Source organism: Bradyrhizobium liaoningense, from assembly GCF_018130955.1.
In the GTDB taxonomy this organism is placed as follows: Bacteria; Pseudomonadota; Alphaproteobacteria; order Rhizobiales; family Xanthobacteraceae; genus Bradyrhizobium; species Bradyrhizobium liaoningense_C.
In genome coordinates this window covers 223613-281283 of the sequence record NZ_JAFCJM010000002.1, presented here as the reverse complement: position 1 = coordinate 281283, position 57671 = coordinate 223613, and the positions used below count along the sequence as shown (strand labels likewise).

Sequence of the window (57671 nt, the reverse complement as noted above, 5' to 3'; positions counted from 1 at the left end):
ACATCAAGGGCCCGAACGGCCTTGCGCTGGCGCGCCACTATGCGCTCGACGTCAAGGCGGCGACGCAAGTGCTGGCGCGGCGTTCGATCCGGACGCTGGCGAAGGGCGAGAGCCTGACGCTGACGTCGGACATGTTCTCCGACCTCGTGCCGGGCACCGGCAGCGTCTCCGTCTCCGCGTCGCTCTCGACTGCGCTCGATGCCGCAACCATCTTGAAGGCGCTCGACCGCTACCCCTATGGATGCTCGGAACAGATCACGAGCCGCGCTATGCCGCTGCTCTATGTCAACGAGCTCGCGGCCGGCGCGCATCTGGCGATGGATACCGAGGTCGACCAGCGCATCCGCGACGCGATCGAGCGGCTCCTTGCGCGACAAGGTTCCAACGGCTCGTTCGGCCTGTGGTCGGCGGGCGGCGAGGACGCCTGGCTCGACGCCTACGTGACCGACTTCCTCACCCGGGCCCGTGAAAAGGGCTTTGTGGTGCCGGACGTGCTGTTCAAGAACGCGCTCGACCGCATCAGAAACTCGGTGGTGAACGCCAACGAGCCGGAGAAGGACGGCGGGCGCGATCTCGCCTACGGCCTCTACGTGCTCGCGCGCAACGGCGCAGCCCCGATCGGCGACCTCCGCTATCTCGCGGACACCAAGCTCGGCAACCTCGCAACCCCGATTGCGAAATCGCAACTGGCGGCGGCGCTGGCACTGGTCGGCGACCGTAACCGCGCCGAGCGGGTCTATGGTGCCGCGCTCGACAGCCTCGCGCCAAAGCCGGCGCTGGAGTTCGGCCGCACCGACTACGGCTCGCAGCTTCGCGACGCCGCGGCGCTGGTGTCGCTTGCGAGCGAAGGCAATGCGCCGAAGGCGACGCTGACCCAGGCCGTGACCCGTGTCGAGACCGCGCGGGGCCTTACGCCGTACACCTCGACGCAGGAGAATGCCTGGCTGGTGCTGGCAGCGCGCGCACTTGCCAAGGAAAACCTGTCGATCGAGGTCGATGGCCAGCCGGTCAAGACCGCGCTCTATCGCAGCTACAAGTCGGCAACGCTGGAGGGCAAGCCGCTGAAAATCACCAACACTGGCGACGCGCCGGTGCAGGCGGTGGTCTCGGTGTCGGGCTCGCCGGTGACGCCGGAGCCCGCCGCCTCTGCAGGCTTCAAGATCGAGCGCAGCTATTTTACGCTCGACGGCAAGCCCGCCGACATCAGCAAGGTGAAGCAGAACCAGCGTTTTGCGGTGGTGCTGAAGATCACCGAGGCCAAGCCGGAATACGGGCATATCATGGTGTCCGATTATCTGCCGGCCGGTCTGGAGATCGACAACCCGAAGCTGGTGTCATCAGGCGATAGCGGCACGCTCGACTGGATCGAGAATGGCGAGGAGCCGGAGGATACCGAGTTCCGCGACGACCGATTCACCGCGGCGATCGATCGCGCCTCGGATTCGGACGCCGTGTTCACCGTCGCCTATGTCGTGCGCGCCGTCTCGCCTGGCAAATATGTGCTGCCGCAGGCCTATGTCGAGGACATGTACAATCCCTCGCGCTACGGCCGCACGGGGACGGGCACGGTCGAGGTGCGGCCGGCGAAGTGAGTGATGGTGAACAGGCGTAGACGCACATGACCGAGACCGCACCACACACTCAGTCGTCATGCCCGGGCTTGTCCCGGGCATCCACGAGCTTTGGTGCGTCGGTCAAGAACGTGGATGGCCGGGACAAGCCCGGCCATGACGGGCGGAGAGGGGCGCGCGCGTTGCGGTTTCTCTCGCTCGCCGCCTTCGCCTTCATCCTCGCCATCTGCACCTTCGTCGGCTGGGTAATCTCCCTCGGCCCGCTGCCGCTCGACGAGGCGCGCCAGGTCTCGACCACGATCGTCGACCGCAACGGAAAGCTGCTGCGCGCCTACGCGATGAACGACGGCCGCTGGCGGTTGCCGGTCGAGGCCAGGACCGCCGTCGATCCGACCTATCTAAAACTGCTGTTCGCCTATGAGGACCAGCGCTTCCAGTCGCATCGTGGCGTCGACCCGCTGGCGATGGGGCGCGCCGCGCTCCAGTTCGGCACGCGCGGCCACATCGTCTCGGGCGGGTCCACGATCACGATGCAGCTTGCGCGGCTGATGGAGCCGCGGCGGCAGCGCTCGCTGTCGGCAAAGCTGCGGCAGATGGTGCGCGCGATCGAGCTCGAACGGACGCTTTCCAAGGACCAGATCCTCGATCTCTATCTTGCGCTGGCACCCTATGGCGGCAACCTCGAAGGCATTCGTGCCGCGTCCATCGCCTATCTCGGCAAGGAGCCGAAACGGCTGTCGCTCGCCGAAGCGGCGCTCTTGGTGGCGCTGCCCCAGTCGCCGGAGACGCGGCGGCTCGATCGTTTTCCGGATGCCGCTCGAAAAGCGCGCGACCGCGTGCTCGATCGCATGGTCGCGGAGCACCAGATCAGCGCCGACGATGCGAAGCAGGCCAAGGCCGTGCCGGTGCCAAAGCTGCGCAAGCCGATGCCGATCCTGGCGCCGCATGCGTCCGACACGGCGCTCAATGCGATCAAGGACACGCCCATCATCAAGCTGACGCTCGACGCCAACTTGCAGAAGGTGCTGGAGCCGCTTGCACATGATCGCGCCCTTGCGCTCGGACCGAACATTTCCGTGGGCATCATCGTCGTCGACAATGAAAGCGGTGACGTGCTGGCGCGGGTCGGATCGGCCGATTATTTCGACGAGACGCGGGCAGGGCAGGTCGATATGACCCGCGCGCTGCGCTCGCCGGGCTCGACGCTAAAACCCTTCATCTACGGGCTCGCCTTCGAGGACGGCTTTGTCCATCCCGAAAGCCTGATCGACGATCGCCCTGTCCGCTTCGGCTCCTATGCGCCGGAAAATTTTGACATGACCTTCCAGGGCACGGTGCCCGTGCGCAAGGCGCTGCAATTGTCGCTCAACGTGCCGGCGATCGTGCTGCTCGACCGTGTCGGCTCGAGCCGGCTGGCGTCACGGCTGCGGCAGGCCGGCGGCAACCTGGTGCTGCCCAAGGACGAGGCGCCGGGCCTTGCCATGGGCCTCGGCGGCGTCGGCGTCACGCTGCAGGATCTCGCCCAGCTCTATGCAGGCTTTGCGCGGCTCGGAACCACCAAGCCGCTGCGCGAGGTCATCACCGGCAAGGACGACCGGGAGCCGATGCGGCTACTCGACCAGGTCGCGGCCTGGCAGGTCGGCAACGTGCTGCTCGGCACGCCGCCGCCGGAGAATGCCGCCCACAACCGCATCGCCTTCAAGACCGGCACCTCCTACGGCTATCGCGACGCCTGGTCGGTCGGCTTCGACGGCCGCATGACCATCGGGGTCTGGGTCGGGCGGCCCGACGGGGCCCCGGTTCCCGGCCTGATCGGCCGGACGGCGGCCGCGCCGATCCTGTTCGACGCCTTCGCCCGCTCCGGCAAGCTGCCGGCGGCGCTGCCAAAACCGCCCAAGGGCACGCTGGTCGCGACCAATACGAAGCTGCCATTGCCGTTAAGGCGGTTCCGCCCCGTTGGGGAACTCGTCCGGGCCAGCGGCGAGCAGGCGCCGCACATCCAGTTCCCGCTCAACGGTTCCCGGATCGACGTCGACCGTTCCAGCGGAACCGAGGCCGCCGCCATGCCGGTCAAGGTCGCCGGCGGCGTTTTGCCGATGACCATTCTGGTCAACGGCACCGCGCTTGGCGAAATCGGCAGCCGGCGCCAGAGGTTGATCGATCCGCCCGGGCCGGGCTTTGCGCGCCTCACCGTGATCGACGCCACGGGCGCCGCGGACACAGTCGTCATTCGAATTCAATGACCCGTCCCTAAGCGGTTGTCGGGTCGGCGGTTTCAGCGTATGCGGAACCAATGGTCGAGACCCATGCCCGCCCCCGTTTTGGAGAGCCGCGCGAGCCGAAAAACCCCGTCAATCCGGGCAGTCGGCTCGTCGGCCTGATCGACGCCGTCACCGCCAGCAATGGCCGCGCGGTGGGCTTCCTGCTGATCTGCGCGCTGCTGATCTTCCTGCCCGGCTTCTTCACGATTCCGCCTGTTGACCGCGACGAGGCGCGCTTCGCCCAGGCCACCAAGCAGATGGTCGAGAGCCGCGACTATGTCGACATTCGCTTCCAGGAGGACGTCCGCTACAAGAAGCCGGTCGGCATCTACTGGCTGCAATCGGCCGCCGTCGACGCGGCGAGTGCGCTCGGCCTGCCGCGGGCCCAACTCCGCATCTGGGTCTATCGCCTGCCGTCGCTGTTCGGAGCGATCGGCGCCGTGCTGATGACCTATTGGGCGGCGCTCGGCTTCGTCACGCGCCGTGCCGCGATCCTCGCTGCGCTGATGATGTGCGCCTCGGTCCTGCTCGGCGTCGAGGCGCGGCTCGCCAAAACCGACGCGATGCTGCTCCTCACCGTGGTCTCGGCGATGGGCGCGATGGCGCGGGTCTATCTCGCCTGGCAGCGCGGCGAGGACGAGGCGCATCCGCCCTGGACGTATCCTGCGATCTTCTGGACCGCGATCGCCGCCGGCATCTTGCTCAAGGGCCCGCTGATCCTGATGTTCGCAGGGCTCACCATCATCGCGCTGGCGATCCAGGACCGCGATGCCTCCTGGCTGTGGCGGCTGCGGCCGCTCTGGGGCCTGATGTGGACGCTGGTGCTGGTGCTGCCATGGTTCATCGCGATCTTCTGGCGGGCGGGCGAGGCGTTCTTCCAGGATTCCGTCGGCGGCGACATGCTGAGCAAGCTGGGCGCGCAGGAATCCCATGGCGCGCCGCCCGGCCTCTATTTGCTGCTATTCTGGATCACGTTCTGGCCCGGCGCCCCGCTTGCGGCGATGGCGGCGCCGGCGGTCTGGCGCGCGCGGCGCGAGCCCGGCGCGCAATATCTTCTGGCCTGGCTGATCCCGTCCTGGATCGTGTTCGAGGCGGTGCTGACCAAGCTGCCGCATTACGTGCTGCCGCTGTACCCTGCGATCGCGATCCTCACGGCCGGCGCGGTGGAGCGGCGGGTGCTGTCGCGTTCCTGGCTGATGCGTGGCGCCGCCTGGTGGTTCGCGATTCCGGCACTCGCCTCGATCGGCGCCGTGGTCGGCGCCGTCATGCTGACGCGGCAGCCGGCGTTCGCGGCATGGCCGTTCATCGCGGCGGCGCTGATCTTCGGCCTGTTCGCCTGGTGGCTCTACGACAACAACCGCGCCGAGCGCTCGCTGCTCAACGCGCTGGTCGCGGCCCTGATGCTCGCCTTCGCCATCTATGGCGTGGTGCTGCCGTCGCTGACGCCACTGTTTCCGAGCCAGGAGATCGCACGCGCACTGCGCAACGTGACCTGCGTCGGGCCGAAGGCCGCATCCGCCGGCTATCACGAGCCCAGCCTCGTCTTTATGACGGGGACGTCGACGCTATTGACCGACGGTTCCGGTGCGGCCGACTTCCTCAGGCAGGGAAGCTGCCGCTATGCGCTGATCGAGCAGCGCTCGGAGCGCAGCTTCGTGCAGCGCGCCGAGGCGATCGGTCTGCACTACAAGGTCGGTGCGCGGATCGAGGGCTATAATTTCTCGCAAGGGCGCGCGATCTCGATCGCGATCTACCGCTCCGAGGGCACCGAGTAAATGTCTGCGCCGGCCGAGATCCCGCATCGCCAAAATTACCCGATGCAACTGCTCGCGGTCTCCGGGCGTTCGCTGGCGCAGCTCGTGCGCGCGCCGTCGCATTCGCGTCGCGCCGAGGCTGCGCGCAAAATGGCGCGGCACTGGCTCTACCTCGCCGCGGCCGGCGCGACCCTGATCATTGTGCTGATGCTTCTGCTCGACAAGACCGAGATCGAGCTGATGCCGGCGCGGGGCACGCCCGGCCTGTGGCCGATCCGCATCCTCACCGACTTCGGCAAGGACGCCTATGTGCTGTGGGCGCTGGCCGCAGCACTGGTGGTCGTGGCGCTGGTCGCAGCCAGCAAACACGGCACCTCGCGTGCGCTGTGGCTCGGGCTCGGCACGCGACTGCAGTTTCTTTTCCTCTCCGTCGGCGTCTCGGTCCTGATTGGAGAGGTGCTAAAGTTCACCATCGGCCGTGGCCGGCCCTTTGTCGGCGGCACGGCCAATCCGTACAACTTCATCCCGTTCCAGGGCACGGAAGCGCATTTCAGCCTGCCGTCGGGACATGCGCTCACGGCGTTCTCGCTGGCCTTCGCGGTCGGCGCGCTATGGCCGCGCCTGCGGGTCTTCATGTTCACCTACGCCATCGTCATCGCGCTGACGCGGCTGGTGCTGCTCGCCCATCACCCGAGCGACGTCGTGGGCGGCGCGCTGGTCGGCATCGTCGGCGCCATGGCGGTCCGTTACTGGTTCGCCGCACGGCGTCTCGGCTTCGCCATCCGCGGCGACGGCACGATTTTGGCCCTTCCGGGGCCGGCTTTCGGCCGCTTCAAAAGGGTTGCCCACGGGTCATCCGCCCCATAAAAGCGGCTGCCTGCCGTCCGGACCGGTTCCTCCCGCGGGCCCATTCCAACCACGAGCACACCATTGTCGTCCTCCCCAGCGGTCTCCATCGTCGTCCCCGTGCGCAACGAGGCCGACAACATCGCGCCCCTGATCGAGGAGATCACGGCTGCACTCGACGGGCGCTGGGCCTACGAGATCATCTACGTCAACGACGGCTCGACGGACGCGACGGGCGAACGGCTCGGCGCGCTGATGCAACAGCGCGGCAATCTGCGCCAGCTCCGCCATATCAGGTCAGGCGGCCAGTCGGCGGCGGTGCGCAGCGGCGTGCGGGCGGCGCGGGGGTCCATCGTGGCGACGCTGGATGGCGACGGCCAGAACAATCCGGCCTTTCTGCCCGACCTGATCGCGGCGGTCGAGAAGGGCGAGCGCGTCGGTCTCGCCGCAGGCCAGCGCGTCGGCCGCAAGGACACCGGTTTCAAGAAGCTGCAGTCGCGCATCGCCAACGGCGTGCGCAACGCGATTTTGAAGGACGGCACCCGCGACACCGGGTGCGGGTTGAAGGCGTTCCGGCGCGATGTATTCCTGATGCTGCCCTATTTCGATGGGCTGCATCGCTTCCTGCCGGCGCTGGTGCGCCGCGAGGGCTTTGACATTGCTTATGTCGACGTGATCGACCGGCCGCGCCGCTCCGGCGTGTCCAACTACGGCTTCTTCGACCGGCTCTGGATCGGGATCATGGATCTCGCCGGCGTGTGGTGGCTGATCCGCCGCAAGAAACCGACCCCAGAAGTGACCGAGGTGAACGCATGATCATTCAATACGGTCAGGCGCTGAGCAATTATCTCTACGATGTCTTCGTCGCAAAATTCGACTTTTGGCTGGCGTTCGGCCTGATCGCGCAACTGTTCTTCACCGCGCGCTTCCTGGTGCAGTGGATCGCGAGCGAACGCGCCGGCAACAGCGTTGTGCCGATGGCGTTCTGGTTCTGCTCGATGGGCGGCGGGCTGATGACGCTGGTCTACGGCGTCGTCAAGCGCGAGCCGGTCATCATCCTCGGCCAGGCGCTGGCGACCATCATCTACATCCGCAACATCATGCTGATCGTGAAGAACCGCGGTCGTGCCTCGCAGACGCTGGACCGCTGATCCGGGGGCCCGCCCTCAGCGCGGCAGTGCCGAGGCCGCTCCGGATGCGGGCAGGGCGGCCGGCTCCGCCTCGTTGCGGCGATAGGGCTGGCCGGCGGCATCCAGCACCGGATAGGCCACCGAGCAGATATGCGAGTGGATGCGGCGTAGGTCGCGCAGCACGTCGAGATGCAGCGACGTGGTTTCGATGGTTTCCGGGCGGCCCTCGCGCAGGCGGTCGAGATGGCGCTCGATCGCGGCGAGCTCGGTGTTGCGCAGCGACGCCTTTTCGACCAGCAGCTTGCGCGCCTCGTTGGCGTCGCCGGACATGAACACGCCGAAGGCGATGCGCAGCGATTCCATCGTCTTCTTGTGGAAGGCCGCGAGTTCCTCGGCGCCCTCGGGCGAGAACTGGAAGCGGCGCTTGATCTTCTTGGTCGCGAGCTCGCTTAGGTTCTTGTCGATGATATCGCCGATATGCTCGAGATTGATGGCGAAGGAGACAATTTCCATCGCGCGGCGTCCTTCGCTCTCGTCGAGAGAGCCGCGCGTCAGCTTGGTGACGTAGAGCTTGATCGCCTCGTCCAGGCTGTCGACGATGTTGTCGGTCTTGGAGACCTGATCGACCAGCGCGCGGTCGTCGGTCATCATTGCCGCCATCACCTTGCGCAGCATGACCTCGACGAGGTCGCCCATGCGCAGCACCTCGCGCGCAGCATCGGCGAGCGCAAGGGACGGCGTCTCCAGCGCGCTTTCGTCGAGGTAGCGGGGCCGGGAGGCATCAGCTTCCCGCACGCGTTCAGGCAGGAGCCAGGTCAGGAACCGCGCCATGACGTCGAGCAGGCCGATGAACAGCGCGGCGGTGGCGACGTTGAACGCGATGTGGAACGCCGCGGTCATCTTGGCCGCATCCGGCTGCCAGGCCTGGAGCAGGTCGGCGATCGGATGCAGGAACGGCAGCACCAGCGCGATGCCGATGACGCGGTTGATGAGATTGCCGACCGGCAGGCGGTAGCTCGTGGGGTCCTCGCGCCGCGCGCCCTCGAAGACGGGGTTGATGGCGCTGCCGAGATTGGCGCCGAGCACCAGCGCCAGCGCGGCCTGCGGCGAGATGAACTGGGAGAAGGCCAGCGACATGATCAAAAGCACGCTGGCGACGCTCGAATGCACGGCCCAGGTGATCACGGCCGCGATGAGGATGCAGAGGATGGGATCGCCTGTGATCGCCGACATGAAGATGCGCACGCCCGGCGCGTTCTCGGCCGGCGCCAGCGTGTCGAGCAGGATGTGCAGCGACAGCAGCATCAGGCCGAGCCCGATCGCGACGCGGCCGATGTCCTTGATGCGCGAGCGCGGGCCTGAGCGGAATGCCACGAGCCCGAGCACGAACAGGACCGGCGCGACGGCAGCAATGTTGAACGACAGCACCTGCACGATCAGCGTGGTGCCGACATTGGCCCCCAGCATGATGGCGAGCGCCGCAACCAGGCTGACGAGCCCTTCGGCCGCGAACGAGCTGGTGATCAGGGCGGTCGCCGTGCTGCTCTGGAGCAGGGCGGTGAGGCCGAGCCCGGCGGCGAAGGCGCTGAAGCGGTTGCTGAGCGCGCGCCCCAGCAGCCGGCGCAGGTCCGGACCGAAGGCGCGCAAAATGCCGCTGTGGACCATGTGCAGGCCCCACAGCAGCAGCGCAACGCCACCCATCAGGTCGAGTAGTACCAAGCTTCCCATGCTCCGCCTCCGGAATGGAGTCGAAGGATCAGGCTACCCCCAAATGACTGGGGATCAATCACTTTGTTCGCACACGCTCGCGTTAACCTTTGCGATCGCACGCGCATTGGGCGCGATGCCCAGCGCGAAGGCTCAAATTGCCGCGTTGAAGGCAGCCAAGCCGCGATCGAGGTCGGCCTTGAGGTCCTCGACATTCTCGAGCCCGATATGGAATCGCAGCGTCGGGCCGCCCGGCGACCACTTCGTCGCGGTGCGGTAGGCGTCGCAGTCGAAGGGGATGACCAGGCTCTCGAAGCCGCCCCAGGAAAAGCCCATGCCGAACAGCTTGAGGGTATCGAGCATGGCATCGACGGCCTTCTGCGGTGCGGGCTTCAGCACGACGCTGAACAGACCCGACGCGCCGGTGAAGTCCCGCTTCCAGATCGCGTGCCCCGGGTCGGTCTCGAGCGCCGGATGCAGCACGCGCGCGACCTCGGGTCTGGCACCGAGCCAGCGCGCCATCTCCAGTCCCGAACGATAGTGCTGCGCCAGCCGCACCGCGAGCGTGCGCATGCCGCGCAGCGCGAGGAAGACGTCGTCAGGTCCGGCGCAAACGCCGAGCAGGCGGATGGTCTCGGCGAGCAGCGGCCAGGCCTTTGCGTTGGCCGAGATCGTGCCGAACATGATGTCGGAGTGGCCGCCGATATATTTGGTGGCGGCCTGCATCGAGATGTCGACGCCTTGTTCGAGCGAGCGGTGATAGAGCGGGGTCGCCCAGGTGTTGTCGTCGATGACCAGCGCGCCGCGGGCATGGGCGACCTCGGCGATGGCGCGGATGTCGGGCATCTCGAAGGATTGCGAGCCCGGCGCCTCCACCAGCACGGCGCGGGTGTTCGGCTTGAACAGTTTTTCGATGCCGGCGCCAACAAGCGGATCGAAATAGGTCGTCTCGACGCCGAAGCGGGAGAGCAGGCCGTTGGCGAAATTGCGCGAGGGCCGGTAGACATTGTCGCAGACTAGGAGGTGGTCGCCGGCCTTGAGCACCGCGAGGAGGGTGGTCGAGATCGCCGAAAGTCCCGAGGGCACAAGGCCGACGCCGGCGCATTGCGGGCCTTCCAGCGCCATCAGCATGTCCTGGAGCGCGCGGGTGGTCGGCGTGCCATGGCGGCCGTACTGGAACTCGCCGCGATGGGCGTGCAGGTCCTCGGCGGTCGGATAGAGCACCGTCGACCCGTGGAAGACGGGCGGATTGACAAAACCCTTCTGCGCCTTGGTGTCGCGGCCGGACGTGACGAGGCGGGTTTCGGGGTGCTGGGGAACGGGCGTCGAGCCCTGCGGAGAATCCATGCGCGTGCTTTCAAGAGCTGGTTTTCGGGAGGCATCGAGCCTCCGGCGGGCCGGCGGAAGGGCCGCAACCGTTAATAACAGAACACAGAAGAGTCCCGTCAACCCCTTGACCCGGCTCGCCAGTCGTTCTGTGATGCGGGGGTGCTATTCTGTCGCCGCATGTTGAGGGGCCTGCCGCGATCTTCGATCCATCGCCTAGACCGAACCAAGCGTAAGAGCCTGAAGGGCAAGACGCTTGGCGGCGAGGATTTCAGGATTTGGCCCTCCAGCATGGTCGCCGCGTTCGGCAAGGATGTCCTGCAGGGCCGTGTCCTGCACGAGTCTTGCAAGGGACGCTGCCGGCAGAGACGCCTGCGAGACGAAGACCCTGAAGCGACCTTTGAAAGGCCCAGCCATGAAACGCGTAACCCTGGTTCTCACCCTTGCCTTTGCCGCCGGCCTGTCGACACAGGCCGCCTATGCCCAGACGCTCAAGACCATCAAGGACCGGGGCTCGCTGTCCTGCGGCGTCAGCCAGGGCCTGCCGGGTTTCTCGTCACCGGACGACAAGGGCAACTGGACCGGGCTCGACGTCGACGTCTGCCGCGCGATCGCGGCTGCGATCTTCAACGATCCGAGCAAGGTCAAGTACGTGCCGACGTCGGCCAAGGACCGTTTCACCGCGCTTCAGTCCGGCGAGATCGACGTCCTCTCGCGTAACACCACTTGGACCATCTCGCGCGACACCTCGCTCGGCGCCAACTTCACCGGCGTCACCTATTACGACGGGCAGGGCTTCATGGTGAAGAAGTCGCTGAAGGTGAATTCGGCTCTCGAACTCAATAGCGCGTCGGTCTGCGTCCAGACCGGAACCACCACCGAGCAGAACCTCGCCGACTACTTCAGGGCCAACAACATGAAGTACGAGGTGATCGCGTTCGGCACCAACGACGAAACGGTCAAGGCCTACGAATCCGGGCGCTGCGACGTGTTCACCACGGACCAATCCGGCCTCTATGCAAATCGTCTGAAGCTTGCCAATCCCGGCGATCACGTTGTGCTGCCGGAGATCATCTCGAAAGAGCCGCTCGGCCCGATGGTGCGCCATGGCGATGACCAGTGGTTCGACATCGTGAAATGGACGCTGTTTGCCATGGTCACTGCTGAGGAACTGGGGCTCAACGCCAAGAACATCGACGAGAAGGCGAAGTCGGACAATCCGGAGCTGAAACGCGTTCTCGGCACCGACGGCAATTTCGGCGAGCAACTTGGTCTGACCAAGGATTGGGTCGTGCGGATCGTCAAGCACGTGGGCAATTACGGCGACGTCTTCGACCGCAACGTCGGGTCCGGCTCGCCGCTCGGCATTGCCCGCGGTCTCAACGGCCTCTGGAACAAGGGCGGACTTCAGTACGCGCCGCCGATCCGCTGATCGCCCGCAAGCACGGCTGCGGCGATGAGCACCGAAGCCCGCAAACCGCCGACCCAGATCGCGCTGAGGATCAGGCGCGTGCTGGGCGGGAAGGCTGGCTGGAACGGCGTCGCCGTCCAGTTCGCCTTCGCCGCGATCCTGGGCTGGATTGCCTATGAGATCGTCTCCAATGCCCGCGCCAACCTCGAGAACCAGCACATCGCCGCGGGCTTCGGCTTCCTCAGGAACAATGCGGGTTTTGACGTCAATCAGACCCTGATCCCCTATACCGGCTCGGACACGTTCCTGCGCGTGTTCGTGGTCGGGCTCCTGAACACGATCATTGTTTCCGTCATCGGCATCGTGTTCTCCACCGTGCTCGGCTTCATCGTCGCGCTGTGCCGGCTCTCGCCCAACTGGCTGCTGTCGCGCGTCGGCGAGATCTATGTGGAGCTCATCCGCAACCTGCCGCTGCTGTTCCAGATCCTGTTCTGGTACCTGGCGGTGCTGGCGGCCTTGCCCAATCCGCGCCAGAGCATTTCGCTGCTCGGCCTCGCCTTCATCAGCAATCGCGGACTGGTCGTTCCCTCGCCAATCGGCGAGCCCGGTCTGACGCCTTTCCTGGTCATGCTGGGGCTCGGCATTATCGGGTCGCTTGCTCTGCGCAGCTATTCGCGGCGGGCGCTGTTCCAGCGCGGCCAGGTGATCCGGATCTGGCCTTACGTGCTGAGCCTCCTGGTCGGGCTGCCGCTCGCCGCGATGCTGGCGTTCGGTGTGCCCTTCATCTTCGAATTGCCGCAGCTCAAGGGCTTCAATTTTGCCGGCGGCTCGCGCATCATCCCGGAATTCGTGGCACTGACCCTGGCGCTGTCGACCTATACGGCCGCCTTCATCGCCGAGATCGTGCGCGCCGGCATCTTGTCCGTGCACAAGGGGCAGATGGAGGCGGGGGCGTCGCTCGGCCTGAGCCGCGGCACCACGCTCCGTCTGATCGTCGTGCCGCAGGCGATGCGTGTCATCGTGCCGCCGCTGACCAACCAGTACCTCAACCTCACCAAGAATTCCTCGCTTGCGGTCGCGATCGGCTATCCTGATCTGGTTTCGGTGTTTGCCGGCACGTCGCTGAGCCAGACCGGGCAGGCGATCGAGATCATCGCCATGACGATGGGCGTCTACCTCCTGATCTCGCTCGTCACGAGCGCCATCATGAGCGTCTACGGTTGGCGCATCAGCAGGAGCCTTGGAGCATGAAGAGGCTTGGCGCATGACCGATATCACCGCGTCATCCTTCGTCCGTCAGGACCTCGTCGGCGAACGACCCGCGCCGGTGAAGACCACCGGCTTTGTGGGCCTACTGCGCACCCGCCTGTTCAATTCGCCGACCAACATTCTGCTGACCATCGTCGGCGCCCTGCTGCTCTGGTTCACCATCGTTCCATCAGTCAGGTTCCTGCTGGTCGACGCGGTCTGGACCGGCAACGACCGCACGGCGTGCATCGGGGAGAACGCGGCCGGCGCCTGCTGGCCCTACATCCAGGCAAAATTCCCGCAACTGATGTACGGCTTCTATCCGGAAGCCGAGCGCTGGCGGGTCAATCTCACCTTCTTCCTGGCGGCCGCACTGCTGCTGCCGCTGCTCATTCCGCGGCTTCCGGCGAAGGGATTGAATGCCGGCCTGTTCTTCTTTGCCTTTCCGGTGGTCGCGTTCTTCCTGTTGCGCGGCGGCGGCATCACCGGCTTCGGCCTGAGCTGGACCGCCGGCCTCCTGCAGCTGTTCGATGACAGCATCCTCAATGCCGGCGGGGCGCTGCTCAATCTCAGCAAGAGCTCGGCGATCGGACCGCTGCTGTGGATTATCGGCCAACTCATCGTGCTGATCGGCACGGCGATCCAATGGCTGATCTTTCCGCTGACCGGGCTGCGCGACCAGCTCCAGGGGACGGGCCAGTCGGTCTGGGCCGATTTCGCCATCACCACCGTTGTCGTCTCCCTGATCGCCTTTTTCCTCGGCGGCGGGATACGCAGCGGGTGGCGTGCGCTCGCATCGAGCATCGCGACGTTCGCGGCCATCGCCATCGTCATCAAGCTCATGGGGCTCGATCACGGCGGCTTCCCGATCGTCGAGACCAGCCTGTGGGGCGGGCTCCTGGTGACGCTGGTGGTTTCCGTGACCGGCATCGTCACCTCGCTTCCGATCGGCATCGCGCTGGCGCTGGGGCGGCGCTCCACCATTCCGTTGATCCGGATCTTCTCGATCGCCTTCATCGAGTTCTGGCGCGGCGTGCCGCTGATCACCGTGCTGTTCTTCGCCACCTACATGCTGCCTCTGTTCCTGCCCGGCAATTTTTCGGTCGACGGCCTCGTGCGCGCGCTGATCGGCATCGCGCTGTTCACCGGCGCCTACCAGGCCGAGAACGTGCGCGGCGGCTTGGCTGCGATCCCGCGCGGGCAGGGTGAAGCCGCCGCGGCGCTCGGGCTGTCCTGGTGGAAGACGACCTCGCTGATCGTGCTGCCGCAGGCGCTGCGCCACGTCATTCCGAACCTCGTCAACAGCTTCATCTCGCTGTTCAAGGACACCTCGCTGGTCTCGATCGTGGCGCTGTTCGACCTCCTGGGCTCGCTGCGTGCGTCGTTTGCGGATCCCAAATGGTCGACGCCGACGACCCTGTTCACCGGCTTTGCCTTTGCCGGGATCATCTACTTCATCTTCTGCTTTGGAATGTCGCGCTACTCGCTCTTTGTCGAGAGACGTCTCAACGCCCATCGCCGCAACTGAGGTCAGCCATGTCCGCGAACCCGATCGTCAAGATTTCCGGCCTCAACAAATGGTACGGCGATTTTCATGTGCTGCGGGACATCGATCTCGACGTCGAGAAGGGCGAGCGCATCGTGATCTGCGGCCCGTCGGGCTCGGGCAAGTCGACGCTGATCCGCTGCATCAATGCGCTGGAGGAATTCCAGGAGGGCGAGATCGTCGTCGACGGCATCGAGCTCGGGCCGAACCTGAAGCATATCGATGCCGTGCGCCGCGAGGTCGGCATGGTGTTCCAGAGTTTCAACCTGTTCCCGCACCTGACGGTGCTGGACAATTGCACGCTGGCGCCGATCTGGGTGCGCAACATCCCGAAGAAGGACGCCGAAGCGACCGCGATGAAGTTCCTGGAGCGGGTCAAGATCCCGCACCAGGCCAACAAGTTTCCGGGCCAGATGTCCGGCGGCCAGCAGCAGCGCGTCGCGATCGCCCGCGCGCTGACCATGAACCCCAAGGTGATGCTGTTCGACGAGCCGACCTCGGCGCTCGACCCGGAAATGGTCAAGGAAGTGCTGGACACGATGGTGGACCTCGCCCGGGAAGGCATGACCATGCTGGTCGTGACCCACGAAATGGGCTTTGCCCGCGAGGTGGCGAACCGCGTCGTGTTCATGGACGCCGGCCAGATCATCGAGGCCAACACGCCGCACGAATTCTTCGCGAGCCCCCAGCACACCCGCACAAAGCTGTTCCTGAGCCAGATCCTTCGCTGACCGCGGCATCGGCCAAAAGCGTCAAATTGTCGATATCTTCGTAAGCGGCCGGACATCATGCCGGCGGGCGCTTGCGGCCGGTTCATCGGTCCGAAAGCAATTGCCGCGCATGTGGCTGCCCAAGAGGGGTGCGCCAATGCTCGGATTCCTGTTCGGTCTCAACGCCCGCATGGGGCGATTGCAGTTCTTTCTGGCCACGATCGTCTTGGCGATCGTGATGACCGCGATCTGCTTCTTCATCGCGATGTTCGCGCTGAGGCACGCCATGCCGACGATGATGCGGCCGGAAGAGCTGCTGCAGAGCCCCATCACCATCGTCGCCATCGTGCTGTTCGCGGTGGCGAGCTTCACCCTTCAATCGATGCGCATCCGCGACATCGGATGGGATCCGGTCTGCGTGGTCCCGCTCTGGATCGCCTTCATGTTCATCGACCGGCTGCTGGCCGCGAAATTTCCCGCCTTGGCGATCGGTCAGGAGCATCAGGGCACGGTGATCGGCGGGCTCGTCAATCTCGTGCTGATGCTGATCCTGTATTTCTGGCCGAGCGGCTACGCCGACGACGCCGGCAGCGCTCTCGACACATCGTCCGACCGCTGGGGCGAGGCGGGCAGGGCGTCGACCGCAACCGACCGCTTCTCGCGGATCTCGTCGGGCGGACGCCGCTAATTCCGAAGGAGCTAGACGAACGGCAGCTCGATCTTCGAGCGCGTCTCCAGCCAGTCAGGCACCGGCAGGCTCTTCGAGCGCATGAACTCCGGATTGAACAGTTTTGACTGATAGCGGCCGCCGGAGTCGCAGAGGATCGTGACGATGGTCTTGCCGGGGCCGAGCTGCTTGGCGAGCCGGATGGCACCGGCGATGTTGATGCCGGTCGAGCCGCCCAGGCACAGGCCCTCGTGCTGCAGCAATTCGTAGATGATCGTGACGGCTTCCTCATCGGAGATCAGGAACGCGTCATCCACCTTCGCGGTCTCGACGACCGGGGTCTTGCGTCCGAGGCCGATGCCTTCGGTGATCGAATCGCCCGGCGTCGATTTCACCTCCCCATTCTTGAAAAGGTTGTACATCCCGAAGCCGTGCGGATCGGCACAGGCGGTGACGATGTCCTTGTTCTTTTCCTTCAGGTACCGGCTGATGCCGGCCAGCGTGCCGCCGGTGCCGACCGAGCAGATAAATCCGTCCACCTTGCCATTGGTCTGCTGCCAGATTTCCGGTCCGGTCGAATCGTAGTGCGCCTTGGGATTGTCGAGATTGTTCCACTGATCGGCGAACAGCACGCCGTTCGGCTCGGTCTTGCGGAGCTGGTCGGCAAGACGGCGGCCGACATGCTGGTAGTTGTTCGGATTGGCATAGGGCAGCGCCGGCGACTCCAGAAGCTCGGCGCCGCATAGCCGCAGCATATCCTTCTTCTCCTGGCTCTGCGTCTCCGGGATCACGATCAGCGTGCGATAGCCGCGGGCGCTGGCGACGACGGCTAGCCCGATGCCGGTATTGCCGGCGGTCGCTTCGACGACCAGGCCGCCCGGCTTCAGCTCGCCGCGCTTCTCGGCTTCCAAAATCATCCATTTGCCGGCGCGGTCCTTCACGGACTGGCCGGGATTCATGAACTCGGCCTTGCCGAGAATGGTGCAGCCGGTCAGCTCGGAGGCGCGTTTCAGCTTGATCAGCGGGGTATTGCCGATCGATTCGACAACGTCGTTTTTGATGGTCATGTCAGGGGCTTGCCGGTCGTTTCCTCAACTTGCCGGCGACCCTAAAGGAGCTGAAAGCACCGCACAAGCGGCCCCGGTCATCGCTGCTTTGCGAAGACGACCTGCCTGACGTCGATATTCCCGGAGAGGAAGCCGGCCTCGCAATAGGCGAGGTAGTATTCCCAGAGCCTGCGGAAGCGATCGTCGAAGCCGAGCGGCACGAGGTTCGGCCAGGCCGAGCGGAAGTTGTTTCGCCAGGTCGCGAGCGTCTTGGCATAATCTTGCCCGAAGATGCGCTCCCGGATGACAGGGACACCAAAGGCGTCGCCCAGCGACTTCAGCACCGCGGGCGAGGGCAGCATGCCGCCTGGAAACACGTAGCGCTGGATGAAGTCGACTTCGCGCCGGTAGCTCTGGAAAAGCGTGTCCTGGATGGTGATGGCCTGGATGCCGGCAAGCCCGCCCGGGAGCAGCCGGTCACGCAATTGTGCGAAATATTTTGGCCAGAACTGCTCGCCCACGGCCTCGATCATCTCGATCGAGGCGATGCGATCGTACTGGTCGCGCTCGTCGCGGTAATCCTGGAGGCGGATCTCGACCTTCTCCGAAAGCCCGGCGTCGTGGATGCGCTTCTGCGCGAAGTCGCGCTGCTCGGAGGAGATCGTGAGCCCGACGACACGCGCGCCGTAAGTCCTCGCGGCATATTCGGCAAAACCGCCCCAGCCGCAGCCGATCTCGAGCAGTCTTTGTCCAGGCTGCAGATCGATCGCCTCCGCGAGGCGGCGATATTTGTTGGTTTGCGCCGCCGTGAGATCGGTCGTGTGCTCCTCGAACAAGGCCGACGAGTAGGTCATGCTCGGGTCGAGCCAGGCTGAATAGAAGGCGTTGCCGATATCGTAATGGGCCTCGATGTTGCGGCGTGCCTGGCGCTTGGTGTTGCGGTTGAACCAGTGGCGGAGAAGCTGCACGAAACGCATCAAGGGCTTGTCGTTCAGCATGGTCTGGAAGACGTCGTGGTTGACGCAAAAGAGGTAGAGGAATTGCGTGAGGTCTGGCGTATCCCAGTCGCCGTTGAGATACGCTTCGGCGATACCGATGTCGCCGCCGCTCAGCAGCCGTGACGCGAAGGCGTAATCATGCACCCGCATCACACCTTTCGGTCCCGGCTCAACGCCGCCCATGCGGATCACGCGGCCGTCGGGCAAAAGCACGTCGAGCGTGCCGCGCTTCAATCGGGAGCCGAAGGCCAGCGCCAGGCGAACCAGGCGCGGCAGGTCGGCAAGAACAGTCTCCACGTTGTCTGGCGTGACCGAGATGGCGTTCGGCATCGGCGGATCCATCACCTGATCAGGTTCCGTCCGACCGCAAGCCAGTTGCGCTCTTACCCACTGTCGCTGGACCCGAGCGCGCCCACGCAGGCGGTCAGCGGCGAACATTATAAGCGCGCGTCTCGTTACCCGCCAAGGCGGTTTCATGGGCATGCTTTGCGGTATCGGCGCGTGGGACCAGCCGCGCGCCCTTCAGCCAGAGCCGCAATGCTTCCCAGTGGATCGCCGCGATGATCTTGAAAGTCACGAGCGGCAGCGCGAGGAACGATCGCAGCAACGTCCGGGAGGTGAGTGCGTTGCGATAGCCACTGAAAGTTGCCGCCAGCAGCGGCCCCTCGCGGTCGGTCTCGAGGATGCGCAGACGGACGGTCTCCGACGGCGGCAGAACGCGGAAATGATAGCGCATGGCCATCGCGACGAAGGGCGAGACGTAGAACAGCTTGTCCTGGCTTTGCCGCAGGCCCGCCGCGCTCCGTTCGCCGGGCTTTACCGGCAGGACGTAGGAGTGGATGCCGCCAAAGGTGTTGCGGACCTCGTAGATGACGAGCGCGAGCTCGCCCGAGGCGCGATAACAGAAATAGACCGAGAGCGGATTGAAGGTGTAGCCGAACAGGCGGGGATAACAGAGCAGCTCGACGCGCCCGCCACTGAGGTCGATATCGTGCCTGGCGGCGCAGCGCATGGCATAGGCCCTCAAGGACGAGCCGTCGCGCTCGCCATGATCCGCCTCATGGAAGCTGTAGAGCGCGGCGCGGTTGACGCCGAACAGGCGCGATTGCCGGTCCGCCTCGTCGAGCCGGTCGAGATCGATCAGCAGGCTCATGACGCGATAGCTGAAGCGATGGCCCATTGGCTTCAGCCGCGCGTGCATGACGTCGCCGAAGTAGAGGGCGGCGGCATCGCGGTGCGCGGGCAGGGCGGTCGTCGTTGCCATCTGCGTTACTCCGCGGCTTCCGCCAGTTCGGCCGGCACCTCGCGCCATGGGGCGACCGCGCCGAGCGCCTCGGCAACCGCCAGGCCCGAACGCAGGCCATCCTCGTGAAAACCGTAGCCGGTCCATGCGCCGCAGAACCAAGTGTGCCGCCGGCCCTGGATCTCCGAAAGCCGCTTCTGCGCTGCAAACGCGGCCGCATTGTACTGCGGATGCTCGCACATGAACGTGCCGAAGGTGAGCTCGGGGGCCGGCGCAAAGGGCGGATTGAGGCTGACGAACAGCGGCCTGTCGTGGTCGATGCCCTGCAGCCGGTTCATCCAATAGGTGACGGCGACGTCGTTCTCGACCGTGCCCTCGCGCTGCCAGCGCAAAAAATTCCAGGATGCCCAGGCGCACGGGCGTCTTGGCATCAGCCTGACGTCGCGATGCAGATAGACCGTGTTCGGCGCATAGCCGATCGCGCCGAGAACGTCGCGCTCATGATGATCCGCATCCGACAGCATTGCCAGCGCCTGATCGCTGTGCGCGGCGATGACCACGTGATCGAAGCAGTCGTGGTGGCCGTGACTGTCGTGGACGACGATGCCATGCGCCGTGCGCTCGATCGACGTGACCGAACAGCCGAGCCGGAGGCGGTCCTTGAACGAGGCCGTGAGCTTCTCGACGTAGCGCCGGCTGCCGCCTTTGACCGTGCGCCAGACCGGCCGGTCGTGATGCAGCAGGCGATGATTGTGGAAGAAGGCGACAAAGTTCTCGGCCGGGAAATTCAGCATGTCGGCAGCAGGCGCCGACCAGATCGAGGCCCCCATCGGCGCGAGATAGTCGGTCAGCAGGCGCCTCGAGAACCGCCGCTGTGCAAAATAGTCGCCGAGCGTCAGGCCGGCGAGGCGGCCTGCTTCATGGTCGCTCACGCTTTGGCGGTTGAACGTCAGGATGTCCTGGAGCATCCCGAGATAGGATGGCGAGAGCAGGTTGCTGCGTTGGGCGAACAGGCCGGCTGTGGTCTCCCACCAGCCGCTGCCGCCGCCGCGCCATTCGAAACGTCCGCCGTCGGCTGATACGGCAAAGCTCATGCAGCTCTCCACCGTCTCGACGCCGAGATGGGCGAACATCGCCGTGAGCTCGGGATAGTTGAGCTCGTTGTAGACGATGAAGCCGGTGTCGACCGCGATCGGCGTGCCGTCGTAATCGATGGTGACGGTGTGGCTGTGCCCGCCGGCGCGCAGCTCGCGGTCATAGACCGTCACCGGGTAGCGTCGTGAGAGCGTCCAGGCCGCCGCGTTGCCGGCGATGCCCGTCCCGATGACCGCGATACGCATTTCAGAAGCCCCTGCCTTGATGTCAGGCAAGCTACGGTGCGCTGCGGCGCGGGTTTCAGAGGCCGGGGCCGGACGAAGAGCTCACAAGCTCCGGTGTGGCGCCGGGATCACATGAAATGTTCGTAAGCTTGCCGATGCTCGCCGACAGCAACGGAAGGCAAGAAAGGCCTGTCACATGGGCCTAACTTGCATTTTGGCGATCCGGGACGGCGGCAGCTTCGCGGTGGACGGCGAGGGCGGCGGGACTGTCCGCCCCTGACGCGCCCAGCTAGTATGGCGACAGGTTCCAGGAAGGCATCACCGCTGTGAACGACGCGCAGAAAGCCCGTATATCGCTCAGCCGCGAATCGGTTCATCCGAGCGCGCGGTGGCGGCTTGGGCTGCCCGGCAGGGGGCGGACGTGAAACACAGATTCCCGGCGGTCGCCATGCGGCGGCTCTGCGGTTCGGCTCCCCGGTCGGGGCGCGCTGCCGGGTGGCTCGGCGCGCTCTATCTGGCGTTGAGCTCAGCCGGGTGCGTGTTGACCCAGGACCTGCCGGATCCGGCGCTCGACGTCCCCACCCAGTACAAATATGCCGGCAAGCCCGATGCGCCGCCGGCACTCGACTGGTGGCGCGGCTTCCGCTCACCCGAGCTGACCCAGCTCATGGAGGAGGCGCAAACCGTCAACCTGGACATCGCAGCCGCAGTGGCCCGCATGCGCGAAGCCGACGCCCAGGCACGGCAGGCGGGTGCGGCGCTGTTGCCGAGCCTGTCGGGCGGGGGAAATGAGACCTATTCCCGCACGTCGGGCTCCAGCGCCTCCGGCCTCACCAATGGCGGCCGGGAGGTCGTCAACTATTCGGCGTCCCTGAGCGCGAGCTACCAGCTCGATTTCTGGGGCCAGAACCGCGACGCGCTCCAGGCCGCGGAGGAGACCGCGACCGCCAACCGGTTCGATCGCGACGTCGTCGCGCTGACGGCGCTGTCGAGCGTCGCCAACGCCTATTTCCAGGTGCTGGCCTCACAGGACCGGCTGCGCACCGCCCAGCGCAACATCGCCAGCGCCCAGCGCATCCTCGATGCGATCAAGCAACGGCGCCAGGCCGGCACCGGGACCGATCTCGACGTCGCCCAGCAGGAGAGCGTGCTGGCGAACCAGAAGGCGCTGGTGCCGCCGCTGCGGCAGACGCTCGACCAGAACGTCAACGCGCTCGCCGTGCTGGTGTCGCGCCCGCCCGAGAGCGTGCGGGTTCGCGGCGGGACGCTGAACACGATCGCGATCCCACGGGTCACGCCGGGCCTGCCGTCGGAATTGCTGACGCAGCGGCCTGACATCCGCCGGCAGGAAGCGCAGCTTGCGTCGGCCACCGCCAATATCGGCAACGCCCGCGCCCAGTTCTTTCCCAGCATCCAGTTGACCGGCAATGGCGGCTACCAGAGTTCGGCGCTGGTCTCGCTGTTCCAGCCGCACGCGGCCTTCTTCCAGCTTGTCGGCAGCGCCACGCAGCCGATCTTCGACGGCGGCAAGATCCTCGGCAATTTCGAGTTTACCAAGGCCCGCCAGGACGAGCTGCTCCAGATCTATCGCAAGACGATCGTGCAGGCCTTTGCCGACGTGGACAATGCGCTCTATTCGATCAAGCAGACCACGATCAAGCTCCAGCTCCAGCGCCAGGTGGTCGCGGCGTCACAGCGCGCCTTCGACCTTGCCGAGCAGCAGTTGCGCGCCGGCACTGCCGACATCGTGACCGTGCTCAACACACAACAGACACTGTTTCAGGCGGAGGATGCCCTTTGGCAGGCGCAGCTCGCGCGGCTGCTCGCGATCGTCAGCCTGTACCAGGCCTTGGGCGGAGGCTGGGAGCCGAGGATGGAGAAACCGGTCAATGCTCTTTAAGCCCGACAGCAAGGAAGGCGCGAAGGACGTGGGCACGCGCAAGCCCTCGCGCGGCCGCCGGCGCTTTTGGTCGACGCTGGTCACGCTCCTGATCCTCGGCGGGCTCGGCTATGCCGGCTGGTACGCGTACCAGCGCAAGCCGACCAACGATCGCAACATGCCGCGCGATCTGCCCGTGCCGGTGCTGGCGGCGATGCCCCGTATCCAGGACGTCCCGGTCTATCTCGACGGCGTCGGCTCCATTCGCGCCCTCAACACCGTGACCGTGCGCTCGCAGGTCGACGGCAAGCTGATCGCAGTGAACTTCACCGAAGGCCAGGACGTCAAGAAGGGCGACGTGCTCGGCGAGATCGATCCGGCGATCTACCAGGCGCAGTACGATCAGGCGGTTGCCAAGAAGGCGCAGGACCAGGCCCAGCTCGCCAACCAGAAGCTCGATCTCGCCCGCTATGAGCAGCTTGCGGCCTCCAATGCTGGCTCAAAGCAGCAGGCCGACACCCAGCGCGCGCTGGTTGCGCAGACCGAGGCGCTGATCAAGGCCGACCAAGCCGCGATCGACAACGCGGCGGCGACGCTCGGCTACACCAAGATCGTGGCGCCGCTGTCGGGCCGCGCCGGCCTGCGCCAGGTCGACCAGGGCAACATCATCCACGCCTCCGACACCACGGGCCTCGTGGTCATCACCCAATTGCAGCCGATCGCGGTGTGGTTCAGCCTGCCGCAGCAGCAGATCATGCGCGTCAACGCCGCGGCATCCAAGGGCACGTTGCCGGTCGACGTGTTCGGCAATGACGGCGTCACCGTGATCGACACCGGCAAGCTGACGGGCATCGACAACCAGGTCGATCCGACCACGGGCACGCTGAAGCTGAAGGCGGAATTCCCCAACGCCAACTACCAGCTCTGGCCGGGCCAGTTCGTCAATGTCCGGCTCAAGGTCGAGACCTTGTCAAAGGCGCTGGTGGTGCCGACGTCGGCGGTGCAGCGCGGTCCGGTCGGCACCTTCAGTTACGTGATCGGCGAGGGCGACGTCGTCTCGGCCAAGCCCGTCACCGTCACGCAGCAGAACGAGCACGACGCCGTCATCGCCAGCGGCCTGTCGCCGACCGATCGCGTCGTGACAACAGGCTTTGCCAACCTCGCCGACGGCTCGAAGGTGATCGTGGGCCGGTCCGAGCAGACCCCATCGGCCGATCTCGCCCCGCGCAAGCGCACCCGCGCGCCGGACGCCAAGGGCGGTCAGACCAAAGATGGTCAGAAGGATGGGCAAAAGGACGGGCAAAAGGACGGTGAGGCCAAGGACGGCCAAGGCAAAGATAACCAAGCCAAGGACGGCGAACGCCGCGCCAAGCGAATGAACGGCGAGGGCGACCAGAAGGGCCAGACCGGACCTGCGCAGGGGGCTCAACCATCGGGCAGTGGAGCAAAGCAGCCATGATCCCGATAGCGCCTTCCTGACGGCCGCCTCATGAGCGTCTCTGAACCATTCATCCGCCGTCCGATCGCGACCTCGCTGCTGGGCATCGCGCTGCTGATCGGCGGCGCGCTCGGCTATTTTGCGCTGCCCGTCTCGGCGCTGCCGCAGGTCGACTTCCCGACCGTGCAGGTGACGACGCAATTGCCGGGTGCGAGCCCCGACGTGATTGCCTCGCTGATCACGGCGCCGCTGGAGCGGCAACTCGGGCAGATCCCGTCGCTGACCTCGATGAATTCGACGAGCTCGTTCGGCGTCAGCCAGATTTCGCTCCAGTTCGATCTCAACCGCGACATCGACGGCGCAACGCAGGACGTACAGGCTGCGATCAACGCGGCCGCGGGCGTCCTGCCGCGGACGCTGCCGTACCCGCCAACCTATGCCAAGGTGAATCCGGCCGATGCGCCGGTGCTGACCTTGGCGCTGCGATCGGAGACGATCTCGCTGCGGGCGATGAGCGACATCGCCGACACGATCCTCGCGCAACGGCTGAGCCAGATTTCCGGCGTCGGCCGCGTCACCGTGTTGGGCGGGCTGAAACCGGCCGTGCGGATTCAGGCCGATCTTGCGCGGCTTGCGGCCTATGGCATCGCGATGGAGGACCTGCGCAGCGCGATCGCCAGCGCCAATGTATCAGGCCCGAAGGGATCGCTCGACGGTGCGCAGCAATCCTATTTGATCGCCGCCAACGACCAGATCGCCGGCGCGGACGCCTATCGCCCGATCATCGTCGCCTATCGCAATGGCTCGCCGGTCACGATCAGCGACGTCGCGCAGATCGTCGATGGCCTCGAGAACGATCGCACCGGCGGCTGGTACCAGGGCACGCCGGCGGTGATCATCGACATCCAGCGCCAGCCCGGCGCCAATGTGATCGACGTCGTCAAGCTGATCCGCGAGGAGATCCCGAAGGTCCAGCGCGCCATACCGGCCGGCGTCAACCTGACCGTGGTTTCCGACCGCACCGTCACGATCCGCGCCTCCGTCCATGACGTGCAGTTCACGCTGATATTGAGCGTCGTGCTGGTGACGCTGGTGGTGCTCCTGTTCCTGCGCTCGCTGCGCGCCACGCTGATCGCGGGTGTCGCGCTGCCGCTGTCGCTGATCACGAGCTTCGGCATCATGTATTTCGCCGGCTTCAGCCTCGACAATCTGTCGCTGATGGCACTGACGATCGGCACCGGCTTCGTCGTCGATGACGCCATCGTGATGATCGAGAACATCGTTCGTCACATGGAGAATGGCGAGAATGCGATGCAGGCCTCGCTGCGCGGCGCCAGCGAAATCGGCTTCACCGTGATTTCGCTGACGGTGTCGCTGATCGCCGTCTTCATACCGCTGCTGTTCATGTCCGGCCTGGTCGGCCGCATGTTCCGCGAGTTCGCCCTGACGCTGACGATCGCGGTCGTGACCTCGGCGGTGGTCTCATTGACGCTGACGCCGATGATGTGCTCGCGGCTACTGAAGCATGCGCATGAGGAGCTGACGGTACCGGGGCTTGCCGCGGTCAGCCGCTTCATCGACTGGACCGTCGGTTTCTATCATCGCTCGCTGTTGTGGGTCCTCGATCGACAGCGCGCGACCCTCGTCGTGACCTTCGTCACCTTGATCGCGACGCTGGTCCTCTACGTTATCGCGCCCAAGGGCTTTCTGCCGCTTCAGGACACCGCCTCCATCACGGCTGTGACTGAAGCGGGACCCGACGTGTCCTTTGCCGAGATGCAGAAGCGGCAGACGCTGGTCGCCGACGCCATCAAGACCGACCCGGACGTGGTCGGCGTCGTCTCGGTGATCGGCGCCGGCTCGGTTAACCCGACCACCAATGTCGGTCGGCTCGTGATGACGCTGAAGCCGCGCGGCCAGCGCAAGGACGACGTCAGCGTCGTGGTTGACAGGCTGAAGCAGCGCGTCACCGGTATTCCCGGCATGACCGTGTACTTCCAGCCGGTGCAGGACGTGCAGATATCGACCCAATCGAGCCGCTCGCAATATCAGTACACGCTGACCGGCACCGATGCGGCGCTGGTCTCCGAATGGGCGCGCAAGCTCGTCGCCGAGATGCGGCGCGATCCGCTGTTCCGAGACGCCTCCTCGGAGGCCCAGGACGGCGGCCTGCGGGCCCAGCTCGACGTCGACCGCACTCGCGCCGGCCAGCTCGGCGTCAGCCTGCAAGGCATCACCGACACGCTCAACGACGCCTTCGCGCAACGCCAGATATCGACCATCTACGGTCAGGCCAACCAGTACCGCGTGGTGTTGGAAGCCTTGCCGATGTACCAGCGCGACCCGTCGATCCTGTCAAAGCTCTATCTGCCGGGCGCGGGCGGGGCGCAGGTGCCGCTGGCGACGGTCGCACAGCTAACGCGCACCACGGCGCCGCTGGCGGTCTCGCACCAGGCACAGTTTCCGGCGGTCTCGCTCAGCTTCAATCTTGCGCCGGGCGCGGCACTCGGTGACGCCGTCGCTGCGCTGAAGAGGATCGAGACAAACATCGGCATGCCCGGCAGCATCGTCGGCGTTTACGCCGGCGACGCCGCAGAATTCGCAAAATCGCTGGCGGGGCAGCCCTGGCTGCTGCTCGCCGCCGTGATCACGATCTACATCGTGCTCGGTGTGCTCTACGAGAGCTACATCCACCCGATCACCATCCTCTCGACGCTGCCCTCGGCCGGCGTCGGCGCCATTTTGGCGCTGGTGCTGTTTGGACAGGACCTGTCGGTGATCGGCCTGATCGGCATCATTCTGTTGATGGGCATCGTCAAGAAGAACGCGATCATGATGATCGACTTCGCGCTCGAGGCCGAGCGTGGGCAGGGGCTGCCGGCGACCGAGGCCATCGTGCAGGCCTGTCTGTTGCGTTTCCGCCCCATTATGATGACGACGCTCGCCGCACTGTTCGGCGCGCTGCCGCTGGCGATCGAAAGCGGTACCGGCGCGGAGCTACGCTTTCCGCTCGGCATCTCCATCATCGGCGGCCTGCTCCTCAGCCAGTTGCTCACGCTCTACACGACACCCGTGATCTACCTGGCACTCGATCGCATCAACCGGCGCCTGGAGACAGCGCTGCCGCCGCCGGAACCGGACACCCCGCCGACGGCCGGGGCGACCGAGGGGATGTGAGCGATGGCCTCGATCTCCGAACCCTTCATCCGCAGGCCGGTTGCCACCACGCTGCTGTCGATCGGCCTCTTCCTGCTGGGTCTCGTGGCCTACCGCTTCCTGCCGGTTGCTTCCGTTCCGAACGTTGACTTTCCCGCGATCTTCGTGTTCGCGACCAGGCCGGGCGCCGATCCGTCGGTCATGGCCGCTACCGTTGCGTCGCCGCTGGAGCGGCGGCTCGGCGAGATCGCCGGCATCAACCAGATCACCTCGACGAGCTCGATCGGGCTGAGCGTGGTTCAGCTCCAGTTCAACATCGGCCGCGATACCGACCGCGCCGCGCGCGACGTGCAGGCCGCGATCAATGCGTCACTGTCGGACCTGCCGAGCGACTTGCCGTCGCTGCCGCGCTTCCGGAAGGCGAATACGGCCGCAGCTCCCGTGTTCGTTCTGGCCCTGACCTCCAAGACGATCAATACGGCGGCGATCTATGACATTGCCGATTCCGTGCTCGCGCAGCGGATTTCTCAGGTGCAGGGCGTGGGCAACGTGACGATCTCCGGCGCTGACCAGCCTGCGGTCCGGATCCAGCTCAATCCGGTCGCGCTGTCCAATGCCGGCATCGCTACCGATGACGTCCGCACCGCCATCATCAACGCCAATCCGCTCGGCCCCGTCGGCATCTTCAACGGCGAGCGGCAAAGCGAAACGCTCGCGCTCAACCGGCAGATGCGCACCGCGCAGGAATTCCGTGACGTCATCATCAAGAGCGCGAACGGCAATTTCGTGCGGCTGTCCGACGTCGCCGAGATCGAGGATTCCGTCAAGAACGTTCGTTCCATAGCGTGGTTCAACAAGCAGCCGGCGGTGATCATTCAGATCACCAAGCAGGGCGATGCCAACGTCATTGAGACCGTCGACCGGGTCAAGGCGCTGATCCCGGAGCTGAAGCAGTGGATTCCGGCGGGGGTGGAGATATCGACCCTGGTTGACCGCACCGGCACGATCCGTGCGAGTGTCCGAGATATGCAATGGACGCTGCTGGCGACCGCCGTCCTCGTCATGGTGGTCGTGTTCGTGTTTCTGCGCCGGGTGACGCCGACGATCGCGGCCGGCATTTCGGTGCCGCTCGCGCTCGCCGGCACCTGCGCCGGCATGTGGGTCGCCGGCTACTCGATCGACAATCTGTCGTTGATGGCGCTTGCGATCTCCGTCGGCTTCGTGGTCGATGACGCCATCGTCATGATCGAGAACATGTACCGCAATCTCGAACATGGCATGCGGCCGCTTCAGGCAGCCCTGGAAGGAGCCCGCCAGATCGGCTTTACCGTGGTCGCGATCAGCCTGTCGCTGATCGCGGCGTTCACGCCGCTCCTTTTCATGAGCGGGATTCAGGGACGCCTGCTGCGCGAGTTTTCGTTGACGCTAACATTTGCGATCGTGGTCTCGACCCTGGTGTCGCTGACGGTAACGCCGATGATCTGCGCCCATTACATCCGGCAGACCACCTCGGGGACCGCGACGCTGTTCGATCGCGTGATCGAAGGCTCGTTGTCGCGCATCGTTGCCTTCTATGTCCGCACCTTGCGCACCGCGCTCGAATTCCCGCTGCTGACATTGCTGGTGTTCTTCGCCACCATCGGTCTCACCGTGACCCTCTACATCAAGGTTCCCAAATCCGATTTTCCGACCGACGATTCCGGCTTCGTGATCGGCGCGACGCGAGCCTCGGCCGACATTTCGTTCCAGGCCATGCTGGGATTGCAGCAGCAGCTCGCCGACATCGTAATGGCGGATCCGGCGGTCGCGGGCATCGGCTCGGTGCTGCCGAGCGGCGGCGGGCCGGGCGGGGCAGCCTCCAATCGCGGCACCATGTTCATCAGCCTGAAGCCGCCGGAGGAGCGCAACTATGTCTCCACCGAGACGGTAATCGATCGGCTCCGCCGCAACCTGTTTCGCGTCGCCGGCATCCGGCTCTTCATGTTCGCCGCGCAGGACGTCCGCGCCGGCGGACGGCAGAGCGATTCCAACTACCAGTACACGCTGTCGAGCACCGATCTGGATCTCCTGCAGAAATGGGCGCCGATCGTCGCCAAGCGCATGGAGACGGTCGAAGGCATCACGGATGTTTCCGCCGATCGCGATCCGGGCGGCCTGCAGCTCACGCTGTCGATCGACCGGCAGGCCGCATCGCGACTCGGCGTGCGCGTGCAGGACATCGACAACGCGCTCAACAACGCATTCTCGCAGCGCCAGATCTCGATCGTCTATACCCAGCGCAACCAGTACATGATCGTGCTCGAGACCGATCCGAAGTTCCAGTCTGACCCGTCCAATCTCGACCGCATCTTTGTCGCGGGGGCAGGTGATATACAGGTGCCGCTGTCGGCCGTGGTGCGCGCCCAGCGCGGGCTTGCGGCACTCGCCGTCTTCCATTCACAGGGATTTCCCTCGACCACCGTCTCGTTCAACGCGCTACCTGATGTGCCGCTTCAGGCCGCGACGCAGAACATCCAGCGCGCGGTCGAGGAGCTGCACATGCCCGAGGGCATCCGCGGCAGCTTTGATGGCAATGCCGGCGATTTCGCCAAGACCAGCGGCCGCCAGCCGCTCTTGATCCTTGGCGCACTGGTCGCGATGTACGTCGTGCTCGGCGTGCTCTACGAGAGTCTCGCCCACCCGTTGACGATCATCTCGACGCTACCTTCGGCCGGGCTGGGCGCGCTGCTCGCGCTCCTCCTCACCAATACGCCGCTCACGGTGATCGCCTTCATCGGCATCATCCTGTTGATCGGCATCGTCAAGAAGAACGGCATCATGATGGTGGACTTCGCGCTGGAGGCCGAGCGCCAGCGCGGCCTGTCCTCGGCGGATGCGATCTTCGAGGCGTGCCGGGCGCGCTTCCGGCCGATCCTGATGACGACCATGGCGGCGCTGTTCGCCGGCATCCCGCTGGTGGTGGCGACGGGGCCGGGCACCGAGCTGCGCCGTCCCCTGGGCATCACCATCATCGGCGGCCTGTTCGTCTCGCAGATCCTGACGCTGTACACCACGCCCGTGATCTATCTGCTGATCGACCGGCTGCGCCGGCGCTCCACTTCGCCGGCGGTCGAGGCCCCGGCGGAGTGATGGCGGGTTGTTGTAACAGCCCGGCCAGCGTATAGCGGCCCCATGTCGAACCCGTCAGACGCCGTGGCCGCCGCGCCGCCAGAGCCGATCCCCGAGTGCCCGCACTGCCAGAAGCCGATGCCGCTGTGCATCTGCGACAGCGTCGAGCCGATCGAGAACCGCATCGCGCTCCTGATCCTGCAGCATCCGCAGGAGCAGGACAGGGCGCTCGGCACCGCGCGGCTGACGGCGAAGCACTTTCCCAACGCCACGGTTCGCGTCGGGCTGTCCTGGCCGAGCCTTGCCAAGGCGCTGGGAAAATCCGTAGACGATCCGTCGCGCTGGGCGGTGCTCTATCTCGGCTCGGCGCGCGCCGCCGATCTGGATGCCGACAGCGAGGTCGTCGCGCTGACCCGCAAGGGCGAGGCGGCCGACAATCAGCGCGCGATCCTGAACCGCATCGACGGCGTGGTGCTGCTCGACGGCACCTGGAGCCAGGCCAAGGCGCTGTGGTGGCGCAATCCCTGGATGCTGAAGTGCCAGCGCGTGATCCTCAATCCCGCACGCCCCTCGCGCTACGGCCGGCTGCGCCGCGAGCCGCGTCGCGACGGGCTCTCCACCATCGAGGCCGCCGCGATGATGCTGGCGGCCCTCGAAAAGCGCCCCGACATCGCCGCCACGCTGCATGCGAGTTTTGAACGGCTGTTGACGCGCTATCGCGAGGTGCAGGCGAGCATGCCGGAGCTCGCGCCAAGGCCTGCGGCCAAGGGCCGCCGGAGGCCGATGCGGCGCCGCAAGCCCTCCTAATCGTTCTAGGGTTTGCACGGCCCCCGGTGCAGGACTTGCCCGCCGGGGAGGGGGCGGTTACAGACCTCGCTCACCTGCCGGCCGTTGGTCTTTGCCGGAATTGGACAGCCAGTTGACGAAGCAAACGCACAGCCCGATCAAGGCCGCGGCCCAAGAGCTCCTCGCGCAGGGCCTGCAGTTCGATCGTTGGGGCACGCTGGCCCTGATGGACATTTCGCTGCGCTACCGCCGCACCGTGATCGGTCCGCTCTGGATCACGCTGACGCTGGCGGCCACGATCGGCAGCGTCGGGACGGTCTATGCGGCACTGTTCAAGCAGGACGTCTCGAGCTTCCTGCCGTCCTTTGCCGTCGGCCTGATCGTCTGGACCCTGATGGCCTCGACGCTGCAGGAGGGCTCCAACGTCTTCGTGCTGTCGGGTCATCTGATCAAGGCGGTGCCTGCGCCGCTGATCGTCCACGTGCTCCAGATGCTGGCGCGCAACGTCATCATCTTCCTGCACCACCTGCTGCTCGTCATCGTGCTCTATCTGGTGATGCCCTGGCCGGTGCACGCGACGATGGTGCTCGCGATCCCGGGCTTCCTCATCCTCCTGGTCGCGCTGTTCGGTAGCGCGACGGCGCTCGGCATGCTCTGTGCGCGCTTTCGCGACATCGGCTCGGCGATAACAAGCGGATTGCAGTTCATCTTCTTCCTCACGCCGATCATCTGGACCGCCGATGCCGTGCGCGGCACCGCGTTCCAATGGCTGGTCGCGGCGAACCCGTTCACGACGCTGCTCGAGCTCGTGCGCAAACCCTTGCTGTCGCAGCCGGTCGATGCCGATCAGTGGCTGCTCGGTCTCGCCTACGCGGCGGGCTCCGCGCTCCTCGCGCTCGGCTGCTATGCGAAATATCGCAGCCGCGTGGCGTACTGGCTTTGAGAACGACGCGATGAGCCTATCCGCCCACATCCTGCTTCAGAACGTCTCGGTCGAGTTTCCGATCCTGTCGTTTCGCGACCGCTCGCTGCGCCGCCGCTTCATGCGCGCGGTGACGCCGTTCATGGCGCGACCGCAGACCCAGACGCAGACCCATGTCGTCAGCGCGCTGAACGACATCACGCTCGACATCCGCGCCGGCGACCGCGTCGCGCTGGTCGGCGCCAACGGTGCCGGCAAGACCACGCTGCTGCGCGTTCTCGCCGGTATCTACCATCCAACGTCGGGCCACGCGGACGTATCAGGCCGCTGCCTGTCGCTGTTCGATCTCGCCGCAGGGTTCGACGAGGAAGCCACCGGTTACGAGAACATCATGCGGCGCGGGCTCGTGGTCGGCGCACGGCGCGCCGAGATCGAAGCGCGCCGTGCGGAGATCGCCGATTTCACCGAGCTCGGCGACAAGCTCGACCTGCCGCTGCGCACCTATTCCAGCGGCATGATGCTGCGCCTGATCTTTGCGGTCGCGACCGCCGTCGAAGGCGAGATCGTGCTGCTCGACGAGTGGATCGGCGTCGGCGACCAGCAGTTCCGCCGCAAGGCGCGCCAACGGCTCGACGACATCGTGGCGCGCGCCGGCATTCTCGTGCTCGCCTCGCACGACATCGATCTGCTCAGGAGCAGCTGCAACCGCGCCGTTCTGTTGCAGCAGGGACGAGTCGCGGCGACGGGAACCGTCGACGAGATCATCGCCAGATATCTAGCCGCAACGGGCGAGGCTCGCGGCTGAGATTCCATTTCCGCAGTTTGCGTGCGCCAACAATCGGTTGCGTTCCTTGTGACGCAATCGAGGCAAGCGCAAACAAAAAAATGCTCGATTTCGCCTTGAATGTTCCCGGAACTGCTGAATTGCAGAATGTGAGCACTACAGTCTGAAGTGGTGCCACCAGGGAAGAACACCCAATGTACGCCGCGCTCGAGATCAATTTCGCGCTGTGGGGGATGATCATCTGTGCAAGCATCAAGCTTGCCGAGATGATCGGATAGCCGCCCGGCACGGCCGCAGCACCATGCGTGCGAGGCTCGCCGCGTCCGCATGCGCGGCCGGGTCACGGCCGCTCGTCGAGTTCCGGCAGAACGTTGCGGAAATCGCGGACGAAGGCGGTTGCCTAAGCCCTTGATCCCCTATATTGATCCGCCCTCATTGGGGCCACGTGGCGGAGTGGTTACGCAACGGTCTGCAAAACCGTGTACACCAGTTCAATTCTGGTCGTGGCCTCCATCACAAGCTTCTGAATTTCCAATCCAATTTGATCTCCGACGCGGCTCGCCAGGGCGCCGCGACCGGCAGCCGATCGGCGCCGGCCGCATTCCCGTGAACACCGGGTGCCGAAAGTCACAGAGGCCTAACGGATTCGGCATCACGATTTGCGGGACTGCACCGGGTTCGTCCGGGCTTGTTGGACGGCCGGGAGTCAGATGGCTTGGCATGGAGTTCGCATCGCTTTGCCGACGTAATTCCCGTCAACAGCATGCTGGAGAGCATGTGGGCGATATCGTCCGATTTGTTCCGAAATCCGAGCTGGAGCGCGCCCGTCTCATTCGCGAAGCCCGCGCGATCTATGACAGCATTTTCCCGCCCGCAGATCCCGTGAGGGAGCCGCAGAAGCGGGACGAATCGCAGGGCGTCGAAGCTTGATGTCAGGGCCGGCTGTCTGATCCGGACCGGCGGCGTGTTGCTGGGTGTTGTCTTAGCAGACGGCGTACCAGCCCTCGGGGAACGGCAGCAGCGGCCAGGCACCATCATTGTCGTTGGCGGCCTTGAGCGGCGCATTGAACTTCCAAGAGCGGGGCACGAATTCCTCCTCCGGCACGGGCTCAACGGCGGCCCGCACGGCATCCAGCAACAGATTGAACTCGGCTTCGCTCATCGCATCCTCCCCACTCGGGACGACGCAACTTCGCAAAACCGGCTTTTGGTCCAGTTGAACCGATCGATCGAATTTTACGCATTCGACGATCGGGGCCCGACTGGTTAGCGATTTCATAAGAATCCCCGGGCGGAGGGTAGGCAAACCCGGGCCGGCTCCAGTGTGAAAGAGATCACATTCTCAGCGATTTATTTCTCGCAAGGTCTGTCGCGACACCGGCCCATCCAGGCACGGACCAACAGGAGACGGAGTCATGAAGGCGCGGTTCCTACGGTTTGCAGGCGTCAAGAGCCGGGCGCGTCGGGCCTCGACGGCCGGCCTCTTCCTCACGCTATTCGCCTCGGTCTCGGCCAACGCCCAACAAGGCACGGCCGAACAGCGCCGGGCCTGCAGCCCCGACGTCTATCGCCTCTGCGCCGGCGAGATCCCCAACGTCCGCGCCATCACCGCCTGCCTCAGGCGCAACCGCGCGAACCTCAGCGAGGCCTGCCGCGCCGTGTTTGATCAGGCCGGCGGCTGAACCGGACGGCCTGTGGGTTTGTGCGCAGCAAGTGCTTGGTGACGTCTCGCAAATCCGTCGGGGCGGGGCTGTGGATATGCTGCGGATAAGGTGTGGAACGCCTGGGGAATACGCCTCTTGCACCCCGCGACTTTTGATGAAAATGCAACCCGCACGTGCAAGAAGTCTTGAATGCCTGTCATCTAAAGGTGACCGGCCCCTCTTGAACGTGGCCATGGCAGCCGGCGACTAATCAATAGAGTGCATCGGGATCAGCGGAACGTGATCGACCATCCCCTTCCTAAAGCACCAAAATGGTGCTTTAGTGCTTTCCATGAGCCCGTCGCCCCGAAACGCCCCGTCCGCGCTTCGCTACAGGCTCGCCCCTGATCCGGCCGTCACGGCTGCGATCGAGGCGACCTTCAGGGCCTACGACCGCATGATGGAGATCCTCGATGAGGTGGCCCGCACCCACAATGTGGGCTCCAACGTCGTGCTGCTGCACGCCCATGCCTACGACGCGATCCGAAAAGAGACCGCACTGCCGTCCCGCCTCGTGACGCTGGGCCTGCGCGACCGCGCCGAGTACCGCGCTGCCGGTGGCAAACGTCTGCCGCTCGACGACAAGCTCGCCAAGATCAAGGGGCCGACGACGATATCGATCGCCACCGTGCAGGGGCGCTTCAGCGTGCCCTTCGACTATGCCGGCTACGCCGAAGGCTGGGGGCAGAGCGTGCCCGCCCGCCTGATCCGCACCGACGACGGTTTTGAGATTCACTACGGCGTCACGCCGAACATTCTGCCAGAGGAGGAGAACGCCATGGATACCATCGCTGCCGCTCCCGAGAACTTCCTGTCCCGGGTCGGGCGCCTGATCGCCGGGATCGCCTATGACGCGATCGAGCAGGCGGAAGGCAAGAACAAGCTGAAGGTCGTGAGCCAGGCCATTCGCGAGATCGAGCGCGCGGAAGCCGAGGCGCGCGAGGCGCTGGGCTCAGCACGCGCCGAGGAATATCGGCTCAACGCACGGCGCAGCGAGATCGAGCGCGAGATGGCCGACCTCAACGCCAAGATCCAGGGCGCGGTCGACGACAGCCGTGACGATCTCGCCCGCGCCGGCATCGCCCGGCAGATGGACCTCGAGGCGCAATTCGAGGTGCTGACACGCGCGATCGACGAGAACAACGAGAAGATCGAGAATTGCGTCACCTCGCTGCGCGCGGTGATGTCGGCGCTGCAAGACGCCGAGCAGCGGCGCGCCGATCTGGAGCGAAGCGAGGCGTCGGCCAACGTCCAGTCCACAAATTCGACCCGGAAGCAGGGCGGTCATGCTGCGGCGGCAAAAGCCTTGCGCGCCGGGCGCGCCGTGGCACGGGCGACCGGCGTGCCGGCGGGCATTCCGTTTTCGAGCGATATCGATGAGCTCAGCGCGTTGCATCGCGACAAGGAGATTGCGGCGAGGCTCGCGCGGTTGAAGTCGCGCTCCTGAGTCAATTGTCATGAGCGCTTTGCTCGAACATGTCATGGCGCCGGAGGTCAGGCCGTTCGCGATTGCGGCGGCCATGATCGTCATCGTGGGCTCCGTCGAGGTGGTCGCGATGCTCGTGGGCGCGTCGATAAGCGAAATGCTTGGGATCGCCGTCGATTTCAGCCACCCGAGCGACAGCGGGGTGGTCAACGCCATCTCCTGGATCAATCTCGGCGGCGTGCCGCTGCTGATCTTCATCCTGCTGCTGCTCGGCGCCTTCTCGATCACGGGGTTCCTGATCCAGGATCTCGCGCGGCTGGTGGCCGGCCCTTTGCCGGTGACCGTTGCCTCGCTCGGCGCGCTGGCCGCCTCGGTCCCGCTCGTGCGGATGTCGAGCGGCTTCATCGCCAAAATCATTCCCAAGGACGAGAGCTACGCGGTCGGGCTCGGCGATCTTGTCGGCCGCGTCGGCGAGGTCGTGATCGGCCCGCTCGATCAGGGCCCGCCGGGCCGGGTCAGCGTCGCCGACGTCCACGGCAATCGGCATTTCGTCTGGGCGGTCGCGGCTCCGTCGTCGGCTCCGCTGGCGCAGGGAACCCTTGTCCTGCTGGTCGACCGCATCGGCACGCGTTTCGTCGCGGTCGCTGCCAGCGATGAACTCAAGCCGCCCAAACCTGCACTCAAGGATTGAATCAATCGGAGATCGTCATGTTCGACATCGCAGTTCCGGCCATGATCGGCGTCGCGCTGATCGTCGTCCTCGGCATCGTCTTTACCATTCTCTACAAGCGCGCGACCCGCGACGAGGCCTTCGTCCGCACCGGCCTCGGGGGCAAGAAGGTCGTGCTCGACGGCGGCGCCATGATCCTGCCGATCTTCCACTCCTATGCCAGCGTCAACCTCAAGACGCTGCGGCTCACGGTCGAGCGCAAGGAGCGGGAGTCGCTCATCACCAAGGACCGGCTGCGCGTCGATATCGTCGCCGAGTTCTATGTCCGCGTTCGTCCCGACGATGAGAGCATTGCGCTCGCGAGCCAGACGCTGGGCGCGCTGACCAATGACGCCGAAGCCCTGCGCAACCAGGTCGAAGCCAAATTTGTCGACGGCCTGCGTTCGGTGGCTGCGACCATGTCCATCCTGGAGCTACAGGAAAAGCGCAGCGATTTCGTCAAGCACGTGCAGGCGACCGTGGAGTCCGACGTCAAATCCAACGGTCTCGAGCTCGAATCCGTGTCGCTCACAAAGCTCGACCAGACCGACGTCAAATTCTTCAATCCCGAGAATTTCTTCGATGCCGAAGGTCTGACCCAGTTGAAGACGGTCACCGAGACCCGCCGGCGCGACCGCAACTCGATCGTTCGCGACAACGAGGTCGCCATTGCGCAAAAAGACCTCGAGGCGCGGCAGCAGACGCTGGCCATCGAGCGCACCAAGAAGGAGGCCGAGCTCTCGCAGGAGCGCGACATCGCCAACAAGACCGCGAGTACGCGCGCCGAAGTCGCGACCGCCACGCAAACGGCGCGCCTGACCGAGGAAAATGCGCGCATCGATACCGATCGTGCGGTCGCCGAGAAGGAGGCGGGCGCCAAGCAGGTCAAGGAAACGGCGGTGATCGAATCCGATCTCGCGATCAACAAGCGCAAGACTGACGCGCAGCGCGAGATCCAGATCGCCACCCAGGAGAACGAGATCCAGATCGCGGCCAAGAGCAAGCAGACCTCGGAAGCCGTCGCCGAAGCCAAGACGGCGGAAGCGATCGCCGTGTCGGCCGAGGAAAAGGTCGTCACCGCACGCGCCGTGGAGGTCGCCGACCGCGCCCGTCTCACCCAGGTGCTGGCGGCCCGCACGGAAGCCGAACGCAAGTCGACCGAGGTGATCGTCGCGGCCGAAGCGGAGAAGAAGGCCGCGCTCGACCGCGCCGAGGCCACCAAGACGCTGGCAACGGCCGAAGCCGAGGCCAACAAGATCAAGGCCGTCGGCGTCAAGAACATCGGTGAAGCCGAGGCTGCCGTCATCACCATGAAGAACGAGGCGCAGAACAAGCTCGGCAGCAACGTGATCGATTTCGAGATCGCCAAGAAGCGAATCGAGATGACGCCGTCGGCGCTGGCCGAGATGGTCAAGCCGATCGCGAACCTCAAGGACGTCCGTATCCTCCACACCGGCGGCGCCTTCGGCGGCAACGGCGCGGGCGGCGGCAATGTGGGGTTCGGCGAGGGGCTGGCCGGCGAGCTTCTCAAGGTGCACGCGCTGCGCCCGATGATCGACGAGATCCTGCGTCAAAGCGGTTTTGCGCCGGGCGAGGATCCGGTGAAGGCGCTGGTCGGCGCGGTCACCGGCAAGCCCAACGGCTCGGCCGTTGCGGCGAGCGCGCCGACACCGGCCAAAACAGACGCCGCAGAGTAGGCGTGTGAATGCCGGTTCATTGCGGAATCCGGTCCGCGGCTCGATAGAACTGGCGACGCGCCACTGAAGTGGCGCGCCGCCCGGAGGCGCGGGGTTGATCGCGCCGCCAAGGTTTCATCGAGGCATTCCATGAAACATTTCTTGTCAGCACTTTTCGCCGTCGGTCTCGCGATGTCAGCTGCGCCGTCCTTCGCCGCCGACGCCCGCAACGTCACCGTCGTCAACGAGACCGGCTACGCCATCAAGTTCCTCGGTTTCAATGCGCCGGACGACGGTCTGGACGAATGGGACAACGAGCTCGAGAAGGTCTTGCAGAACACTGCCTCGACCTATGTCGAGTTCGACGACGATGACGATGGCTGCGTCTGGAACATCCGCGTCGACTGGCAGGACTACAACGAGTCCGTGCTCTGGAAGAACGTCAACCTCTGCAAGTTCACCGCGCTGAGGCTGCGCTACGACCACGGCACCAAGACCACCTCGTTCGTCGCTGAGTAACGCGCCAAAGCGCGATGGCGTTAGGTCGAATCGTCATCTTGCTTTGGGGCTTGGTTTGAGCATGATCTTTTCGGAAAACCGCTGCGCACTTTTCCGGATCATGCTCTGGCGGCCCGCGGAGAGGAGGGGCTCCGGCCCCATCCTCCCGATGGTGAGGATATGACGAATTCGTCCTTTGCAAGCGCAAGAGGCTTTGTTATACGCAGCCGCGCGCGAACGAACGGTTCGCCTTTTTCCTCGGTAGCTCAGCGGTAGAGCATCCGACTGTTAATCGGATGGTCGCTGGTTCGAATCCAGCCCGGGGAGCCAGTTTTCTCAATTTCATCAATGAATTGCGGCCGACTCCTGAGTCGGGGAGCGAGCTGCTTCACGCGGACGTGTGCCAGGTCCGCGCAAGCGCCCCGCCGCAGACGCCAAATCGACTCAATTCAAATCGAGGTTCCGCCTGCCGGGTCAATGCGGAGCTGATTCTGATGCTAGACGTCGTTGACGATCGTTCGAAGCTCGTCCCCTCGATCCAGCCTGCCGACATCCCCGACCTTACCGACGACGAATGTCTCGCGCGACTTGCACGCGCCGTGGAGAGGCACGATGCGGCGCGCCTCGACGAAGTGGCGGCGCTGATCGGGCGCTTGGCGGTCGCGATCGAGTAGGCGATTACCGGAACCCTGCGCGTTCCCGCCAATCGCCATGTTGCGTTTTTGCGGGCCATGTTCCAAAGATGCCGCAACATTCTCCCGCGGCAGCGTCCGCATTCCAGGGTCCATAAATGTCCGGTTTTTCGACCGCGCGCCAGAAAATGGTCGATGGCCAGGTGCGCACCAGCGACGTCACCGATCGCAGAATCCTCGATGCGATGCTCATCGTGCCGCGCGAGGCCTTCGTGCCGGCGAGCCGACAGGCGCTGGCCTATCTCGACCTTGACCTCGATGTCGCCGAGAGCGGCTCTGCGAAGCGATACCTGATCAAGCCGGCCCTGACGGCCAAGCTCTTGCAGGCAGCCGAGATCGGTGCCGGCGATCGCGTGCTGGTGGTCGGAACTGCAACCGGCTACGTGGCCGCACTCGCAGCCAAGCTCGCCGCAACGGTCACCGCGACCGAAAGCGATTCGGCGCTGGCGGCGAAAGCCGCTCAGACGTTCGCAGCGCTTGGCCTGGCGAATGCGACCTGCAAGGCCGCCGCTTGCGCTGAGGGCGACCCGGCGGGCGCGCCCTACGACGTGATCGTCCTCAACGGGGCGACCGAAATCACGCCGGAGGCGCTGCTGGGGCAGCTCGCCGATGGCGGGCGGCTGGTTGGCGTGAGCGCCGAATCCCGGCCGCAACGGGCAGTAATCCTGACCCGGTTCCATGGCGAATTCGGCCATCGGACGCTGTTCGATACCGCGGCGCCCGTCCTTCCGGGCCTGACACGGGCCGCTGAATTCGTTTTCTGACGGCTTCAGGCCGTTAAAATCCCGTTCTGAATCAGAAGTGTGGCAGGGATGCTGCACGTGAAGAGTTTCCACCGCCAACAACCGCCGGGTAGTTCCGTCGCGCTTGACGGCGGCCTATGCTGCGCAGGGGCAACGACTCCAGTCGAACATGGTACCCGGCTCGCGGGCACGAGCTGGTATAAGAATGAACGGAAATATTGGGATGCATGGGGTGAAGCTCTTCACCGGAGCTGCGGTTTCGGTCCTGCTCTTGGCGCTGGCGGGGCCGACGCCAGCGTTGGCGGACACCATCGAGGCCGCGCTGGTACGTGCCTATCAGAATAATCCGCAGCTCAACGCGCAGCGCGCGCAGGTGCGCTCCACCGACGAAGGCGTGCCGCAGGCCTTGTCTGGGTATCGGCCCAGGGTCTCGCTCTCGGCCAGCGTCGGCTATCAATATCAAGACACGCAAAGCACATTCAATTCGGCGCCCTTCTCCGGGACCACTATACCTCGCAGCGCGGGCCTGACGGTCAACCAGACCGTGTTCAACGGCAACCAAACCGCCAACAAGACGCGCCAGGCGGAGAGTGCGGTTTCCGGCGCCCGCGAAGGGCTGCGCAGCCTCGATCAGAGTGTGCTCTTCAACGCCGCCTCTACTTACATGGACTATCTGCGCGACTCGGCGACGCTCGAAGTCCAGAAGAGCAACGTTCGCGTGCTCGAGCAGACGCTGAAGCAGACGCGCGATCGCTTCAATGTCGGTGAGGTGACGCGCACCGACGTCGCCCAGTCCGAAGCGCAGCTCGCCGCCGGCAAGACGCAGGCACTGACCGCCGAATCGAATCTCACGACGACGCGCGCAAATTTCCGCCGCATCATCGGCAATGACCCGGTCAATCTCGCACCGGGCTCGCCGGTCGATCGTTTCCTGCCGCCGACGCTTGCCTCCGCCGTCGAGCTCGCGCTGATCGAAAACCCGAACGTCACGGCCGCCATGTACGGCATCGACGTCAACTATCTCCAGGTCAAGGTCAATGAGGGCGCGCTGCTGCCGACGATCTCCGTGCAGGCGGCCGTCACCCAATCCGCCGAACAGTCATTGATTCAGTACCGCTCGTTCGGCGCGTCAGCCGTGGCGCAGGCCTCGATGCCCCTTTACCAGGGCGGTGCCGAATACTCGTTGATCCGGCAGTCGAAGGAAAACCTGGCGCAGCAGCGCCTCAACCTCGAGACGACGCGCGACCAGGCCCGTGCCAACGTCGTGCAGGCATGGGGGCAGTTGCAGGCTGGCAAGGCGCAGGTGCAGTCCGCGCAGGCGCAGGTCACGGCGTCCGAGATCGCGCTCAACGGCGTCCGTGAAGAGGCCAAGGCTGGCCAGCGCACGACGCTCGACGTCCTCAACGCGCAGCAGGCGCTGGTCAATGCCCGCGTCGCGCTTGTGACCGCGCAACACGATCGCGTCGTGGCGTCCTACTCCGTATTGAGCGCCGTCGGCCGCCTGTCGCCGCAGGTGCTCGGTCTGTCGACCGTCACGTACGATGCGAGCGTGCACTACCATCAGGTCCGCGATAGCTGGGCCGGCGTGCGCACGCCCGACGGACGCTGATCTCCCAAACCAACTCGTCAACGCCAGCCGGCCTCGCAGCTACGCGAGGCCGGCTGTTTGCTTGCATTCGTGAAAGGCCCTGACATAGCCTTTCCATGAGGCGATGGGGCGATTCGCGCTGCACGTGATGTTGTGTGCGTCGAACTGCGGGGCCGCGGGCAGGGCGCGCGGCGTGCGATGAGTCGCAAATGCCTCTGCCGGGTCAAGACTTGCGTTCGGACTTGGGGACAAGTCAGGCCGTTGCGATGAAAATGCCGGGCCGCCGGTCCGGAACCGGCCATTCCTGTCGTGCTTGGTGTAAAACAGCGCGTGCGAGGGCGTTGATGATGTGGAGTCGGAGATGACGCAGCCTGCAAAGGTCACAGAACCCTCCATGGAGGAGATTCTGGCCTCGATCCGGCGCATCATTGCCGACGATGAGGCCAAGCCGCCGGCTACCGAAGCCGCGAAGCCGGAGAAGCCTTCCGCCGCCGCTCCGGCGCCAAAGCCTGCGGCCATGAACGACATTCCGCCGTCCAAGATCGCGCCAAAGCCCGCCGCCGAAAAACCCGCGCCACCGCCGGCTGCAAAACCTGCGCCTGCACCCGCGCCGGAACCTGCGGCGAGCAACAGCCAGGACGATATCGATGCGCTGCTGGCCGGGCTCGACGACGCGACGACGGCGCCGGAGGTCCGCGCGCCAGAGCCCGAACCCGAGCCGGCCGAGCCCGATGTCCTCGAGCTGACAGACGAGATGGCTGTCGAGACGCCGGCGCCGCCGCCGCCGAGCTTCCGCAGGGTCGAGCCCAAGGACGACCTCGAGTTCGCCGAAGCGGCTGCCGCAACGCCGCCGCCCCGGCCTGCGCCGCCGCCGCCACCACCATCCTATTCGCAGGTCGATTGGGACGCGCCGCCGCTGCCGCCCCAGCAGCCGATCCTGGCGCAAACGACGGTTTCGGCAGTCGAATCCGCCTTCAACACGCTGGCCCACACCGTCCTCAGCAACAATGCGCGAACGCTGGAGGATCTGGTCAAGGAGATGCTGCGGCCGATGCTGAAATCCTGGCTCGACGACAATCTGCCAGGCCTGGTCGAGCGCATCGTGAAGGCGGAGATCGAGCGGGTTTCGCGCGGCCGCTAGTCCCGCCGGCTCGACAACCCTCACAAGGCCGTGCTCCCGCGTCCCCGTTCGGCGGCCAGGACCCCGCCGATCCCGTTTGGCCCATTGACGTTTTGCCGCCGCCCCGGACCAGGTCGCCTGACTTGTGGCTGGTTGACTTGGGCCCCGCGCAAGGCTTTTTAGCTGCCCATGATCGAGAAAAACTACCAGCCCGCCGATATCGAAACCCGCATGTCCGTCGTTTGGGAGGACAGCCTTGCATTCAAGGCAGGCCGTCCCGACCGGCGGGACGCCAGCCCCTTCACCATCGTGATCCCGCCACCGAACGTGACGGGCTCGCTGCATATGGGCCACGCGCTCAACAACACGCTCCAGGATATCCTGTGCCGGTTCGAGCGGATGCGCGGCCGCGACGTGCTGTGGCAGCCCGGCACCGACCATGCCGGCATCGCCACCCAGATGGTGGTCGAACGCCAGTTGATGGAGCGCCAGCAGCCCGGCCGCCGCGAGATGGGCCGCGAGAAGTTTCTGGAGCGGGTCTGGGAGTGGAAGGCCGAGAGCGGCGATACCATCATCAACCAGTTGAAGCGGCTCGGCGCCTCCTGCGACTGGTCGCGCGAGCGCTTCACCATGGACGAGGGCCTGTCGAAGGCCGTCATCAAGGTGTTCGTCGAGCTGCACCGCGACGGCCTGATCTACAAGGACAAGCGGCTGGTGAACTGGGACACCAAGCTGCTCACCGCGATCTCCGATCTCGAAGTGCAGCAGGTCGAGGTCAAGGGCAGCCTCTGGTATCTGCGCTATCCGATCGAGGGCAAGAATTTCAGCCCTGACGATCCCTCGACCTTCATCGTCGTCGCCACGACGCGCCCCGAGACTATGCTGGGCGACACCGGCGTTGCCGTGCATCCGGACGACGAGCGCTATCACAAGCTGGTCGGCAAGCACGTGATCCTGCCGCTGGTCGGCCGCAAGGTCGCGATCGTCGCGGACGACTATTCCGATCCCGAGAAGGGCTCGGGTGCGGTGAAGGTGACGCCGGCGCACGACTTCAACGATTTCGAGGTCGGCAAGCGCCACGGCCTGCGCCAGATCAGCGTGCTGGACAAGGAAGGTTGCCTCGACCTCGTCGACAACGAGGACTATCTGCACGGCCTGCCGGAGGGCGCCTCGCAGTTCGCCGAGGAATTCCACGGCGTCGACCGTTTCGCCGCGCGCAAGCGCATCGTCGAGCGCCTCGAAAGCTTCGGCTTCATCGAGCGGATCGAGCCGCACACCCATATGGTGCCGCATGGCGATCGCTCGAACAGCGTGATCGAGCCATACCTGACCGACCAGTGGTACGTCGATGCCAAGACGCTGGCCAAGCCCGCGATCGCGGCGGTGCGCTCGGGCGAGACCGTCTTCGTCCCGAAGAATTGGGAAAAGACCTATTTCGAATGGATGGAGAACATCCAGCCCTGGTGCATCTCGCGCCAGCTCTGGTGGGGACACCAGATCCCAGCCTGGTACGGCCCGGACGGCAAGGTGTTCGTCGCCGAGACCGAGGAAGAGGCCGTCAGCCACGCGCTCGGCTACTACGTCGAGCAGGAGGTCATCACGGAAGAGCAGGGGCACGAGATGGCCCTCGACCGCGACAAGCGCGAGGGTTTCATCACCCGCGACGAGGACGTGCTCGACACCTGGTTCTCCTCCGCGCTGTGGCCGTTCTCGACGCTCGGCTGGCCCGACGATACGCCGGAGGTGAAGCGCTATTACCCGACCAACGCGCTGGTCACCGGCTTCGACATCATCTTCTTCTGGGTCGCCCGGATGATGATGATGGGCCTGCACTTCATGAAGGAGATCCCGTTCTCGACTATCTACATCCACGCCCTCGTCCGCGACGAGAAGGGCGCCAAGATGTCGAAGTCGAAGGGCAACGTCATCGATCCCCTGCACCTGATCGACGAATATGGCGCGGACGCGCTGCGCTTCACGCTGGCTGCGATGGCCGCGCAGGGCCGCGACATCAAGCTCGCCACCAGCCGTGTCGAGGGCTACCGCAACTTTGCGACCAAGCTTTGGAACGCCTGCCGTTTCGCCGAGATGAACAATTGCGCGGTGCCCGACGGCTTTGAGCCCGCGAAGGCCAAGGCGACGCTGAACCGCTGGATCGCGCACGAGACCGCGCACACCACGCGCGAGGTGACGGAGGCAATCGAGGCCTACCGCTTCAACGATGCGGCCGGCGCGATCTACCGCTTCGTCTGGAACGTCTATTGCGACTGGTATGTCGAGCTCGCAAAGCCCGTGCTGCTCGGCGAGGACGGCCCGGCCAAGGCCGAGACCCGCGCCATGGTCGCCTGGGCGCGCGACGAGATCTTGAAGCTGCTGCACCCCTTCATGCCCTTCATCACCGAAGAGCTGTGGGAGGTGACGGCCAAGCGCGAATGCCTGCTGGCCCTGGCGCCATGGCCGCTCAAGCCGGAGCTTTCGGCCGAACAGCTTGCGAGCCTGGCCGCATCGATGCCGGCCGATCCGTTCATGACGCCGGTGATCCTGCCGGTGTTCGACCACGCCGACTTCACGGATCCGGCGGCCGAAGCCGAAATCGGCTGGGTGATCGATCTCGTCACCGCGATCCGCTCGGTGCGCGCCGAGATGAACATCCCGCCAGCGACGCTGACGGCGCTGATTCTGGCCGGCGCCTCTGCCGAGACCAGGGAGCGTGCGCCGCGCTGGATCGACGTCATCAAGCGCATGTCGCGGCTGTCGGACATTTCCTTTGCCGACCGCGCGCCGGACGGCGCCGTGCAGCTCCTGGTGCGCGGCGAGGTGGCCGCGCTGCCGCTCAAGGGCGTCATCGATCTTGCCGCAGAGCGCACGCGTCTCGACAAGGAGATCGCCAAGGCCGACGCGGACATCAAGCGCGCCGAGTCCAAGCTCGCGAACGAGAAGTTCGTCGCCAACGCGGCCGAAGAGGTCGTCGAGGAGGAGCGCGAGAAGCGCGAGGCCGCGCTCGCGCGCAAGGCCAAGCTGCTGGAGGCGATCGAGCGGCTGAAGCAGGTGTCGTGAGGAGACCGTCATTCCGGGATGGTCCGAAGGACCAGACCTCCGAGCGCAATTGCGCTTCGGGGAATCTCGAGATTCCGGGTTCGGCTCTGCGAGCCGCCCCGGAATGACGGTTACCTTGGAAACGGCTTGCTCAAAAACTTCGAGCCCTTCACGCCGTAACGCCAGGGCAGCTCGACCGCTTTGGTGATGCCGATGCGGATGCCGGTTGTGACCTCAACCTCGCCGGTGCGCGCATGCAGCGCGATCGGCGGCCGGTCGAGCGGCAGCGTGTTGTGCGCGATCGTGATGCCGAGCGCCTCCGTCAGCTTTCCCGGCCCCGAACACAGCGCGCGCAGATCGTCGAGATGACGGCGGCGGCGCATGGCTGATATCCCGTGGGTCGGCTCCAGGGCGCGGATCAGCACCGCACTGGCCGAGCCTTCCTCCTCGCAGACGAAGTTCACACACCAGTGGATGCCGTAGGAGCGGTAGACATAGGCAAAGCCGGGCGGGCCGAACATCACCTGGTTCCGGGGCGTTGGACCGTTGTAGGAGTGCGCTGCCGGCTCGGTATGATGATAGGCCTCAACCTCGACGATGATCCCGCCAACTCCGTCCACCAGCATGGTCGCGCCGATCAGGTCGGGCGCGACCTCGCGCACGTTGCGCGCAAAGAAGGCGCGCTTCAGCGGCTTGCCCAGGCGCGGTGTGGAGGGGTTCGATCTTGGAGCCATTCGAGGTAAGAATCGCCTGAGAACTGAGCAGGATATTGCCCATATCTGCCATGTTCCCCGAGCCGGGGCGAGCCGGGTTGCGGCTTGGGTCGATACCGACTAGGTAGGACCTGAACAGACCGGACATCTCATGGTCGTAATCGTCGACACCATTTCGAACCCACAGCGCCCGCGTCACCCCGAAAAGGTGAACCGGCCCGATTCCGCTTCGCCCCCGAAGCCGGACTGGATCCGTGTGCGCGCGCCCAATACCCGCGGCTATGCCGACACCCGCAACATCGTGCGGGCCAACGGCCTGCACACGGTGTGCGAGGAGGCGGGCTGCCCGAATATCGGCGAGTGCTGGGACAAGAAGCACGCGACCTTCATGATCATGGGTGACACCTGCACCCGTGCCTGCGCCTTCTGCAACGTCAAGACCGGCCTGCCCAACGCGCTCGACGCGAGCGAGCCGGAGCATGTCGCCGAGGCGACCGCCAAGCTCGGCCTTGCCCATGTCGTGATCACCTCCGTCGACCGCGACGACCTCGCTGACGGCGGCGCCGAGCATTTTGCCCAGACCATCCGCGCCATCCGCGAACGCACGCCCTCGACCACGATCGAGATCCTGACGCCGGACTTTTTGCGCAAGGACGGCGCACTCGAGGTCGTGGCGGCGGCCAAGCCCGACGTCTTCAACCACAATCTGGAAACCGTGCCCTCGCGCTACCTCACGGTTCGCCCGGGCGCGCGCTACTTCCATTCGATCCGGCTGTTGCAGCGAGTGAAGGAGATCGATCCTACGATCTTCACCAAATCGGGCATCATGGTCGGCCTCGGCGAAGAGCGCCACGAGGTACTCCAGGTGATGGACGATCTGCGCTCCGCCGACGTCGACTTCCTGACCATCGGGCAGTACCTGCAACCGACCCGCAAGCACCATGCGGTGATGCGCTACGTGCCGCCGGACGAGTTCGCCTCCTACGAGAAGGTCGCCTACACCAAGGGATTCCTGATGGTGTCAGCGAGCCCGCTCACCCGTTCGTCGCATCATGCCGGCGATGATTTCGCGAGATTGAGGGCAGCGCGGGCCGCAATCGCGCGCTGAGTTTCCATGCACCGAGTTTCGAGCAAGCACCGCGTCAATCATAGCGCGTCCGAGATGTTTAATCTGGTCGCCGATGTCGAGCGCTACCCCGAATTCGTGCCGCTGTGCAGCGCGCTGAAGGTGCGCCAGCGCCTGACCAAGCCCGACGGCACCGAGGTGCTGGTCGCGGACATGACGGTGTCGTTCAAGCTGGTCAAGGAGTCCTTCACCAGCCGCGTGACGCTCGACCGCGCCAACCTGAAGATTCTGGTCGAATATCTGAGGGGCCCGTTCAGCAATCTGGAAAACCGCTGGACCTTCGAACCGAAAGGCGAGGGCGTCTGCGACGTCGGGTTTTTCCTGACCTACGAGTTCAAGAGCCGCATGCTGGCGATGCTGATGGGCTCGATGTTCGACGCCGCGTTCGCGCGCTTCTCGGCCGCATTCGAGAAGCGGGCCGACGCCATCTACGGCCGGCCGAAGCTGACATCGTCCTGATCGCAGCGCGTACCGCTAATCCGGAATGTCTGCGATCCGCCACAACGCCAGCCGTTTGTCGCGATAGATGCCGCCGGTGTGCAGGCATCTTTCGTCGATGGCATGGACGGGCGGAGCGAAATTGAAGGGCGGCGCCTCGAAATCCAGCGTACGCCAGTCTCCGCAGCGAATGTCGACGTTGTCGGAATGGGCGATGAACGTGGTGGTCAGAAGGTAGAGCGACCCGCTGCGCTTGAAGTTCTGCAAGGCGCGCCACGCCTCGGCGAACGAGAAGTGAACCAGGCAGTCGCGGCACAGGATGACGTCGACCCTCGGCAGGGCGTCGGACGTGATGTCGCCGTGCACGAAGCTGCGCTTCTCGCTCGCATGCTTGGCGTTCGCGGCGATCAGCTCGGGCACGATGTCCCAGCCGATATAGTGCTGCGAGAGAGAGACTTCCTTCATCCAGTTGAAATCGCCGCAGCCGGCGTCGAGCAACGTCCTCGCACCGATCCGGTCGAGCAATGCCGGGATCTCGTCGCGGAACGCTGCCGTGCGCACCACGCCCGATCCAATTCCGGACACGGATTCGGGGTCGCCCCATAAATTGGTGCGATAGGCGTGAACGAAGATGTCCTGCATGCGCAACTCGACAATCCCTTTGCATTATCGCCGCATCAGCTGGTCGAGCAAGCTCCCCCGCGGCAGTGCCGGCCCATCCAATGGTTGCCGTACCCTGCCACATGCACTATGCAGCCGGATGGTCCCGCTTGGAGCGGCAAGTCTCAGATGCGCGTGTTGACCACCAACTGTGCTCTGTCGGGTCGATCCGGCACCGAGGTCGTGACCATCGATCTCGCGTCGGGCCTTCGCCATCGCGGCCACGAGGTTGCGGTGTTTGCGCCGCTGCTGGGGCGGAGTGCCGTAAATCTTCGCGGTCGTGGTGTCACCGTCACCGACAGGCTGGAGGACCTTCCGTGGACGCCTGACATCATCCACGGCAACCACAATCACGTGCTTGCCGCCGCGATGGCACACTTTCCGGCAAGCCCCGGGCTGTTTGTCTGCCACTCCGCGAGCTACTGGTTCGACGGTCCGCCGTCCCTGCCGCGCGTGAGGATGCTGTGTGCGGTCGACGAGGCCTGCCGCGCCCGCGTCGTCGCGGAGACCGGTCGTCTCGCAGGGGAGGTCGTTCTCCTGTTGAACGCAGTCGATACCGCGCTCTTCACGCCGCGCGATCCGCTTCCTGCCAGGCCGGCGCGGGCGCTGCTCCTCGCCAAGAACACCGCCCACGTCGCCGCAGTCCGCGATGCGGCAGGTCAAGCTGGCCTTGCGCTCGACGAAGTCGGCACGGCGTTCGGTCGCGAGATCGAAGACCTGCACGTCCAGTTGAAGCGCTACGATCTGGTGTTTGCGTCCGCGCGCATGGCGCTGGAAGCCATGGCGGTCGGTTGCGCCGTGATCGTGGTGGACGGCCGCGGCCTCGCCGGGCTCGCGACCGCCGCCACCCTGGATACCTGGCGCGAGCGGAACTTTGGGGTCAGCGTTCTGACGCGGCCGATTACGGCGGAGGCGATCGCGACCGAGATCGAGCGCTACGATGCGGCGGATGCAGCCGTCGTATCGCGGCGTATCCGGGATGTCGCGCCGCTCTCCGCCTATCTCGACCGCGTCGAGGCCCTGCACCGCGATATTGTGGCCTCCCCCTGCGAGGCCGATTGCGCCGCGGATTTGCGCGCCACGGGGCTGTTCATGGCACAATGGCTGCGCAGGCTCGGCGAGGGCACGATTCCGGAGAACTTCGATCGGCTCCAGGAGGCCAACAGGTTTGCTGCCGAGCATCGTGCCCTCGTCGACAAGAATGAATCGCTTCGCCGCACTTGCGACGATGCATTGGCCCGGGCGAAGGCCATGGAACTGGAAATCGAGGGCTTGGCGTCGGAGCTTACGCTCTTGCGATCGCCGCTCGATGCGCTGCGCTATCATGCGGCGGCTTGGCGGGAACGCCGGTTCCGCCGTAAATAGCATCAGGAAAACAGCAGGGCTCCGATCGCAGCCGACCGAAGGATCGGACGCGGCGGCGTCCCAATGGGGTGACAGTGATGTCCTCGACGCAGGGACAACATTGCGTGATTGCAGACGATGCCCTGATCGGCGAGGGCACGCGCATCGGCAATTTCGTCTTCATTCGCGACAATACAGTCATCGGCAGGGGTTGCGTGATCGGCTCGTATCTCGACATCGAGGGTGAGGTGCTGATCGGGAACTTCGTGTCGTTGCAAAGTCGCTGCTACATCACGCGCGGCGTCGTCATCGAGGACGAGGTGTTTTGCGGCCCCGGCGTGCTGACCATGAACGACAAGCGCATCACCCATCGACGGCCGTCGCTGACGTTCGTGAGCGCGGCGCCGCGCATTCTGCGAGCCGCGCGGATCGGCGGCGGCGCGGTGCTCTGTCCCGGCGTGACGATCGGAGAGAATGCGCTGGTTGGTGCGGGTTCGGTTGTGACCCGTGACGTGCCCGATCGTACGATCGTGGCCGGCAATCCCGCGATCGCGATCGGAACCGTGCCGGAGGATCAGATCATCTGAGGGGCCAGCTTCACCATTAGTGATGTTGGCAGGGTCCGGTTCGCGGGCCCCGCCACGCCTCTGATTCAGAGGCGGTCTAGTCGTGCAGTCCGCCCTCATCGAGCGCGGTCCGCAGGCTGATCACGTTGGCGTCGCGCGTTCCCAGCGGTTTGAGATTGAAGCGCTCCTCGATCAGCTTGAGGATCGAGGTCGTGTCGTGATCCGCATGGTCTACACCGGACTTGTGAAACCTTTTGGAGACGAGCAACGCGGGAACGCGCGTTCCGGGGCCCCATTGATCATGCGGGGCAAGATGGCGGTGCCGGTTGAAGGGCGCCGGCCGATTGTAAGGCGGGGGCGGAACGTGATCCCATTGCCCGCCGAATTCGTCATAGGTGACCACGATCAACGTGCTGTGCCCGTCGGGTCCCTCGACGACCGCCCTGATCAGATCGACGAGATGGTCGCTGCCATCGGGCTCGCTGGCGTTGAGCGCGTGGTGTCACGCAAGGAACCGATCTTGGGACGCTTGCGGCATTGGCGTGACATTGCGCCAGGACAATGAGGCGGAGTTTCCGCTTCCATATTGTTTCGATTGTCCCCCGTCGCAGTGAGGTGAAACCCGATGCCCGCCACGCAGTCCGCCCCGGCGCCTGAGCGCCCCACATCGCATGCACCCGTCGCTGCGATCGTCTATCACGATGGCGCCTTTCCGGATGCCGCATTCGAGGTGCTGATCGAACGGAGCCGGGCGCGCGGATTGGCGCTTGCGGGCGTGCGGCAGCGCCTCGTATCCACCCGGCCGGATCGCGCGTGCGACGTGCTGCTGGAGGACCTCGGCAGCGGCCGGCTCACCCCGATCTTCGAGGACCGCGGCAACGACGCCGCCGGATGCAGGCTCGACGAAGGGGCCCTGGCGCAGGCGACCGCACGGGTCGGGGAGAATCTGCGGTCGGGGGCGGACCTGCTGGTGCTCAACAAGTTCGGCAAGGCGGAATGCAGCGGCGGCGGCGTGCTCGATCTCATCGCAGATGCGATGGACCGCGGCATCCCGGTCGTCATCGCCGTTCCCCGCAGCAACATCGTAGCCTGGCGCTGCTTTGCGGGTGAGTTTGCCATCGAGCTGCCCGACGATCCGCGCGCAGTCGAGCAATGGCTTGCGGACCTGCCGCGGACAGCAGGATTCTAGATTTTTGTTTTCACGCGTTTTCTTGACGCGAACCGGTATCCACTTCGCTCGAAAACGCCCTGTCAGCCCCGCGGCGGCCGACGCCGCTTCACCGCGTGGCGCCGCGGCGAGCGGGTGACACGCGGGCGCAGGCGGCCCGCGGCTGCGCGACGCGGCTTTGTCGCCGCCTGCGGCCCGCGGGCGAGATCCATCAGCATGCGGAGCGCCTCGACCACGGAGCGGGCGCGGACCGCGCTGCGCCCGATTGCGCCAAACCGATGCTCGCGATGGACGATGCGGCCGTCGCGCGCGGCAACGGCAAAGTGCACGAGTCCGACCGGCTTGCCCGGCGTCGCGCCGCCCGGACCGGCAATGCCCGTGATGGCGACGGCCAGGTCGACGCCGGCGCGTTCCAGCGCGCCGACCGCCATCGCGGTCGCGGTTTCCTTGCTGACGGCGCCGAAATTGAGAAGCGTGCTCGCCTCGACCCCGAGCATGGCGCGCTTGGCATCATTGGAATAGGTGACGAAACCGCGGTCGATCACGTCGGACGAGCCGGGGATGTCGGTCAGCGCGCCGGCGACGAGACCGCCGGTGCAGGACTCGGCGGTGGCGATCGTCAGCTTGCGCATCCGGCACAGGTCGAGCAGCGAGCGGGAGAGGGCGCGTGCGTCGCTGCCGCCCATGGTCTAGAGGCTCCAGGGCAGGCGGATGGTGGCGCTTGCGGTCGCTGCGATACCTTCCTCGCGGCCGGTGAAGCCGAGCCGTTCGCTGGTCGTCGCCTTGACCGCAACACGCGAAATGTCGACGCCGGAGATTTCGGCGATGCGCGCGCGCATGGTGTCGCGCAAGGGGCCGATCTTCGGGCGCTCGCAGATCATCGTCACCTCGAGATTGGCGACGCGGCCGCCGCGCTGCGTGACGCGCTCGATGGCGTATTTCAAGAACTGGTCGGAGGAGGCGCCCTTCCACTTTGGATCGCTTGGCGGAAAGTGCGAGCCGATATCGCCGTCGGCCAGCGCGCCGAGGATGGCGTCGACCAGCGCGTGCAGCCCGACGTCGCCGTCGGAATGAGCGAGGAACCCCTTCGTGTGCGGGACGCGCACGCCGCAGATCATAACGTGGTCGCCCTCGCCGAAGGCGTGCACGTCGTAGCCGGTGCCGGTCCTGATGTCGCCGAGCTGGGCCGCAAGGCGCGCTTCCTCGCGCACGAAATCTTCGGGAGTGGTGAGCTTCATGTTCGCAACATCGCCCTCAAAGGTCGCCACCGTCAATCCCGCCCATTCTGCAATCGCCGCATCGTCCGTGAAATCGCTGCGTCCCTCCCTGGCCGCACGACGATGCGCCTCGAGGATGACGTCGTAACGAAAGGATTGCGGCGTCTGCGCGATTCGCAACCGCGCGCGGTCCGGCGTGCCCTCGACATTGCCGCCGTCGCCGGTCAGCTTGATGGTGTCGGTCACGGGGATCGCAGGGATCGCAGCACCCGTGCGGCTGGCAGCCTCGATCGCGCGCGAGATCAGGGCCTGCGACACGAAGGGGCGCGCCGCGTCGTGGATCAGCACGATGTCGGGCTTATGTTTTGCGAGCGCCTCGAGGCCGGCGAGCACAGACGCCTGCCGGGTCGCGCCGCCATGGGTTGGCGGCTCGTGACGCAGGCCCGAGACGGCGGCCGTGAACATCGCGCTGTCGTCGGGGTTGACCACAGGCTGCACCGCGAACACGTCGGCGTGGCGGCTGAACGATTCCATGGCGCGATAGATCACGGGCAGTCCACCGATCGAGCGATATTGCTTCGGGCCGCCTGCGCCGGCGCGCAAGCCACGCCCGGCTGCGACGAGGACCGCTGCGGTCCGCTCTGTTTTCGCCATTAAAAACTCAATTGATGGTGATGGTCTGGGACAGGAATGATTTGTGGCATGCCTCTAGCACGGTAGGCGCGCAAGACCAGAGGTTTCCCCGGATTGGGGGCAACGCATTTTGCTGCACTGCACTTGCAAGATTCACAGAACTGTCTAAACTGTAGGCATGACGCTTGACTGCACAAGAATTGTGCGCAAGATAGGTTATGGCAGGCGCGATGAGGCGCCGCCTTGTGAACGGAACGTCCGTGACCGGTTCGGTAACATCAGGCGCTAAGCCGTTGAAAATAGGCGATATTGACGTCGCCAATCCGGTTTTCCTGGCGCCAATGTCGGGTGTGACCGATTCACCCTTCCGTCGTTTGACTGCGGAGCTCGGGGCCGGTTTGGTCGTGTCGGAAATGACCGCTAGCGACGAGCTCGCCAACGGCCATCGGATGTCGCGTTTGCGCTGCGAGGCGACCGGGCTCGGCCCGCATGTGGTGCAGCTGGCCGGCTGCGAGGCACATTGGATGGCTGAGGGCGCCCGGATCGCGGAAGCCGCGGGCGCCGACATCATCGACATCAACATGGGCTGCCCGGCCCGCCACGTCACCGGCGGTCAGTCCGGCTCGGCGCTGATGCGCGACCTCGACCATGCCGTCAGCCTGATCGATGCGACCATTGCCGCGGTGAAGGTGCCGGTGACGCTCAAGATGCGGCTCGGCTGGGACGACCGCACCCGCAACGCGCCGGAGCTGGCGCGACGGGCGGAAGCCGCCGGCGTGCAGCTCGTCACCGTGCATGGCCGGACCCGCTGCCAGTTCTACAAGGGCGAGGCGGATTGGGACGCGATCCGCGCCGTGCGCGAGGCGACGACCCTTCCGCTCGTCGTCAATGGCGACATCACCTCCTATGACAAGGCCGTGGCTGCCCTCGAGGCGTCCGGCGCCGATGCCGTGATGATCGGCCGCGGGGCGCAGGGCCAGCCCTGGCTGCCCGGCCAGATCGGCCGGCGCCTGCAGGGTGGGGAGGCAGAGACGGCGCCGACCCTCGGCGAGCAACTCCACTATGTCCGCACGCTCTACGAGGGCGTCTGCGATCTCTACGGCCTGCGCATCGGTCTGCGCCACGCGCGCAAACACCTCGGCTGGGCCCTCGATGTCGCCGCCGATCTCAGCCGCGTGCCCGCCGAGAAGCTCAAGGCCTGGCGCCAGAACATCCTCACCTCGGAGGATCCGCGCGCCGTGCACCGTTCCCTCCAAGATGCCTTCGACGACTTCGCATGGAGCGCTGCTGCATGAGCTCAGCCGCTGAACAGCGTCGGCCGCTTCTGTCCGACAGCGATGCGATCCTGGACGCACTGCCCAATCCCGTCCTCATGATCGGGCCCGACGGCAAGATCGTCGCCGCCAATATCGCGACCGAGGCCTTTTTCGAGATCTCGACGCAGTTCCTGAAGCGACAGTCGTTGAAGGAGCTGGTGCCGTTCGGCAGCCCCTTACTGGCGCTGATCGACCAGGTCCGCTCGTCGAATTCGCCGGTCAACGAATACAAGGTCGATCTGGGCACGCCGCGGATGGGCGGCGACCGCCAGGTCGATCTCCACGTCGCGCCGCTGACCGAGCGGCCCGGCCACATCGTGGTGATGCTGCAGGAGCGCACCATCGCCGACAAGATGGACCGGCAGCTCACCCACCGCAGCGCCGCGCGCTCGGTGATCGCGCTTGCCGCCATGCTCGCGCACGAGATCAAGAACCCGCTCTCCGGCATCCGCGGCGCGGCACAACTGCTGGAGCAGCAGGCGTCTTCGGAAGACCGCATGCTGACGCGGCTGATCTGCGACGAGGCCGACCGCATCGTCACCCTGGTCGACCGCATGGAGGTGTTCGGCGACGACCGCCCGGTGGCGCGCGGCCCGGTCAACATCCATTCCGTGCTCGACCATGTGAAGCGGCTCGCGCAGTCCGGCTTTGCCCGCAACATCCGCTTCATCGAGGATTACGATCCCTCGCTGCCGCCGGTGCTGGCGAACCAGGATCAGCTCATCCAGGTGTTCCTCAACCTCGTGAAGAACGCCGCCGAAGCCGTGGTAGATCTCGGTACCGATGCCGAGATCCAGCTCACCACCGCGTTCCGTCCCGGCGTCCGCCTGTCAGTTCCCGGTCAAAAATCCCGGGTATCCCTGCCGCTCGAGTTCTGCGTCAAGGACAATGGACCGGGCGTGCCGGAAGACCTTTTGCCAAACCTGTTCGATCCCTTCGTGACCACCAAGCAGACCGGCAGCGGTCTGGGCCTGGCGCTGGTCGCAAAAATCGTCGGCGATCACGGGGGCATCATCGAATGCGAGTCTCAGCCGCGCAAGACCACCTTCCGCGTGCTGATGCCGATGTACTCGACGTCAATCAAACACACCGATCACAGCAGCCGTGACGATTCTGCCGGGAAGTCGTCGCCTGCTCCACAGGGGGCAAAATGAGGAATGACGATGCCCGCAGGTAGCATTCTAGTCGCGGATGACGATACCGCCATTCGCACGGTTCTCAATCAGGCACTTTCCCGGGCCGGATACGAGGTGAGGCTGACTGGCAACGCCGCCACGCTGTGGCGCTGGGTCAGCCAGGGGGAGGGCGATCTCGTCATCACCGACGTGGTGATGCCGGATGAAAACGCCTTCGACCTGTTGCCCCGCATCAAGAAGATGCGGCCGAACCTTCCCGTCATCGTCATGAGCGCGCAAAACACGTTCATGACCGCGATCCGCGCCTCCGAACGCGGGGCTTACGAGTACCTGCCAAAACCCTTCGACCTGAAGGAGCTGATCGCCATCGTCGGCCGTGCGCTGGCCGAACCGAAGGAGCGGACCTCGTCGCCCGACGAGGAGGCGGAGATGGAAGCGATCCCGCTGGTCGGCCGCTCGCCGGCGATGCAGGAAATCTACCGCGTGCTGGCGCGCCTGATGCAGACCGACCTCACCGTGATGATCACGGGCGAGTCCGGCACCGGCAAGGAGCTGGTGGCGCGCGCGCTGCACGACTACGGCAAGCGCCGCAACGGCCCGTTCGTCGCGGTCAACATGGCGGCGATCCCGCGCGACCTCATCGAATCGGAGCTGTTCGGTCATGAGCGCGGCGCGTTCACCGGCGCAAATACGCGCGCGTCCGGCCGCTTCGAGCAGGCCGAGGGCGGCACGCTGTTCCTCGACGAAATCGGCGACATGCCGATGGAGGCGCAGACCCGCCTGCTGCGTGTGCTGCAGCAGGGCGAATACACCACCGTCGGCGGCCGCACCCCGATCAAGACCGACGTGCGGATCGTGGCGGCCTCCAACAAGGACCTGCGCGTCCTGATCCAGCAGGGCCTGTTCCGCGAAGATTTGTTCTTCCGCCTCAACGTCGTGCCGCTGCGCCTGCCGCCGTTGCGCGAACGCATCGAGGATTTGCCGGACCTCGTTCGCCACTTCTTCTCGCTGGCCGAGAAGGACGGCCTGCCGCCGAAGAAGCTCGACGCGCTGGCGCTGGAGCGGCTGAAGCAGCATCGCTGGCCGGGCAATGTGCGTGAGCTGGAAAACCTCGCGCGGCGCCTCGCGGCACTTTATCCGCAGGACGTGATCACGGCCTCTGTCATCGACGGCGAGCTCGCGCCACCCTCGGTGAGCCCGGGTGCGGCCGTGCAGGCCGGCGTCGACAATCTCGGCGGCGCCGTGGAAGCCTATCTCTCCACGCACTTCCAGGGTTTTCCGAACGGCATGCCGCCGCCCGGCCTGTA

The 57671-nt window shown here is 65.4% G+C and carries 48 protein-coding genes, 2 tRNA genes and 1 pseudogene (2 of these 51 running past the window's edge); 39 read left to right on the top strand and 12 right to left on the bottom strand.

Going from position 1 to position 57671, the window contains the following annotated elements:
* From JQ632_RS02975 to JQ632_RS02950, 6 genes are all read left to right on the top strand, one after another.
* Positions 1-1592, top strand: the 3' portion of a protein-coding gene (locus JQ632_RS02975) for an alpha-2-macroglobulin (RefSeq protein WP_212400771.1). 3613 nt of this gene lie to the left of the window's left edge; only the last 1592 of its 5205 coding nucleotides appear in the window; its start codon lies beyond the left edge, outside the window; its stop codon occupies positions 1590-1592.
* A 26-nt stretch (positions 1593-1618) separates the two neighbouring features.
* Positions 1619-3814 carry a penicillin-binding protein 1C gene (gene pbpC / locus JQ632_RS02970; protein WP_212400770.1) on the top strand — a complete coding sequence of 732 codons (2196 nt, stop codon included), beginning with the start codon at positions 1619-1621 and terminating at the stop codon, positions 3812-3814.
* Between the two features lie 50 nt (positions 3815-3864).
* Complete coding sequence (locus tag JQ632_RS02965) at positions 3865-5607, top strand: glycosyltransferase family 39 protein (protein WP_212400769.1); 1743 nt, start codon at positions 3865-3867, stop codon at positions 5605-5607.
* On the top strand, positions 5608-6453 hold the full coding sequence (locus JQ632_RS02960) for a phosphatase PAP2 family protein (RefSeq protein ID WP_212400768.1): 846 nt from the start codon (positions 5608-5610) through the stop codon (positions 6451-6453).
* A gap of 63 nt (positions 6454-6516) precedes the next feature.
* Positions 6517-7248 (top strand): glycosyltransferase family 2 protein, encoded by a 732-nt coding sequence (locus JQ632_RS02955; protein WP_212400767.1) that lies wholly within the window; start codon positions 6517-6519, stop codon positions 7246-7248.
* A complete protein-coding gene (locus tag JQ632_RS02950; protein WP_212400766.1) occupies positions 7245-7583 on the top strand; it encodes a lipid-A-disaccharide synthase N-terminal domain-containing protein in 339 nt (112 codons plus the stop codon). Before JQ632_RS02955 ends, JQ632_RS02950 begins: the two co-directional genes overlap by 4 nt.
* A 15-nt stretch (positions 7584-7598) precedes the next feature.
* Here the strand turns inward: JQ632_RS02950 and JQ632_RS02945 are convergent, their stop codons facing one another.
* On the bottom strand, positions 7599-9290 hold the full coding sequence (locus JQ632_RS02945; RefSeq protein ID WP_212400765.1) for a Na/Pi cotransporter family protein: 1692 nt from the start codon (positions 9288-9290) through the stop codon (positions 7599-7601).
* A 132-nt stretch (positions 9291-9422) separates the two neighbouring features.
* Positions 9423-10616 carry a cystathionine beta-lyase gene (gene metC / locus JQ632_RS02940; protein ID WP_212400764.1) on the bottom strand — a complete coding sequence of 398 codons (1194 nt, stop codon included), beginning with the start codon at positions 10614-10616 and terminating at the stop codon, positions 9423-9425.
* A 394-nt stretch (positions 10617-11010) separates the two neighbouring features.
* Between metC and JQ632_RS02935 the strand changes: the two genes are divergently transcribed.
* The 5 genes from JQ632_RS02935 to JQ632_RS02915 all read left to right on the top strand — a co-directional run bounded on the left by JQ632_RS02935 (position 11011) and on the right by JQ632_RS02915 (position 16198).
* Complete coding sequence (locus JQ632_RS02935; protein WP_212400763.1) at positions 11011-12027, top strand: amino acid ABC transporter substrate-binding protein; 1017 nt, start codon at positions 11011-11013, stop codon at positions 12025-12027.
* Positions 12028-12051: 24 nt separating this feature from the next.
* Entirely contained in the window at positions 12052-13257 is a 1206-nt protein-coding gene (locus tag JQ632_RS02930; protein ID WP_212400762.1) for an amino acid ABC transporter permease, read from the top strand.
* 13 nt (positions 13258-13270) lie between these two features.
* Entirely contained in the window at positions 13271-14782 is a 1512-nt protein-coding gene (locus JQ632_RS02925; RefSeq protein WP_212400761.1) for an amino acid ABC transporter permease, read from the top strand.
* An 8-nt stretch (positions 14783-14790) separates the two neighbouring features.
* Entirely contained in the window at positions 14791-15531 is a 741-nt protein-coding gene (locus JQ632_RS02920) for an amino acid ABC transporter ATP-binding protein (protein WP_249151268.1), read from the top strand.
* Between the two features lie 136 nt (positions 15532-15667).
* Positions 15668-16198: a DUF805 domain-containing protein gene (locus JQ632_RS02915; protein ID WP_212400760.1), complete on the top strand. Its 531-nt coding sequence runs from the start codon at positions 15668-15670 to the stop codon at positions 16196-16198.
* Between the two features lie 11 nt (positions 16199-16209).
* Here JQ632_RS02915 and JQ632_RS02910 read toward each other — a convergent pair whose 3' ends face one another.
* From JQ632_RS02910 to JQ632_RS02895, 4 genes are all read right to left on the bottom strand, one after another.
* On the bottom strand, positions 16210-17244 hold the full coding sequence (locus JQ632_RS02910) for a cysteine synthase A (RefSeq protein WP_212400759.1): 1035 nt from the start codon (positions 17242-17244) through the stop codon (positions 16210-16212).
* Positions 17245-17321: 77 nt separating this feature from the next.
* Entirely contained in the window at positions 17322-18551 is a 1230-nt protein-coding gene (locus JQ632_RS02905) for a cyclopropane-fatty-acyl-phospholipid synthase family protein (RefSeq protein ID WP_212400758.1), read from the bottom strand.
* Positions 18552-18645: 94 nt separating this feature from the next.
* Positions 18646-19485 carry a DUF1365 domain-containing protein gene (locus JQ632_RS02900; protein WP_212400757.1) on the bottom strand — a complete coding sequence of 280 codons (840 nt, stop codon included), beginning with the start codon at positions 19483-19485 and terminating at the stop codon, positions 18646-18648.
* A gap of 5 nt (positions 19486-19490) precedes the next feature.
* The gene (locus JQ632_RS02895) at positions 19491-20804 is read right to left on the bottom strand and encodes an NAD(P)/FAD-dependent oxidoreductase (protein WP_212400756.1); all 1314 of its coding nucleotides are present in this window, start codon (positions 20802-20804) and stop codon (positions 19491-19493) included.
* A gap of 427 nt (positions 20805-21231) precedes the next feature.
* Here JQ632_RS02895 and JQ632_RS02890 point away from each other — a divergent pair, with 427 nt between their 5' ends.
* The 9 genes from JQ632_RS02890 (at position 21232) to JQ632_RS02850 (ending at position 33786) form a co-directional block, all read left to right on the top strand.
* On the top strand, positions 21232-22683 hold the full coding sequence (locus JQ632_RS02890; RefSeq protein WP_212400796.1) for an efflux transporter outer membrane subunit: 1452 nt from the start codon (positions 21232-21234) through the stop codon (positions 22681-22683).
* Positions 22673-24121 carry an efflux RND transporter periplasmic adaptor subunit gene (locus JQ632_RS02885; protein WP_212400755.1) on the top strand — a complete coding sequence of 483 codons (1449 nt, stop codon included), beginning with the start codon at positions 22673-22675 and terminating at the stop codon, positions 24119-24121. The genes JQ632_RS02890 and JQ632_RS02885 overlap by 11 nt, the downstream gene beginning before the upstream one ends.
* Before the next feature lie 30 nt (positions 24122-24151).
* On the top strand, positions 24152-27277 hold the full coding sequence (locus JQ632_RS02880; protein ID WP_212400754.1) for an efflux RND transporter permease subunit: 3126 nt from the start codon (positions 24152-24154) through the stop codon (positions 27275-27277).
* A gap of 3 nt (positions 27278-27280) precedes the next feature.
* The gene (locus JQ632_RS02875; protein WP_212400753.1) at positions 27281-30385 is read left to right on the top strand and encodes an efflux RND transporter permease subunit; all 3105 of its coding nucleotides are present in this window, start codon (positions 27281-27283) and stop codon (positions 30383-30385) included.
* Between the two features lie 42 nt (positions 30386-30427).
* Positions 30428-31171 carry a tRNA-uridine aminocarboxypropyltransferase gene (locus tag JQ632_RS02870; RefSeq protein WP_212400752.1) on the top strand — a complete coding sequence of 248 codons (744 nt, stop codon included), beginning with the start codon at positions 30428-30430 and terminating at the stop codon, positions 31169-31171.
* A 112-nt stretch (positions 31172-31283) separates the two neighbouring features.
* Positions 31284-32093 carry an ABC transporter permease gene (locus JQ632_RS02865; RefSeq protein WP_249151265.1) on the top strand — a complete coding sequence of 270 codons (810 nt, stop codon included), beginning with the start codon at positions 31284-31286 and terminating at the stop codon, positions 32091-32093.
* Positions 32094-32103: 10 nt separating this feature from the next.
* Positions 32104-32877, top strand: a complete 774-nt coding sequence (locus JQ632_RS02860; protein WP_212400751.1) for an ABC transporter ATP-binding protein — start codon at positions 32104-32106, stop codon at positions 32875-32877.
* 418 nt (positions 32878-33295) lie between these two features.
* Positions 33296-33369 (top strand) — tRNA-Cys (locus tag JQ632_RS02855).
* Positions 33370-33576: 207 nt separating this feature from the next.
* Complete coding sequence (locus JQ632_RS02850) at positions 33577-33786, top strand: hypothetical protein (protein WP_212400799.1); 210 nt, start codon at positions 33577-33579, stop codon at positions 33784-33786.
* Positions 33787-33838: 52 nt separating this feature from the next.
* On the opposite strand, the gene JQ632_RS02845 is transcribed toward JQ632_RS02850, so the two are convergent.
* Positions 33839-34018 (bottom strand): hypothetical protein, encoded by a 180-nt coding sequence (locus tag JQ632_RS02845; protein ID WP_212400750.1) that lies wholly within the window; start codon positions 34016-34018, stop codon positions 33839-33841.
* Positions 34019-34271: 253 nt separating this feature from the next.
* Here JQ632_RS02845 and JQ632_RS02840 point away from each other — a divergent pair, with 253 nt between their 5' ends.
* The 11 genes from JQ632_RS02840 (at position 34272) to JQ632_RS02790 (ending at position 46068) form a co-directional block, all read left to right on the top strand.
* Positions 34272-34538, top strand: a complete 267-nt coding sequence (locus tag JQ632_RS02840; protein ID WP_212400749.1) for a hypothetical protein — start codon at positions 34272-34274, stop codon at positions 34536-34538.
* Positions 34539-34842: 304 nt separating this feature from the next.
* On the top strand, positions 34843-36006 hold the full coding sequence (locus tag JQ632_RS02835; RefSeq protein ID WP_212400748.1) for a PspA/IM30 family protein: 1164 nt from the start codon (positions 34843-34845) through the stop codon (positions 36004-36006).
* Positions 36007-36016: 10 nt separating this feature from the next.
* Entirely contained in the window at positions 36017-36676 is a 660-nt protein-coding gene (locus JQ632_RS02830) for an OB-fold-containig protein (RefSeq protein WP_212400747.1), read from the top strand.
* Positions 36677-36693: 17 nt separating this feature from the next.
* Complete coding sequence (locus JQ632_RS02825; protein WP_212400746.1) at positions 36694-38391, top strand: flotillin family protein; 1698 nt, start codon at positions 36694-36696, stop codon at positions 38389-38391.
* Between the two features lie 129 nt (positions 38392-38520).
* Positions 38521-38889 carry a hypothetical protein gene (locus tag JQ632_RS02820; RefSeq protein WP_212400745.1) on the top strand — a complete coding sequence of 123 codons (369 nt, stop codon included), beginning with the start codon at positions 38521-38523 and terminating at the stop codon, positions 38887-38889.
* Positions 38890-39123: 234 nt separating this feature from the next.
* Positions 39124-39198: transfer RNA gene (locus tag JQ632_RS02815), tRNA-Asn, on the top strand.
* 164 nt (positions 39199-39362) lie between these two features.
* Positions 39363-39542 (top strand): hypothetical protein, encoded by a 180-nt coding sequence (locus tag JQ632_RS02810; protein WP_212400744.1) that lies wholly within the window; start codon positions 39363-39365, stop codon positions 39540-39542.
* Positions 39543-39658: 116 nt separating this feature from the next.
* Positions 39659-40324 carry a protein-L-isoaspartate O-methyltransferase gene (locus JQ632_RS02805; protein WP_212400743.1) on the top strand — a complete coding sequence of 222 codons (666 nt, stop codon included), beginning with the start codon at positions 39659-39661 and terminating at the stop codon, positions 40322-40324.
* A 202-nt stretch (positions 40325-40526) separates the two neighbouring features.
* Positions 40527-41912: a TolC family outer membrane protein gene (locus JQ632_RS02800; RefSeq protein WP_212400742.1), complete on the top strand. Its 1386-nt coding sequence runs from the start codon at positions 40527-40529 to the stop codon at positions 41910-41912.
* Between the two features lie 340 nt (positions 41913-42252).
* Positions 42253-43032, top strand: a complete 780-nt coding sequence (locus JQ632_RS02795) for a PopZ family protein (protein WP_212400741.1) — start codon at positions 42253-42255, stop codon at positions 43030-43032.
* Positions 43033-43200: 168 nt separating this feature from the next.
* Positions 43201-46068, top strand: coding sequence for a valine--tRNA ligase (locus tag JQ632_RS02790; RefSeq protein ID WP_212400740.1), 2868 nt, complete (start codon positions 43201-43203; stop codon positions 46066-46068).
* Positions 46069-46178: 110 nt separating this feature from the next.
* Here the strand turns inward: JQ632_RS02790 and JQ632_RS02785 are convergent, their stop codons facing one another.
* Positions 46179-46781: a DNA-3-methyladenine glycosylase gene (locus tag JQ632_RS02785; protein WP_212400739.1), complete on the bottom strand. Its 603-nt coding sequence runs from the start codon at positions 46779-46781 to the stop codon at positions 46179-46181.
* A 130-nt stretch (positions 46782-46911) separates the two neighbouring features.
* On the opposite strand from JQ632_RS02785, the gene lipA reads away from it, so the two are divergent.
* Positions 46912-47868: a lipoyl synthase gene (gene lipA / locus JQ632_RS02780; RefSeq protein WP_212400738.1), complete on the top strand. Its 957-nt coding sequence runs from the start codon at positions 46912-46914 to the stop codon at positions 47866-47868.
* A 6-nt stretch (positions 47869-47874) separates the two neighbouring features.
* The gene (locus JQ632_RS02775; RefSeq protein WP_212400737.1) at positions 47875-48345 is read left to right on the top strand and encodes a type II toxin-antitoxin system RatA family toxin; all 471 of its coding nucleotides are present in this window, start codon (positions 47875-47877) and stop codon (positions 48343-48345) included.
* A gap of 15 nt (positions 48346-48360) precedes the next feature.
* Here JQ632_RS02775 and JQ632_RS02770 read toward each other — a convergent pair whose 3' ends face one another.
* The gene (locus JQ632_RS02770) at positions 48361-48966 is read right to left on the bottom strand and encodes a class I SAM-dependent methyltransferase (RefSeq protein ID WP_212400736.1); all 606 of its coding nucleotides are present in this window, start codon (positions 48964-48966) and stop codon (positions 48361-48363) included.
* Between the two features lie 147 nt (positions 48967-49113).
* Here JQ632_RS02770 and JQ632_RS02765 point away from each other — a divergent pair, with 147 nt between their 5' ends.
* Both JQ632_RS02765 and JQ632_RS40000 read left to right on the top strand, forming a co-directional pair.
* On the top strand, positions 49114-50349 hold the full coding sequence (locus JQ632_RS02765) for a hypothetical protein (RefSeq protein WP_212400735.1): 1236 nt from the start codon (positions 49114-49116) through the stop codon (positions 50347-50349).
* Between the two features lie 104 nt (positions 50350-50453).
* A complete protein-coding gene (locus JQ632_RS40000) occupies positions 50454-50915 on the top strand; it encodes an acyltransferase (RefSeq protein ID WP_212400734.1) in 462 nt (153 codons plus the stop codon).
* A 76-nt stretch (positions 50916-50991) separates the two neighbouring features.
* On the opposite strand, the pseudogene JQ632_RS02755 reads toward JQ632_RS40000, so the two are convergent.
* Positions 50992-51357, bottom strand: a pseudogene (locus JQ632_RS02755) (alkaline phosphatase family protein); the annotation flags it as partial.
* A gap of 162 nt (positions 51358-51519) precedes the next feature.
* On the opposite strand from JQ632_RS02755, the gene JQ632_RS02750 reads away from it, so the two are divergent.
* On the top strand, positions 51520-52083 hold the full coding sequence (locus JQ632_RS02750) for a DUF2478 domain-containing protein (protein WP_212400733.1): 564 nt from the start codon (positions 51520-51522) through the stop codon (positions 52081-52083).
* Between the two features lie 62 nt (positions 52084-52145).
* On the opposite strand, the gene JQ632_RS02745 is transcribed toward JQ632_RS02750, so the two are convergent.
* Both JQ632_RS02745 and JQ632_RS02740 read right to left on the bottom strand, forming a co-directional pair.
* On the bottom strand, positions 52146-52748 hold the full coding sequence (locus JQ632_RS02745; RefSeq protein WP_212400732.1) for a CinA family protein: 603 nt from the start codon (positions 52746-52748) through the stop codon (positions 52146-52148).
* A 3-nt stretch (positions 52749-52751) separates the two neighbouring features.
* The gene (locus tag JQ632_RS02740) at positions 52752-53933 is read right to left on the bottom strand and encodes a bifunctional 2-C-methyl-D-erythritol 4-phosphate cytidylyltransferase/2-C-methyl-D-erythritol 2,4-cyclodiphosphate synthase (RefSeq protein WP_212400731.1); all 1182 of its coding nucleotides are present in this window, start codon (positions 53931-53933) and stop codon (positions 52752-52754) included.
* 272 nt (positions 53934-54205) lie between these two features.
* Here JQ632_RS02740 and dusB point away from each other — a divergent pair, with 272 nt between their 5' ends.
* The 3 genes in view from dusB to ntrC are tightly spaced (at most 9 nt apart) and all read left to right on the top strand, a layout consistent with a single transcriptional unit that may run on beyond the window.
* A complete protein-coding gene (dusB, locus tag JQ632_RS02735; RefSeq protein WP_212400730.1) occupies positions 54206-55207 on the top strand; it encodes a tRNA dihydrouridine synthase DusB in 1002 nt (333 codons plus the stop codon).
* A complete protein-coding gene (locus JQ632_RS02730) occupies positions 55204-56382 on the top strand; it encodes a nitrogen regulation protein NR(II) (protein ID WP_212400729.1) in 1179 nt (392 codons plus the stop codon). Before dusB ends, JQ632_RS02730 begins: the two co-directional genes overlap by 4 nt.
* Before the next feature lie 9 nt (positions 56383-56391).
* Positions 56392-57671: the 5' portion of a nitrogen regulation protein NR(I) gene (gene ntrC, locus JQ632_RS02725; RefSeq protein WP_212400728.1), read on the top strand. Its footprint extends 163 nt past the window's final position; only the first 1280 of its 1443 coding nucleotides appear in the window; its start codon is at positions 56392-56394; its stop codon lies beyond the right edge, outside the window.

What these genes read in the sequence shown, in the direction of transcription:
- JQ632_RS02950 (WP_212400766.1), top strand. Translation starts at nt 7,245, where the DNA reads ATGATCATTCAATACGGTCAGGCGCTGAGCAATTATCTCTACGATGTC.
- JQ632_RS02845 (WP_212400750.1), bottom strand. Translation starts at nt 34,018, where the DNA reads ATGAGCGAAGCCGAGTTCAATCTGTTGCTGGATGCCGTGCGGGCCGCC.
- JQ632_RS02965 (WP_212400769.1), top strand. Translation starts at nt 3,865, where the DNA reads ATGGTCGAGACCCATGCCCGCCCCCGTTTTGGAGAGCCGCGCGAGCCG.
- JQ632_RS02825 (WP_212400746.1), top strand. Translation starts at nt 36,694, where the DNA reads ATGTTCGACATCGCAGTTCCGGCCATGATCGGCGTCGCGCTGATCGTC.
- JQ632_RS02870 (WP_212400752.1), top strand. Translation starts at nt 30,428, where the DNA reads ATGTCGAACCCGTCAGACGCCGTGGCCGCCGCGCCGCCAGAGCCGATC.
- metC (WP_212400764.1), bottom strand. Translation starts at nt 10,616, where the DNA reads ATGGATTCTCCGCAGGGCTCGACGCCCGTTCCCCAGCACCCCGAAACC.
- JQ632_RS02895 (WP_212400756.1), bottom strand. Translation starts at nt 20,804, where the DNA reads ATGCGTATCGCGGTCATCGGGACGGGCATCGCCGGCAACGCGGCGGCC.
- lipA (WP_212400738.1), top strand. Translation starts at nt 46,912, where the DNA reads ATGGTCGTAATCGTCGACACCATTTCGAACCCACAGCGCCCGCGTCAC.
- JQ632_RS02840 (WP_212400749.1), top strand. Translation starts at nt 34,272, where the DNA reads ATGAAGGCGCGGTTCCTACGGTTTGCAGGCGTCAAGAGCCGGGCGCGT.
- JQ632_RS02795 (WP_212400741.1), top strand. Translation starts at nt 42,253, where the DNA reads ATGACGCAGCCTGCAAAGGTCACAGAACCCTCCATGGAGGAGATTCTG.
- JQ632_RS02910 (WP_212400759.1), bottom strand. Translation starts at nt 17,244, where the DNA reads ATGACCATCAAAAACGACGTTGTCGAATCGATCGGCAATACCCCGCTG.
- JQ632_RS02830 (WP_212400747.1), top strand. Translation starts at nt 36,017, where the DNA reads ATGAGCGCTTTGCTCGAACATGTCATGGCGCCGGAGGTCAGGCCGTTC.
- JQ632_RS02810 (WP_212400744.1), top strand. Translation starts at nt 39,363, where the DNA reads ATGCTAGACGTCGTTGACGATCGTTCGAAGCTCGTCCCCTCGATCCAG.
- JQ632_RS02905 (WP_212400758.1), bottom strand. Translation starts at nt 18,551, where the DNA reads ATGCCGAACGCCATCTCGGTCACGCCAGACAACGTGGAGACTGTTCTT.
- JQ632_RS02875 (WP_212400753.1), top strand. Translation starts at nt 27,281, where the DNA reads ATGGCCTCGATCTCCGAACCCTTCATCCGCAGGCCGGTTGCCACCACG.
- JQ632_RS02945 (WP_212400765.1), bottom strand. Translation starts at nt 9,290, where the DNA reads ATGGGAAGCTTGGTACTACTCGACCTGATGGGTGGCGTTGCGCTGCTG.
- JQ632_RS02790 (WP_212400740.1), top strand. Translation starts at nt 43,201, where the DNA reads ATGATCGAGAAAAACTACCAGCCCGCCGATATCGAAACCCGCATGTCC.
- JQ632_RS02740 (WP_212400731.1), bottom strand. Translation starts at nt 53,933, where the DNA reads ATGGCGAAAACAGAGCGGACCGCAGCGGTCCTCGTCGCAGCCGGGCGT.
- JQ632_RS02765 (WP_212400735.1), top strand. Translation starts at nt 49,114, where the DNA reads ATGCGCGTGTTGACCACCAACTGTGCTCTGTCGGGTCGATCCGGCACC.
- JQ632_RS02925 (WP_212400761.1), top strand. Translation starts at nt 13,271, where the DNA reads ATGACCGATATCACCGCGTCATCCTTCGTCCGTCAGGACCTCGTCGGC.
- JQ632_RS02890 (WP_212400796.1), top strand. Translation starts at nt 21,232, where the DNA reads ATGCGGCGGCTCTGCGGTTCGGCTCCCCGGTCGGGGCGCGCTGCCGGG.
- JQ632_RS02885 (WP_212400755.1), top strand. Translation starts at nt 22,673, where the DNA reads ATGCTCTTTAAGCCCGACAGCAAGGAAGGCGCGAAGGACGTGGGCACG.
- JQ632_RS02920 (WP_249151268.1), top strand. Translation starts at nt 14,791, where the DNA reads ATGTCCGCGAACCCGATCGTCAAGATTTCCGGCCTCAACAAATGGTAC.
- JQ632_RS02960 (WP_212400768.1), top strand. Translation starts at nt 5,608, where the DNA reads ATGTCTGCGCCGGCCGAGATCCCGCATCGCCAAAATTACCCGATGCAA.
- JQ632_RS02770 (WP_212400736.1), bottom strand. Translation starts at nt 48,966, where the DNA reads ATGCAGGACATCTTCGTTCACGCCTATCGCACCAATTTATGGGGCGAC.
- pbpC (WP_212400770.1), top strand. Translation starts at nt 1,619, where the DNA reads ATGACCGAGACCGCACCACACACTCAGTCGTCATGCCCGGGCTTGTCC.
- JQ632_RS02775 (WP_212400737.1), top strand. Translation starts at nt 47,875, where the DNA reads ATGCACCGAGTTTCGAGCAAGCACCGCGTCAATCATAGCGCGTCCGAG.
- JQ632_RS02915 (WP_212400760.1), top strand. Translation starts at nt 15,668, where the DNA reads ATGCTCGGATTCCTGTTCGGTCTCAACGCCCGCATGGGGCGATTGCAG.
- JQ632_RS02800 (WP_212400742.1), top strand. Translation starts at nt 40,527, where the DNA reads ATGCATGGGGTGAAGCTCTTCACCGGAGCTGCGGTTTCGGTCCTGCTC.
- JQ632_RS02860 (WP_212400751.1), top strand. Translation starts at nt 32,104, where the DNA reads ATGAGCCTATCCGCCCACATCCTGCTTCAGAACGTCTCGGTCGAGTTT.
- JQ632_RS02935 (WP_212400763.1), top strand. Translation starts at nt 11,011, where the DNA reads ATGAAACGCGTAACCCTGGTTCTCACCCTTGCCTTTGCCGCCGGCCTG.
- JQ632_RS02820 (WP_212400745.1), top strand. Translation starts at nt 38,521, where the DNA reads ATGAAACATTTCTTGTCAGCACTTTTCGCCGTCGGTCTCGCGATGTCA.
- JQ632_RS02900 (WP_212400757.1), bottom strand. Translation starts at nt 19,485, where the DNA reads ATGGCAACGACGACCGCCCTGCCCGCGCACCGCGATGCCGCCGCCCTC.
- JQ632_RS02805 (WP_212400743.1), top strand. Translation starts at nt 39,659, where the DNA reads ATGTCCGGTTTTTCGACCGCGCGCCAGAAAATGGTCGATGGCCAGGTG.
- JQ632_RS02850 (WP_212400799.1), top strand. Translation starts at nt 33,577, where the DNA reads ATGGAGTTCGCATCGCTTTGCCGACGTAATTCCCGTCAACAGCATGCT.
- JQ632_RS02930 (WP_212400762.1), top strand. Translation starts at nt 12,052, where the DNA reads ATGAGCACCGAAGCCCGCAAACCGCCGACCCAGATCGCGCTGAGGATC.
- JQ632_RS02880 (WP_212400754.1), top strand. Translation starts at nt 24,152, where the DNA reads ATGAGCGTCTCTGAACCATTCATCCGCCGTCCGATCGCGACCTCGCTG.
- JQ632_RS02750 (WP_212400733.1), top strand. Translation starts at nt 51,520, where the DNA reads ATGCCCGCCACGCAGTCCGCCCCGGCGCCTGAGCGCCCCACATCGCAT.
- JQ632_RS02785 (WP_212400739.1), bottom strand. Translation starts at nt 46,781, where the DNA reads ATGGCTCCAAGATCGAACCCCTCCACACCGCGCCTGGGCAAGCCGCTG.
- JQ632_RS02730 (WP_212400729.1), top strand. Translation starts at nt 55,204, where the DNA reads ATGAGCTCAGCCGCTGAACAGCGTCGGCCGCTTCTGTCCGACAGCGAT.
- JQ632_RS02745 (WP_212400732.1), bottom strand. Translation starts at nt 52,748, where the DNA reads ATGGGCGGCAGCGACGCACGCGCCCTCTCCCGCTCGCTGCTCGACCTG.